A 53,964-nucleotide genomic window follows, 5' to 3' on the forward strand; every position below is an offset into this window, starting at 1 on the left:
CCACGTCGTCGTGCAGCAGCGTCGCCGTGTGCATGAACTCGACCGCCGCCGCGAGCTTGACGTGACCCGCCCCGCGGTAGCCGCAAAGCCCCGCGGCGGCCAGCGTCAGCATCGGCCGCAGCCTCTTGCCGCCCGACGAAATGAGGTGGTTCGCGACCTCCGGGATCATCGAGACGTCGGAGGCGGAGCGGCTGAGGATGGTCTGGTTGACCCTCTCCATGTCCGGGCGCACGAGCGCGACGAGAGGCTCCAGTCCGCGCTCGGGCGCGTTTTCTTCGATCGAAAGGACGACGCCCAAGGCAAAGCTCTCCGCGGCCGGTCTTGGGCTTTTAGGGCCGGACCCGAGGATTTTCAACTCGCCGACGAGCCCCTTGCGGGCAGGGTGTCTCCATGCTTCCTCTCGAAGCTGGTCATTGAGCGGGCTCGAGGCGGCGTGATTGAACTTTTTCGCACCAATGACGTCGTGCTGATCTCGCGCGTCGAAGCGCTGCTCGAGGAGCTTGGCCTCTCCGTCTTCGTCGCGGACGGCTACATGAGCGCGCTCGAAGGCTCGCTCGGCTTCCTGCCCCGGCGCATCCTCGTCGCCGACGGCGACGCGCCGGCCGCGCGCGCGGCGTTGGCCGAGGCGGGACTGACGCAAGAGCTCAAGAGTGGATGAGGCCGCCGGCGAGGCGCGGCCTGAGGGCGACGCTTTCTTTGGCGGCAAGGTGCGGTTGCGCCAGTTTTCGCGCGGCCATCGCGCGGGGACGGACGCGGCGCTGCTCGCCGCCGCCGCGCCGGCGGAGTTTCGCGGCCTCGCGCTCGACGCCGGCGCCGGATGCGGCGCGGTCGGGCTCGCGCTCGCGGCGACGCGGCGTGAGGCCCGCGTCGGATTGATCGAGATCGACCCGGCCTCGGCCGCGCTCGCGCGCGAGAACGTCGCGCTTAACGCGCTCGGCGGACAGGTTGAAATCCACGAAGGCGATCTTCTTAGCGCGCGCGGGCGGCGCGCGGCGGGGCTTGCGGATGAGAGCGCCGATCTCGTGCTCTCCAATCCGCCTTTCCTCGATCCGGCGCGCGCGCGCGCCTCGCCGGATCCGGACAGACGGCGCGCCCATATGGCGGACGGCGGTGCGGGTCGCTGGCTTGCGGCCTGCCTCGCCCTTGCGCGCCCCGGCGGCGAGGCGATCCTGATCCAGCGGCCGGAACACCTTGGCGCGCTCCTTGACGCCCTTGAGGGACGGGCCGGCGCCGCGCAGATCCTGCCGGTCTTTCCGCGCGCGGGCGCGGCGGCGATCCGCATTCTCTTTCGCGCGCGCAAGGGCTCGAAGGCGCCGCCGGCGCTCTTGCCCGGCCTCGTTCTCCATGACGAGGCCGGCTTCACGCAGGAGGCGCTGGCGCTGACGCGCGGCGAGCGGGCGCTCGCCTTCCCTCACCAGTAGTAGCGGTGATAATAGGGCCGTGGATAGTAATAAGGCCTGTAATAATAACGCGGCCGATAATACGGCCTATAATAATGGCGCCTGTAATAAGGGTGATAGTAATAGTGCCGCCTGTAGTATGGATGGTAGTAGTGACGACGATAGTAATAAGCCTTTTCGAGACTGGGCGGGGCGGCCGGCGTCTCGAGCGCGCGGATGACAGGGGACGTCGCCGCGAGGCTCGTCGCCGGAGCCGCGGCGGCGATTTCTCCGGCGCAGACGCATGCGGCGAGCGCCGCCGACAAGAGACAGAGTCGAAACGCCATGAGCGACCTCCTCCAACATGTTGAACCGCAACGCGTCGACTATGACGATTTGCGCTGAACGTCGGCTGAACGCGGGCCGGCGAGCCTTGAAGCGGCTTTGAAATGGAAGAAAGCTCCGGATCGGGAAAGGTTCCTGCGCGCGTCGCGTCCGCCTTGACCTTGTCCAGCGCGCCCCGTAAGCCAGCCGCGCCGCCCGACCCAGCCCACAAGCGAACGCCCCGATGACCGCTCCCGCCGCCTCCGCTCCCGCCGCGCTCGCGCGGCTCGATCCGACGCGCTCTTTCCAAGGGCTCATTCTCACGCTCCAGCAATTCTGGGCGGAGCAGGGGTGCGTGATCCTGCAGCCATACGACATGGAGGTCGGCGCCGGGACCTTCCATCCTGCGACGACGCTGCGCGCGCTGGGGCCGAAGCCGTGGAAGGCGGCGTATGTGCAACCCTCGCGTCGGCCCAAGGACGGCCGCTACGGCGAGAACCCGAATCGGCTGCAGCACTACTACCAGTTCCAGGCGATCCTGAAGCCTTCGCCGCCCGACCTGCAGGATCTCTATCTGCGCTCGTTGAAGGCGATCGGCGTCGATCTCTCCCTGCATGACATCCGCTTCGTCGAGGACGATTGGGAGAGCCCGACGCTCGGCGCCTGGGGGCTCGGCTGGGAATGCTGGTGCGACGGGATGGAGGTGTCGCAGTTCACCTATTTTCAGCAGGTGGCCGGCGTCGAATGCGCGCCGGTCGCCGGCGAATTGACTTACGGGCTCGAACGCCTCGCCATGTATGTGCAGGGCGTCGAGAGCGTCTACGACCTCAATTTCAACGGCCGCGAAGGCGCCGGGAAGGTCACCTACGGCGACGTCTTCCTGCAGGCCGAGCAGGAATATTCACGCTTCAACTTCGAGGCGGCGGATGTGGAGGCGCTGTTCCGGCATTTCCGCGACGCCGAGGCGGAATGTCAGGCGCTGCTTGAAAAGGGGAAAGGGCCGGATGGACGGGCGCTGATTGTGCTGCCGGCCTATGACCAGTGCCTCAAGGCCTCGCATATCTTCAACCTGCTCGACGCGCGCGGCGTCATTTCGGTGACCGAACGCCAGAGCTACATCCTGCGCGTGCGCGAGCTCGCCAAGGCCTGCGGCGCCGCCTGGCTCAAGACCGCCGCAGGCGGCGCGGCGTAAAGCTCAGCACTGGAAGCTGCGCGTATTCTCGCAGCGGCGCGTCCAGTCGTGCGCATCGACGTTCTGGTCGAAGCGCGAGACGGCGACGCTGCGGCCGGTGAACAGGCCATAGTCGCGCGCGCCGGGGTGACGATAGGCGAGCGGGCCGAGTTGCTGACCTTCGCGAAGCTGGTAGAGCGAAACCCTCTCGACCGCCGGGGCGGTGGAAAGCGGCGCGACGGGCATCGGCGCGGCGAGGGCGGGAGCGACGGAAAAAACGAGGGCGGTCAAAGCGCAGACGTTTTTCAGCTTCATCGGAGCGGCCTTTCATTGCCGGGGACAACGCGCCGGCTGAGCTTGAGTTCCTTAACGCACCGACTCTTTTTCCGCCGTGCGCCGGCGCACGCACAGATTTTTGTTGGAGAAGGGTGACCTGCCCGTTAACTCAACGCGACGTTTTTGGACGAGTCTGATGCCCGACCTGCTGCTTGAGCTTTTTTCCGAAGAAATTCCCGCGCGCATGCAGGCGCAGGCGGCCGAAGACCTGAAGCGCCTGGTGCTCGACGCGTTGCGCGAGAAAGGCCTGAAGTTCGAGGGCGCGGCGGCCTTCTTGACGCCGCGCCGCCTCGCCCTGCACGTCGCCTGCCTGCCCACCCGCCAGCCGGACCTGCGCGAAGAGAAGAAGGGTCCGCGCGTCGGCGCGCCCGAGGCGGCGGTGCAAGGCTTCCTGAAGAGCGCAGGCCTGTCCTCGATCGAAGAGGCGAAGATCGAGGTCGATCCGAAGAAGAAGGGCGAATTCTACGTCGCCGTCGTCGAGCGCAAGGGGCGCGGGACGATCGAGGTGCTGTCCGAGATCCTGCCCGCCGTGATCCAGCGCTTCCCCTGGCCGAAGTCGATGCGCTGGGGCGCGGCCTCCGCGCGCCCCGACGCGCTGCGCTGGGTGCGCCCGCTGCATTCGATCGTCGCGACCTTCGGCCCCGAGACGGAGGACACCGAGATCGTGCCGTTCAGCGTCGGCGGGATCGAGGCCGGACGCACGACCTACGGCCACAGGTTCATGGCGCCGGGCCCGATCCGCGTGCGCCGCTTCGACGATTACGCGCCGGCGCTCGACAAGGCGAAGGTGGTGCTCGATCCGGCGCGCCGTCGCGACATGATCCTGCACGACCTGCGCGACCTCGCGCTCGCCTCCGGGCTCGAGCTCATCGAGGACGAAGGCCTTCTCGAGGAAGTCGCGGGCCTCGTCGAATGGCCGGTCGTCCTGCTCGGCGAGTTCGACGAAGCCTTCCTCGACATTCCTCCCGAGGTCATCCGCGCGACCATCCGCGCCAATCAGAAATGCTTCGTCCTCGACGACGCGGCGACGGGCAGGCTCGCCAACAGGTTCGCTCTCGTCGCCAATATCGACGCGCCGGACGGCGGCGCGGCGATCGCCGCCGGCAACGCCCGCGTCGTGCGCGCGCGCCTGTCGGACGCCAAGTTCTTCTGGGAGAGCGACCTCGGCGTGAGGCTCGAGGATCGGCTGCCGCGGCTCGAGCATGTCGTCTTCCATGAGAAGCTCGGGACGCAGCGCCAGCGCGTCGAGCGCATCGCGCGCCTTGCGCGCGAGCTCGCCCCGCTCGTCAGCGCCGATCCCGCTCTCGCCGAACGGGCGGCGCTGCTCGCCAAGGCGGACCTTCCGTCCGAGATGGTCGGCGAATTCCCCGAGCTGCAGGGGCTGATGGGCCGCTACTACGCCCTCGCGCAGGGCGAGCCGGCGGAGGTCGCCGAGGCGATCGGCGACCATTACAAGCCGCTCGGCCCCTCGGACCGCGTCCCGTCCGCGCCTGCGACGATCGCCGTGGCGCTCGCCGACAAGCTCGACATGCTCGCCGGTTTCTGGGCGATCGACGAGAAGCCGACCGGCAGCAAGGACCCTTACGCGCTGCGCCGCGCCGCGCTGGGCGTGATCGCCCTCGTTCTGGAGAACGGGCTGCGGCTCAACCTTCTCCCCGTCTTCCGCTCGGCGCTCGACGGCCATGTCGTCGGCGGCGCGCTGCGCCCCGTCAACGAAAGCGAGCGCGAGATCGACGCGGCGCTGATGGACTTCGTCGAGGATCGGCTGAAGGTCTATCTGCGCGACAAGGGCGCGCGCTTCGACCTCATCGACGCCGTGTTCGCGCTGCCGGAGCAGGACGATCTTACGCTGATCGTCGCGCGCGTCGCCGCGCTCGGCGCCTTCCTCGAGACGGAGGACGGGGCCAACCTTCTCGCCGGCTACCGCCGCGCCGCCAACATCCTGCGCGCCGAGGAGAAGAAGGCGGGCGCGGACGAGGCCTCCGCCTATGAGGCGCCGTTCGAGCGCACGCTGCTGCGCGAGCCCGAGGAGCTGGCGCTCGCGGAAAAGCTCGCTCCGCAAGGCGGCGCTCCGTCCTGGGAGGCGCCGCTCGCCGCCGAGGATTACGAAGGCGCCATGCGGGCGCTCGCGGCGCTGCGCACGCCCGTCGACGCTTTCTTCGAAAAGGTCACGGTCAACGCGCCCGACCCGGCGCTGCGCCTCAACCGTCTGCGCCTGCTCAGCGATCTGCGCCGCGCGGTCAACGCGGTCGCCGACTTCTCGCGGATCGCCGGTTAGGCTTCAGCCGATCCGCACGACGAGCGGCGAAAGCCCGTCGATCGTCGCCTCGATGTCGTCCCCCTTCAGCACCGGACCCACTCCCGAAGGCGTTCCGGTGTAGATGAGGTCGCCGGCGGAAAGCTCGACGAGGGCGGACAGGAAGGCGATGATCTGCGGAACCTTCCACGTCATGTCGGAGAGGTCGCCCGACTGGCGCGGCGCGCCGTTCACCTTGCAGACGATCGCCCCCGACGCCATCGGCCCGACGTCCTCCTTGCGCGAAAGCGCGCCGCACGGGGCGGAATGGTCGAAGCCCTTGGACATGTCCCACGGCCGGCCCTTCTTCTTCGCGGCCGCCTGCAGGTCGCGTCGCGTGAGGTCGAGGCCGACCGCGTAGCCGAAGACCAGCTCCGCGGCCCTTTCCGGCGGAACGTCGCGCCCGCCGCGCCCGAGCGCGACGATGAGCTCGACCTCGTGCTGCAGGTCGCCGGTCGCCGGCGGATAGGGGATCACGGCGCCGTCCGGCTCCAGCGCGTCGGCGGGCTTCATGAAGAAGAAAGGCGGATCGACCTCCGGGTTCGAGCCCATCTCGCGCGCGTGCTCGGAGTAGTTCTGGCCGACGCAGAAGACGCGCCGCACGGGAAACAGCCCGCCCGAGGCGACGGCGACGGCGGCGATTTTCGGCGGCTCGATCACATAGGCGGTCATGCGGCGGTCCTCGCCAAAAAGGACAAAGAGGAAATGAGCGCGCGGCGCTCAGTCGACGTCGAGCGGCTCGACGCCGGACGGGCGGCCGTCCGCCCCGAGCGAAATCTTCTCGATGCGCGCCTCGGCGTCGTCGAGCAGCTTCGCGCAATGCGCCTTCAGCGCTTCGCCGCGCTCGTAGAGAGCGATCGACTCGTCGAGGCCGACGGCGCCCTTCTCGAGCTGGTCGACGATTCTTTCGAGCTCGGCGAGCGCCGTCTCGAAGGGCAGGGCGGCGACGTCGGGAAGGCTCTGGTCGGCGGCCGGTGCGGCGGTCTGGGGGGAAAGGGCCATGCGCGGGCTCGTTCTTCGCGGCGGAACGCAAGGCATATATGGATCGCCCCGGCTCACGCAAACGCGGCGGCCTAACGCAGCTCCAGCGCGAAGGGCACGCCCTCGAAGCAGTCCGCGCCGCGGCCGATGCCGCGGATCGCCGCGGTCATGCGGCCCTTGCGCCGCAGCATGACGTCGGCGATCTCGACCATCCGCGCGTTGGGCGTCGCGGTCGGCGAGCGCAGGCGCAACAGGCCGGCGACGTCGAACTCGTCGCGGCGAGGGTTGAGCGCGCAGGCGGCGATGAAGGCCGCCGCCGTCGAGCGGCTGACGCCCGCGTAGCAATGGATCAGCATCGGCGCGGCGCGGTCCCAGGCCTGCGCGAAGTCGATGAGGGCGGCGACATGCGCCTCGGCCGGCAGCACATGGCCGTCCATCGCGGTCACGATGTCGGACAGCGCGACGCGCAGATGCTGCTCGGGCGCGATGTCGGCCGGCCGCGGCGCCGGCGTTTCCGAATCGAGCAGCGTCACGAGGCTGCGCGCGCCCGTCTCCCGCAGCACCTGCGGGACCCGCGCCAGCGAGCATACGTGAAGACGGCTCATGAATTCGGCCCCGGCAGGCGCAATGTTGCGCCGCAATGCAGCATATCGTTTCGCGGCATCGACTTCATCAAATTTATAGGCGCGCGCAAAGAGCGCGCAACTCGAAGAGAAAACGTTCGGCGGCGAGCGTCGGCGCCCAGGGCTCCCATGGCGTTCCGCCATAGACGGCGGCGAGCGGGTCGAGCTCGAGCGGGCTATGCGGAATGCGCAGGGTCGCGCGCACCTCGCGCGGCGTCCAGCCGACGACGTGCACCGCCTCGGAGGCGGCGGCGATCCGGTCGGCGCGCTTGTGCGGACGCCGCTGCGCCGACGTCCATGGCGCCAGCCCGTAACGCAGCGCGACGGCGCGCTCGAGGCTCGCGGTCAGGGCGCGGAAGGCCGGACCGAGGAAGGGCTTGACCACAGAGATGCAGTCGAAGCCGAGCAGGCCCTCGTCCGCGTCATGCAGCAGCTCGCGCAGATCCGCGCGCGGATCGTCGGCGTCCGGGCTCCAGCGGCGGCGCAGCGCCAGCACGAACAGCGAATGCTGGGCGACCGACAGCGGCAGCTCCCATTTCGAGTGGCCGCCCCAGCGATAGGTGCGCGCGAGCCCCATGGCGAGGTCGGAGTCCTCCCAGTCGAAGGGCGTGGGATTGAGCAGGTCAAGCCGCTTGCCCGAATAGAGCCGCACCCAGGCGCGCTGCGGCGCCGGCTCCTCGCGCGTCGCGGTCACGACGTCCGCGCCAGCGCCGCGCACTCCTCGCAGCGGAAGCAGTCGACGAGATGGTCGTTGACGAGGCCGCAGGCCTGGCAGAAGGCGTAGACGATCACCGGCCCGCAGAAGTTGAAGCCGCGCGCGCGCAGGTCCTTGGCGAGGCGCTCGGACATCGCCGTCTGCGCCGGCGCCTGCGAGAGCGCGCGCCAGCGGTTCTGAACGGGAGCGCCGTCGACGAAGCCCCAGAGATAGTTCGAGAAGCCTTCCCGCTCCTCGATCGCGAGGAAGGCGCGGGCCGAGCGCGCCGCCGCCTCGATCTTGGCGCGGTTGCGCACGATCCCGGCGTCGGCCATCAGCGCTTCGATCCTGTCCGGCCCCCAGCGCGCCATGCGCTCGGGGTCGAAGCCGTCGAAGGCTTTGCGGAAGGCCTCGCGCTTGCGCAGGATCGTGATCCACGAGAGCCCGGCCTGGAAGCCGTCGAGGATAAGCTTCTCGAACAGCGCGCGGCCGTCATATTCGGGGACGCCCCATTCCGTGTCGTGATAGGCGACATAGATCGGGTCGGCGCCCGGCCAGGGGCAGCGGACGGGTTCGGCGGACGCCATCGCTCAGGCCGGCGGGACTACGACGATCGGCGTTTCGCCGGCCCTGACCACCGCACCGGCGGCGCGCGCGTCCTCGAGTCGGTCGAGACGGATCATGGCGAGGCCCTTGCCGTCCGCCGTCGAGCCGACCTGGCCGAGCGGGGGGCCGCCCGCCGCGATCTCGGTTCCAGGCGCGGGCGCCGCGCCTTCGAAGCTGAATTGCACGATGCGCTTCTTGGCCGACTGGCGGTGATGCACGCGGGCGACGACCTCCTGCCCGACGTAGCATCCCTTCTTGAAGTCGACGCCGTTCAGCTGGTCGAGATTGACGTCCTGCACGAAGGCGTCGCCATAGGCGAAGTCCCGACCGCCGCGCGGCACGCCGAGCGCGACGCGGCGCGCCTCATAGGCCGATTCGTCCGCGTCGGCGGCGGCCGCGAGGGCCGAGCGCGGCGCAATGACCCGCCACCCCATGCCCTGGGCGCGCAGGTCGCGGTAGACGACCGCTCCCTCGATCGCGGGCGGCGGCGCGTCGAGCGCGGCGGCGACGCCGAGCGCGTCGGACATGTCGGATATATTCACCTTTGCGCGCAGCTTGTGGAGGTTCAGCTTCTGCGCGAGGGCGCCCGCCTGATCGCGCACGCAATCGAAATAGAAGCCGGCTTCGGCGCCTTCGGGAAGGGGCGCGACGAAGAAGTCGAACAGCACCTTGCCTTGCGGCGAAAGCAGCGCCGAAAAGCGGCTGTCGCCGGCCTGGATGTCGAGCACGCTGTTGGTGACGAGCCGTTGCAGGAGCCCGGCCGTCTCCGTCCCGGCGAGCTTCAGGACGCCGCGGTCCGGCAGGAGGCAGACACGACTTTCCATGGCGTTCGACCTCGACTGGGCGACGGGCGAGGGCTAATCCTCAGGCTCCCGCGCCGGCGCACTGGCGTTTTACTCACGGACTGGCGATGCCGCAAACTTTCGATCTTCTGCTCAGCGGCGGCGTCGTCGTCGACCACAATGGCGTCGGAGAACGCGACGTCGGCGTCGTCGCCGGCAGGATCGCGGCCGTCGGCGCGCTCGGGGGCGCAAGCGCCGGCGAGACCATCGACGCGAGGGGATTGACGATCCTGCCCGGCGTCGTCGACACGCAGGTGCATTTCCGCGAGCCGGGCCTGATCCATAAGGAGGACCTCGAGACCGGCTCGCGCGCCGCAGTCCTCGGCGGCGTGACGGCGGTGTTCGAGATGCCGAACACCAATCCGCTGACGACCGACGCGGCGAGCCTCGCCGATAAGGTCGCGCGGGCGCGCCATCGCATGCATTGCGACTTCGCCTTCTGGGTCGGCGGCACGGTCGACAATGTTGGCGACATCCCCGAGCTCGAGCGCCTGCCGGGCTCGGCCGGGATCAAGGTGTTCATGGGCTCGTCGACAGGCTCGCTGCTCGTCGCCGACGACGCCGGGCTGACCGAGGTTTTGAAGCGCACGCGCCGGCGCGCCGCCTTCCACGCCGAGGACGAGCCGCGGCTCAACGAACGCAAGGGCTTGCGGGTCGAAGGCGATCCTTCGTCTCATCCGGTCTGGCGCGACGAAGAGGCGGCGCTGAAGGCGACGCGGCGCCTCGTGGGCATCGCCCGCGAGCATGGCGCGCTCGTCCACGTGCTGCATGTCTCAAGCGCCGGCGAGATCGAATTCCTGCGCCAGAACAAGGATCTGACCAGCGTTGAGGCGACGCCGCATCATCTCACCATGAGCGCGGACGACTACGCCCGGCTCGGGACGAAGCTGCAGATGAATCCGCCGGTGCGCGACGCCGGCCATCGCGAGGCGCTGTGGCGCGGCCTCGCTGACAGCGTCGTCGACATTCTGGGCTCGGATCACGCGCCGCACACGCTGGAGGAGAAGACCAAGCCTTATCCGCAAAGCCCGTCCGGCATGACCGGCGTGCAGACGCTCGTGCCGGTTATGCTTGATCATGTCGCGGCGGGGCGCCTTTCGATCGAGCGCTTCGTCGACCTCACGAGCGCCGGGCCGGCGCGGCTGTTCGGGATGGCCGGCAAGGGCCGCATCGCCGCAGGCTTCGACGCCGATTTCACGATCGTCGACCTCAAGCGCCGCGAGACGATCACCGACGGCTGGATCGCCTCGCGCTGCGGCTGGACGCCCTATGACGGCAAGAGCGTCACGGGCTGGCCGGTCGGGACGATCGTGCGCGGGACGCGGGTGATGTGGGAGGGCGAGATCGTAGCGCCCTCGCGCGGCGAGCCGGTGCGCTTTCAGGCGGCGCTTTAGAACGAAACGCCTTCGCTCCAGCTTCCTCACGCATCACGTCAAGATAGAAATCTATATCTTTCCAAGGCTTGCTATAGTTTCTTGAGAAAGCCCGCGAAGCGCATCAGTCCCTCGGGCCATGGTCCGTGGCCGGAGTCGACGTTGATATGGCCGGACTCGCCCGCGTCGACGAGCTCGGCGCCGATGGTGTTGGCGAGCCGCTCGGCGTCCTCGTAACGCGAGTAGACGTCGTTCCGGCTCGCGACGACGAGCGTCGGGAAGGGCGTTTTCTCGAGCGGATCGGCGGCGAAGGCCGCGTCGACCGCCGGGAGCGCCGCGACCGCCTCCGGCGAAGGCGGCGCGACGAGGAAAGCGCCGGCGACAGGAAGGCCCTTCAACGCCTCCGCGCTATGGGCGACCGCCAGCGCGCCGACGCTATGGGCGACGAGCACGACAGGGCGGCTCGCGGCGTGAACCGCCTCGACGAGCCGCGCCCGCCAGGCGGCAAGATCGGGCCTGTCGAAATCGTCCTGCGCGACGATCCGCGAAGTCGGCAGCTTCGCCGCCCACCGGCTCTGCCAATGATCGGGCCCGGAGCCGCCAAGGCCCGGCACGAGCAGGATGTCGGCGTCGGCCGTGCGCAAGGCGTCAGGCCGAAGCGCGCGGGCGCGACGCCTGAAGCTCGGCGCTGAGCTGCCCGAGGAAGGTCTCGTAAAGCCGCTTCTCCAGCGCCTCGAGCTCAGGCGCCCGCGTCTGGAACTCGGGGTCGGCCTTGGCGATCTCGCGATTGATGTCGGCGAGGTGCTTCTCCTCCTCCATCAGCAGCCCGGCGATGCGCGAGGCGAGCGGCGAGGTCCCGAGCGCGGCCTTGTAGCGTCCGTAGACGTCGAGCGCGCGGCGCTCGATCAGCCAGGTCACGTAGCAATAGACGACCTTGGCGCGCTGGGCGTCCGGCAGATGGGCGAACAGCGCGTCGCAGCCGGCGTCGAGGTTCTGGAAATAGGCCTCGGCGTCATCGCCGCACAGCAGCAGCTCTGGCGCGTAGGCCTCGAACTCCTCGCCGCCGAGCTTGACCGCGAGCTTCTTGAGGCCGAGCGCGTGCCGGCCTTCCTCGAGCGCATGGGTCAGAAGCTCGCTGTCGACCGTCTCGGCGCGCTGGCTTTTGACGATCTTCCGGAAGCCGACATATTCGAGATAGGAAAAAGTGTTGAGCCAGCGCGCATGGAGGCGCGGCTCGGCGGTGACGACGGCGATGGCGGCTTCGAGGCTGTCGGCTGCGGGCATGGTGTCTCTTTCGTGCCGGTTCAGGCCGCCTGCGCTTGCTGTCCGAAGACGCGCGCGAAGATCAGGTCGACGTGTTTCAGATGATAGCCGAGATCGAACAGCTCTTCGAGTTCGGCCTCGCTCAATCGCGCGCGAACGTCCTTGTCGGCCTTGAGCAGCGTGAGGAAGTCGCCTTCGCCGCGCCACACCGGCATGGCGTTGCGCTGGACATATGTGTAGGCGTCCTCGCGCGAGACGCCCTTCTGGGTGAGCGCGAGCAGCACGCGCTGCGAATGGATCAGGCCGCCGAGGCGGTCGAGATTCCTCTTCATATTGACGGGATAGACGAGCAGCTTTTCGATCACGCCCGTCATGCGATGCAGCGCGAAGTCGAGCGTCACCGTCGCGTCGGGGCCGATCATGCGCTCGACCGAAGAATGGGAGATGTCGCGCTCGTGCCAGAGCGCGACGTTCTCCATCGCCGGCAGGGCCATGCCGCGCACGAGGCGGGCGAGGCCGGTGACGTTCTCGGTCAGCACCGGATTGCGCTTGTGCGGCATGGCGGAGGAGCCCTTCTGCCCCTCCGAGAAGAATTCCTCCGCCTCCAGCACCTCGGTGCGCTGCAGGTGGCGGATCTCGATCGCGAGCCGTTCGAGCGAGGAGGCGACGACGCCGAGCGTCGCGAAGAACATGGCGTGGCGGTCGCGCGGGATCACCTGCGTCGAGACGGGCTCGACGGCGAGGCCGAGCTTTTCGGCGACATGCGCCTCGACGCGCGGGTCGATGTTGGCAAAGGTGCCGACGGCGCCGGAGATGGCGCACACTGCGATGTCTTTTTGCGCGGCGAGAAGCCTTTCCTTCGCGCGCGAAAATTCGGCGTAGGCCTGCGCGAGCTTGAGGCCGAAGGTGACGGGCTCGGCGTGAATGCCGTGCGAGCGGCCGATGGTCGGCGTCAGCTTGTGCTCATAGGCGCGTTTCTTCAGCGCCGCGAGCAAGGCGTCGAGGTCGGCTATCAGAATGTCGGCGGCGCGCTTCAACTGCACGGAGAGGCAGGTGTCGAGCACGTCCGAGGAGGTCATGCCCTGATGCACGAAGCGCGAATCGGGGCCGATGAATTCGGCGAGATGAGTGAGGAAGGCGATGACGTCGTGCTTCGTCACCTTCTCGATCTCGTCGACGCGGGCGACGTCGAAGCTGACGCCGCCGGCCTTCTCCCAGATCGCCTTGGCTGATTCCTTCGGGATCACGCCGATCTCGGCGAGCGCGTCGCAGGCGTGCGCCTCGATCTCGAACCAGATGCGGAAGCGCGTCTGCGCGTCCCAGACTTCGGTCATCTCTGGGCGGGAATAGCGGGGGATCATGAGTGAAGGACGCTCTCGTGGGGTGGGAGCGCTCTAGCATGGGAGGCGGAAGGAAGGCAAAGCGCCGTCACCCGAACGCGTCGCGCCACGCCGGCTGCGCGCCTCTGAGCGGCAGCGCGTCCGCCTCGTACACCCCGCGCGCGATGGCGCGCGCGAGGCAGTCGGCGGCGAGCGTCCCGATCTCGGCCTGATCGGCGAGGCTCGGCTTCCTTTCGGCCCGCGCGGTGGCTGCGGAAAACACCGTATCCCCGTCCATCGCCGCATGAGTCGGTCGCAGCGCGCGGCCCATGCCGTCATGGGCCATGACCGCGAGGCGCTTCGCCTGCGCCTTCGTCAGCGCCGCGTCTGTGGCGACGACGGCGATCGTCGTATTGCACGGCTCGACGCTCTTGATCTGGAAATCGAACTGCGGCCAGACGGCGGGGCAGCCGAGGCCGCCGAACTCCGCGCCTCTCTCATGCGGCGCAGCCCAGAAATGCGGCCCGTCGGCGATTGTGGCCGAGCCGACGGCGTTGACCGCGACGATCGCTCCCACCGTGAAGCCGCCGGCGGTCATGGCGCTCGCCGAGCCGAGGCCGCCCTTGAGATTGGCGGTCGTCGCGCCATAGCCTGCGCCCGCCGTGCCCAATGCGAAGGCTTCGCCCGCCGCCTGCGCCGCGGCGCGGCCGAGACGCCAGTAGACGGCGTCGGGAAAATCCTTGTCGCCGCCATTGAGGAGATCGAACAGCGCCGCGCCGGGAACGATCGGAACTTTCACGTCGCCGACGGCGAAGCCGCGCCCTTTCGCACCCAAAGAGGCGATGACCCCGCCCATGGCGTCGAGGCCGAACACCGAGCCGCCGGAGAGGACCAGCGCGTCCACCGTCTCGACGGTGAAGCCGGGCTCCAGAAGGCTCGCGTCGCGCACCGCCGGCGCGCCGCCATGGATGGCGATCGAGGCGACGGCGGGGGCCTCGAAGACGACGGCCGTGACGCCGGAGGCGAGCTTTTCGTCCTGCGCGCAGCCGACGAGGACGCCCGCGACGTCGGTGATGAGGTTTTTCAAGGGCCGCTCCCGAAAATCTAGACGCCGCTGTAGCGCGTCGCGACGTCGCGGGCGATGCGCCCGCCTTCGCCGAGGAATCGAACGATGGCGGCCTCGGCGTTGGCGGTGCAGGCGCCATAGGAGGCTTCATAATCGTGGAAGGCGCGGTTGAAGGCGCCGGCGAGGCGTTCCTTGCGGTCCGGCGTGCGCGCCTCCGCGTCGAGAAATTCCTGCATCCGGCCGCGCCAGTTCTCCCTCGCGCCGCAGATGTCCTCAAGATAGGCGAGCGCGCCGAGAATCTCGGCGAGCCGCAGCGCCTGCGGCTCGTAGGGCGGGGGAGGCGGCTCGGGCGGCGGGCCGGCGGGCGCCTCCGCCTTCTTCGGCTCCTTCGCGGTGGGTTTCGCCTCCTTCTTCGGCTTCGGCTTCGCCGACTTCGGCGCCTCCATCGGCGGGGCGGGAGGAGCTGCGGGAGGCGACGGCGTGAGGAAGGGGATGCGCAGCCAGTCCGGAAGCTGGGCGAAGGCGGGGACCGCAAGGGCGCACGACAGGACAACCGAAAGCGCGAGGGCGAGCCTTGAGCGTCGCGCCTGGAAAATTCGTCGCGTCGTCCTGTCCGCCGCTCGCATCGGAGGCGACTCTAGCTCCTTTCGCCACGCCGGAAAACCGCGGCTTCAGCCCGCGCGCAGGCGCGGCGCCAGAGCGGCGGCGGCGCGCACCACCTCGGCCGTCATCGGCGTCAGCGTCATCGCGTCGAGCGCCTCGGGCGCCGCCCAGGCGACTTCTCCCGCCTCGAGTCCGGGCGTCCCCTCGCCGGCGATCCATTCGGCGACGAAGGAGGCGATGACGAAGTGCCGCCTGACGCCGCCGGCCTCGTCGCGCTCGATCGATTCGACGTGCCGGTTGAAGCCGAGGACGCGCGCCTCGACGCCGACCTCTTCCAGAAGCTCGCGCAGCGCCGCGGCCTCCAGCGTCTCGCCCGCTTCGACGAGGCCGCCGGGCAGCGAGAAAGCGCCCTCGAAGGGCGGGCGAGTGCGCGTCGCGAGCAGCGCCTGCGCCCCGCGGAACACGCAGACGCTGACGGCGAGCAGCGGGAGGGCCGGATAGAGGCGGCTTCCGGCGTGCGAGGACGCGTCGCCGCTCACGGATAAAGACGCTCGCGCGTCCATGGCGCGGCTGCGTCCGTCCGGCGGAAGACGACGCGGTCATGGAGGCGGAAGGCGCCGTCCGACCAGAACTCGATCTGCGTCGGAACGATGCGGTAGCCGGTCCAGTAGGACGGGCGCGGGATCTCGCCGACCGCATATTTCAGGGCGTATTTCGCGACCGCCTTCTCGAGCGCGAATCGGCTTTCGAGCGGGCGCGACTGCTGGCTCGCCCAGGCGCCGATGCGGCTGTCGCGCGCGCGGGACGCGAAATAGGCGTCGGCCTCCGCCTCGCTCACCGGCTCGACGGCGCCGCGCAGACGCACCTGCCGGCGCAGCGACTTCCAGTGCATGACGACGGCGGCCTTCATCGCGGCGGCGAGCTCGCGGCCCTTGGCGCTCTCGGCGTTGGTGTAGAAAACGAAGCCTCTCGGGCTCGCCTCCTTCAGAAGCACCATGCGCACGTCGGGCAACCCGTCGGCGTCGACGGTGGCGAGGGCCATCGCGTCGGGGTCGTTCGGCTCGGAGGCCTTCGCGTCCTCGAACCATTGCGCGAACAGGTCGAAGGGGTCCTGCGCCTGTGTGAAGTCACCCCCCATTAACTTGTTCACGGCTAGATCTCCGAACGACAACTTATTCGCGAGCGTTGCGACCTTGGCGCCCATGAAATGGCTTTCGGGCCATTATCACCGTTCCGGCTTCGCCTCCAGCGCCGCGCGTGCGGCCCGCGGCCTGCCCGCCGTCGCCCTCGCGGCGAGCCTCCTGAGCGGCTGCGCGTTCACCATGCAGGTCGCGCGCTTTTCGACCGACAACGACGACGTCACCGGATCGATCGAGCCGTCGCCCCTCGATTCGCTTCTCGACGCGGAGGACTGGCGACGGGCGCGCGCGGCGCTGTCGACGGCGCTCGATCCGCAGGGCAATGGGGCGGAGGTCGCCTGGGACAATCCCCAATCCGGCGCGAAGGGCGTGTTCGCTCCGCTCGCGCCCCCATATCCTGACGACGGCAAGGTGTGCCGCGCCTTTCGCGCGCAGGCGAAGGCGGGAGACGCCTCCCGCCGCGTCGAGGGCGTCGCCTGCGCCGACAAGAACGGCGACTGGACCATCGCGCGGTCCCGCGAGACGAAACGGGCCTGACGGACCCTCGCTGCGACCGGCGAAGCTTACGGCCGGCGAAGCTTGCGCGAGCGCCTCGAATCCCCCATCTGTGCGTCGATGCATGACCGTCCGATGACGGATTGATCGCGTTCGCGCCACGCCGGGCGGGCGCGTGGAGTGAGCTCGAACTATGCCTGATCCCTATACAGTCCTGGGCGTCGCGAAGAGCGCCGACGCCGCCGCCATCAAGGCCGCCTTCCGCAAGCTCGCCAAGAAGTACCATCCCGACCAGAGCAAGGAGCCGAAGGCCAAGGAGAAATTCTCCGAGATCAACACGGCCTACGAGATCCTCGGCGACGAGAAGAAGCGCGCAGCCTTCGACAGGGGCGAGATCGACGCCGAGGGCAAGCCGCGCCATCCGGGCTTCGAGGGGTTCGGCGCCGGGCCCGGCGGCTTCGGCCGGCGCTCGGCGGGGCAGGGCTTCGAGGGCTTCGAGTTCAATTTCGGCGGCGGCCGGCCGGGCGCCGGAGGCTTCGACGCGAGCGACATCTTGAGCGAGATGTTCGGCGGAGCGGCGGGACGCCGCGGACGCGGAGCGCCGCCTCCGCCGCCGCAGCGCGGCGAGGACATGACGGCGACCGTGACGGTCGGCCTCGCCGACGCCGTCAAGGGAACGACGGCGCGCGTGACCCTGCCGAGCGGGCGCACGCTCGAGGTCAGGATTCCCGCCGGCATCGAGGACGGCAAGCAGATCCGCCTCAAGGGGCAGGGCCATCCGAGCCTTGGCGGCGGCGAGCCCGGCGACGCCCTCGTCACGGTGAAGATCGCGAAACATCCGTTCTTTCGCGTCGAGGGCCGGGACCTGCGCCTCGACCTGCCGGTGACGCTTTATGAGGCTGTGCTCGGCGGCAAGGTCAACGCGCCGACGCTCGACGGCGCGGTGGAGCTCGCTGTGCCGGCCGGCTCGAACGGCGGGCGCACGCTGCGGCTGCGCGGCAAGGGCCTGCCGGGCGCGGCCGGCGCGCCGGCCGGCGACCTGTTCGTGACGCTGCGCGTCGTCCTGCCCGAGGAGAAGGACGAGGAGCTCGCCGCCCTCATGAAGAAATGGGAGGCGCAGAAGCCCTACAACCCGCGCGGCGACCTCGGCTGACGGCGGCCGCCGGCGCCGCTCACCCCCTGCCGCGATAGGGCGGAACTCCCTGGTCGGGCAGCCAGAGTCCCTCCGGCGGAGCGCCCGTCTGCCAGAACACGTCGATCGGGATGCCGCCGCGCGGATACCAGTAGCCGCCGATCCGCAGCCAGCGCGGGGCGAGCGCTTCGACGAGATCCTTGCCGACGCGCAGGGTGCAGTCCTCATGGAACGCGCCGTGATTGCGGAAGGCGCCGAGGTAAAGCTTGAGCGACTTCGACTCGACCAGCCAGTCGCCCGGAACGTAGTCGATCATCAGGGTCGCGAAGTCGGGCTGGCCGGTCACCGGGCAGATCGACGTGAACTCCGGCGCGGTGAAGCGCGCGAGATAGAGCGCGCCCGGATGCGGATTGGGCACGCGCTCAAGCGTCGCCTCGTCCGGCGAGGCGGGCGCCCGGACATCGGCGCCGAGCAGGCTCGCGCCGCTTCGAACCTTAACCATTCCAGCACTCTCTTTTCACGCAGGGCGGCCCGCCGCCTAGCATGGGTTCGCGCCGTCCGTCCAACGAGCGCCATGCGGCGAGCGCTACGGATGTTGACGTCATCCTTGTTCTCATATTGCAATTTATGAATAATGATGACAGATATTTGTTTCTGTCATCATGAATCATGTGTTTGTCTGAAAGTGGAATGGCCGAGGAGAAGATTTCCCGCGAGCACGTCATCGAAGCGACGGAGACGGCGCTGCGCCGGTTCGGGCTCGCCAAGATCAGCGTCGTCGACGTCGCCAAGGCTCTTAAAGTCAGCCACGGCGCCCTCTATCGCCACTTCGACGGCAAGGCGGACATGGTGGACGCCGCGATCGAACGATGGCTCGACCGCCTCGCCGGACCGCTCGCCGTGATCGCGGCGGAGCACGGGCCGGCGCCCGAGCGGATGCGCCGCTGGTTCGACGTGCTGATCGCCTCGCAGGCCGCGAAGGTCCAGAACGATCCGGAGCTCTTCGACGCCTTCCGCGAGCTTGCGCGGCGCGGCGGCCAAGCGATCGACGTGGAGGTCGAGCGCCGCGCCGCCCATCTCGCCAAGATGCTCGATGACGGAATGGCCCAGGGCGCGTTCGAATCGGCGGACGCGGGGACGACGGCGCGCGCCATCCTCGACGCGACGGCGCCGTTCTGGCGGCCCGAGCATGCGGCGGAGTGGCGGCGGCCGCAGGCGCAGGCGCGATTCGACGCCGTCTTCAGGCTCGTCCTGCGCGGCCTCTCGGCGCGCTGACGCAGGCCGTCAGCGCGAAGCCATGCGCCGCCATTTCGCATGAAGCTTGCGCGTCAGCGCGGCGACGCGCGCTTCCTGCGCGGCCCAGAACAGGCGGCTCGCCGCCTCCGTGCCGCGACGAGGGCCGGGCCGCGCGATGCGCAGACGCGCAGGCGCCGCCTCGGACGGCGCGGGGAGGGGACCGGACAGCATCGCCGGCGCGGAGCCGGCCGAAGCGAGATGGGCGCGGGCGCGGCGACAATATTCGACCGAGAGCGGCGTCATCTGCTCCTCGCCGTGCCCGGCGCGATATTTCATCAGCGACCGGCACAGATCGCCCCCGGCGAGGCGCCACGCCTGGGCGAGATAGGCGACGCCGTAGCGGATATTGACCTCCGGGCGCGCGAGCTCCGCGTCGTCGCCGCGAAATCCGAGCATGGCGGCGGTCTGCGGGCGCACCTGCATCAGGCCGATCTCGCCGACCGAGCCGACGACGGACGGATCATAGCCGCTTTCGATCGCGACGACCGCGTCGGCGACGTCGACCGGCAATCCCGTCTTCGCGGCCTCCTTTTGCAGCAACGCGCGAAATTTTGCGCGAGGCCCAGCGCCTGTGGCCGCCGGCGCGACCGCGACAGCCTCTGGAGACGGGTCCGCGCGCGGCGGCGCGTCGATGTCCGCCGGGCGCGGCGCCGGCGCGGCGGCGGGCGCCTCCAGCGCGGACGCGGACGTCGTCGCCGCGAGCGCGCAGCAGGCCAGAAGGCTGGTCAATCTCGCTCGGCGTGCGGCGCTTGCGTTCAACGTCTTATCCGTTCCGGCGTGACGTTCCCGAGAGGCTCCGTCCGCGGCCGCCTTCCGGCGCGTGCTGAAATTATCGTCGGCGCGTTAAAAAATTCCAAGCTCCGCCCGTCCGACGGGGCCTTTTGTCAGGCGTAGCTTCGTCGTAAAAGCCTTGCGCGACAGCCCGGCGTCGAAGAAAGCCGCCTCAACACCCGCCCCCCGAGAATCGCCTTAAGGAGCCGCCATGACCGCGATCATCGACATCGCCGCCCGCGAAATTCTGGACAGCCGCGGCAATCCGACCGTCGAGGTCGACGTGACGCTCGAGGACGGCTCGCACGGCCGCGCCGCCGTTCCCTCCGGCGCCTCGACCGGCGCGCACGAGGCGGTCGAGCTTCGCGACGGCGACAAGTCGCGCTTCGGCGGCAAAGGCGTCCTCAAGGCGGTGGAAAGCGTCAACCGCGACATCTTCGAGGCGCTGAGCGGCCTCGAGGCCGAGGATCAGGCCAAGATCGACCAGATCATGATCGACCTCGACGGGACGCCGAACAAGGCCAGGCTCGGCGCCAACGCCATCCTCGGCGTCTCGCTCGCCGTCGCCAAGGCGGCCGCCACCGCCGCCGCCCTGCCGCTCTATCGCTATATCGGCGGCGTCAACGCCCATGTGCTGCCCGTGCCGATGATGAACATCATCAACGGCGGCGCGCACGCCGACAATCCGATCGACTTTCAGGAGTTCATGATCCTGCCCATGGGCGCCGATTCGATCGCCGACGCGGTGCGCTGGGGCTCCGAGGTGTTCCAGGTGCTGAAGAGCCAGCTCAAGAAGGCTGGCCACAACACCAACGTCGGCGACGAGGGCGGCTTCGCTCCCAATCTGCCATCGGCCGAGGCGGCGCTCGACTTCTGCGTGCAGGCGATCGAAGCGGCTGGGTTCAAACCCGGCGAGGACGTCGCCCTCGGCCTCGACTGCGCGGCGACGGAGTTCTTCAAGGATGGCGCCTATGTCTATGCGGGGGAGGGCGTGAAGCGCTCGCCGCAGGAGCAGGCCGAATATCTCGCCAAGCTTCAGTCGGCCTATCCGATCGTCACCATCGAGGACGCCATGTCGGAGGACGACTGGGCCGGCTGGAAAATCCTGACCGACCTCCTCGGGCGCAAGGTCCAACTGGTCGGCGACGACATTTTCGTCACCAACGTCGCCCGGCTGGAGAAGGGGATCAAGCAGGGCGTCGCCAATTCGATCCTCGTCAAGGTCAACCAGATCGGCTCGCTGACCGAGACGCTCGCCGCCGTCGACATGGCCCAGCGCGCCGGCTACACGGCGGTCATGTCGCACCGCTCCGGCGAGACCGAGGATTCGACCATCGCCGACCTCGCGGTCGCGACGAATTGCGGGCAGATCAAGACCGGTTCGCTGGCGCGCTCCGACCGCACGTCGAAATACAACCAGCTCATCCGCATCGAGGAGGAGCTTGGGTCGCAGGCGGTCTACGCCGGCCGCAAGGCGCTGAAGGCGCTCGACTGACGGGCTTGTGCCCCACGCGGCGCGGCGGCTCTCTTCGCCGCGCCGGCTTAAGCCTCTCGTAACCTTATTGGGCGAGGCTGGCGCATGGTCATCCGCAGGCGCCTGCGCGCCATCGTCTTTCCGCTGCTTCTTTATTGCGTCTCCGGCGCCGCCGGCGGCTATTTCGTCTGGCACGCCCTGAACGGCGAGCGCGGCCTCAAGACCAAGGACGAATATCGGCTCAAGATCGCCGATCTCGAAGCGCAGCTCGCCGGCCTCCAGAGCGAAAGCGACCTGTGGCGGCGGCGCATCGAGCTCGTCAACGGCGCGATCGTCGACCGCGACCTTCTCGACGAGCTTGCGCGCCGTGTCCTCGGCCGCGCGGACAAGAACGACCTCGTCGTCATGCTGCCGCAGCAGGCGCGCTAGCGACGTTCTTCAGCCGGACCGTGAGCTTCGGCTTCGCAGCCGCGCGCGAGGCGCGCTTTCGGCTTTTTTTCCAAACCAGCGCTCGCATTCGGAATGAAGCTGGGTTAGCGTCGCCCTCGCCGAAAACGCTGATTGCAAGAAAGAGCCCCCGATGGCCGAGGCGTCAAGCACAGTCGCGACCGAACCCGCCAGCGCGCCAGCCCCGGCTCCCGCTTCGCCACCGGCCTTCCCGCGAGACGAAGACTTCAAGGCTTACCGCGAAATGCTGCTGATCCGGCGTTTCGAGGAGAAAGCCGGCCAGCTTTACGGCATGGGCCTGATCGGCGGCTTCTGCCACCTCTACATCGGGCAGGAGGCAGTCGTCGTCGGCGTGATGATGGCGGCCAAGCCCGGCGACCAGACGGTCACCAGCTATCGCGACCACGGCCACATGCTCGCCTGCGGCCTCGACCCGAAAGGGGTGATGGCGGAGCTCACCGGACGTCGGGGCGGCCTGTCGAAAGGCAAGGGCGGCTCGATGCACATGTTCTCCAAGGAGAAGCATTTCTACGGCGGCCACGGCATCGTCGGCGCGCAGGTGCCGCTCGGCACCGGTCTCGCGTTCGCCAACCGCTACCGCAATAACGGAAACGTCTGCTTCACCTATTTCGGCGACGGCGCGGCCAACCAGGGCCAGGTCTACGAAAGCTTCAACATGGCCGAGCTCTGGAAGCTGCCGGCCATCTACGTCGTCGAGAACAACCGCTACGCCATGGGAACGTCGGTCACGCGCTCCTCGGCGATGAAGGATTTCTCGAAGCGCGGCCAGAGCTTCAATATTCCCGGCGAGCAGGTCGACGGCATGGACGTGCGCGCGGTGAAGGCGGCGACGGAGCGCGCCCGCGAATGGGCTTCGAGCGGGAACGGTCCGATCATCCTCGAGATGCAGACCTACCGCTACCGCGGCCACTCCATGTCGGACCCCGCCAAATACCGCAGCAAGGAAGAAGTCCAGAAGATGCGCGAGGAGCATGACCCGATCGAGCAGGTCCGCGCGCGCCTCCTCAACGCCCATGCGGCGACCGACGACGAATTGAAGGCGGTCGACGCCGAGGTGCGCGGCATCGTCGCCAAGGCGGTCGATTTCGCCTCGCACGACCCCGAGCCGGACCCCTCCGAGCTCTGGACCGACGTTTTGCGATAGGCCCTCGCGCGGCGCGGCGAGGTTGGGGCGCAGGGACGAGTTCAGGAAAATCCGATGTCGACCAATATTCTGATGCCCGCGCTCTCGCCCACCATGGAGCAGGGCAAGCTCGCCAAGTGGCTGAAGAAGGAAGGCGATCCCGTGCGCTCCGGCGACGTGCTCGCCGAGATCGAGACCGACAAGGCGACCATGGAGGTCGAGGCGGTCGACGAGGGCGTGCTCGCTAAAATTCTCGTGCCCGCCGGCGCCGACAACGTCGCCGTCAACACGCCGATCGCCGTGCTGGCCGGGGAGGGCGAAGACGCCTCCGCCGTCGCCGCTCCCGCGCCAGCCGCCAACGGCGCCGCCGCCGAGCCGCCCATGGCCAAGCCCGCTCCCGAATCGGCCGCGCCGGCGACGCCCGCCGTCGCGGCGCCGCTCGTGCGGGCGCCGGACACGCCGGAAGGAACGGAATTCGTCTCGCAGACCGTGCGCGAGGCGTTGCGCGACGCGATGGCCGAGGAGATGCGGCGCGACGACAGCGTCTTCGTCATGGGCGAGGAAGTCGCCGAATATCAGGGCGCCTACAAGATCACGCAGGGGTTGCTGCAGGAGTTCGGCGACCGCCGCGTCGTCGACACGCCGATCACCGAGCATGGCTTCGCCGGCCTCGGCGTCGGCGCGGCGATGGCCGGGCTCCGTCCGATCGTCGAGTTCATGACCTTCAACTTCGCCATGCAGGCGATGGACCAGATCATCAACTCCGCCGCCAAGACGCTCTACATGTCCGGCGGCCAGATGGGCTGCCCGATCGTGTTCCGCGGCCCGAACGGCGCCGCGGCCCGCGTCGCCGCGCAGCACAGCCAGGATTTCACGGCCTGGTATTCGAATGTGCCGGGCCTCTCCGTGGTCGCCCCCTATAGCGCGGCCGACGCCAAGGGGCTCTTGAAGACCGCCATCCGCGATCCCAATCCGGTCATTTTCCTAGAGAACGAGATTCTCTACGGGCACAGCTTCGACGTGCCGAAGCTCGACGATTTCACCATTCCCTTCGGCCGGGGGCGCGTCGCGCGGCCGGGCGGGGACGTCACCATCGTCTCCTTCTCGATCGGCATGGTCTACGCCCTGAAGGCGGCGGAGGAGCTCGCCAAGGAAGGGATCGAGGCCGAGGTGATCGACCTGCGCACGATCCGCCCGATGGACACGGAGCTCATCGTCGAATCGGTGAAGAAGACGGGACGCTGCGTGACGGTGGAGGAGGGTTGGCCGCAGAGCGGCGTCGGCGCCGAGATCATCGCCGTCCTCATGGAGAAGGCGTTCGACTATCTCGACGCGCCGGTGACCCGGATCTGCGGCAAGGACGTGCCGATGCCTTACGCCGCCAATCTCGAGAAGCTCGCCCTGCCCAACATCGGCGAGGTCGTCGCCGCCGCCAAATCCGTCCTCTACGTCTGAGCCAGCGTCGCCCTGCCGCAAGGGACGCCGGAACGCGCCGACGCCCTGCTCGCATCGAAGAGCCGCCCATGTCCGTCAACATCCTCATGCCCGCGCTCTCGCCGACCATGGAGAAGGGCAATCTCGCCCGATGGTTGAAGAAGGAAGGGGATAAAGTGAAATCCGGCGACGTGCTCGCCGAGATCGAGACCGACAAGGCGACCATGGAGGTCGAGGCGGTCGACGAGGGCGTGCTCGCCAGGATTCTCGTTCCCGACGGAACGGCCGACGTCGCGGTCAACGACGTCATTGGCGTGATCGCGGATGAAGGCGAGGATGTCTCAACCGCGGCGCCCGCGAAATCCGCCGCCGCGCCGCCTGCCGCTCCTGCGGCCGCTCCCTCCGCGGCGCCGGCCGCGCCCGCGCCGCCCGCTGCGGCGAGCGGCCACGCCGGCGGCGCGCGCCTGTTCGCTTCGCCGCTCGCCCGCCGCCTCGCCAAGGCCGGCGGCCTCGACCTTTCCTCCGTGAAAGGTTCCGGCCCGCACGGACGCATTGTCGAGCGCGACGTCAAGGCGGCGCTCGCCGCGCCGCGCGCGCAACCACAGGTGGCGGAGACGGCGTCGCCGCCCGCGCCGGCCGCGGCCGCCTCCGCCGCTCCCGTCTCAGCGCCCGCGTCGGACGAGGCGATCAAGAAATTCTACGCGCCCGGCTCATATGAGGAAGCAGCGCATGACTCGATGCGCAAGACGATCGCCCGCCGCCTCGTCGAGGCGAGTCAGACGATCCCGCATTTCTACCTGTCCGTCGACTGCGATCTCGACGCCCTCATCGCCCTGCGCGAGACGGTGAACGCGCAGGCGCCGCGGGACAAGGACGGCAAGCCCGCCTTCAAGGTTTCAGTCAACGACTTCGTCATCAAGGCGCTGGCGCTCGCGCTCATGCGCGTTCCCGACGCCAACGTGACCTGGACGGAAGGGGCGATGCTGAAGCACCGCCAGGCCGACGTCGGCGTCGCCGTGTCGATCCCGGGCGGGCTCATCACGCCGGTCGTGCGCGCCGCCGATGCGAAGTCGCTGTCGACGATCTCGCGCGAGATGAAGGATTTCGCCGCAAGAGCCAAGGCGCGCAAGCTCAAGCCTGAGGAATATCAGGGCGGCTCGTCGTCGGTGTCGAACCTTGGCATGTTCGGGATCAAGAATTTTTCGGCGATCATCAATCCGCCGCAGGCCTCGATCCTCGCCGTCGGCGCCGGCGAGAAGCGGGTCGTCGTCAAGGATGGCGCGCCTTCCGTCGCGACCTTGATGAGCGTGACCCTTTCGACCGATCATCGGGCCATCGACGGCGCGCTCGGCGCCGAGCTTCTCGCCGCGTTCAAGTCGCTGATCGAGCAGCCGATGAGCATGCTGGTCTGACGCAGTCCCAGCCGCCGCGGGGCCTCGCCGCCAGGGCCTCGTCCGCCCACCTTTCTAGCGAGCGCATCATGGCCGACTCTTACGACGTTCTCATCATTGGCGGAGGGCCGGGCGGCTATGTCGCGGCCATCCGAGCCGCGCAGCTCGGGCTCAGGACCGCCGTCGTCGAGCGCGAGCATCTTGGCGGCATTTGCCTCAACTGGGGCTGCATCCCGACCAAGGCGCTGCTGCGCTCGGCGGAGATCTTCCATTACCTCGAGCACGCGAAGGACTACGGCCTTTCAATCACAGGAGAAGCGAAGGCCGACCTCGCCGCCGTCGTCAAGCGCTCGCGCGGCGTCTCGGCGCAGCTCAACGCCGGCGTCGCCTTCCTCATGAAGAAGAACAAGATCGACGTCATCTGGGGCGAAGCGACGATCACCAAGCCCGGCGAGGTCGCGGTCGCGGCGACGAAGAAGACGATCGTGCAGCCGCAAAATCCCGTCCCCAAGGGCGTCCTGGGCGAAGGCGCCTACCGCGCGAAGCACATCATCGTCGCGACCGGCGCGCGGCCCCGCGCGCTGCCGGGCCTTGAGCCGGACGGCGAGAAGATCTGGACCTATTTCGAGGCGATGAAGCCCGCCGCCTTTCCGAAGAGCTTGATCGTCATGGGCTCGGGCGCGATCGGCATTGAATTCGCCTCCTTCTATCGCACGCTCGGCGCCGAGGTGACCGTCGTCGAGGTGCTGCCGCAGCTTCTGCCCGTCGAGGACGCCGAGATCGCCGCGCTCGCGCGCAAGCGCTTCGAGAAGCAGGGCATGAAGATCCTGATCTCGACCAAGGTGACCAGGGTCGACAAGTCCGGGGAGGGCGTGACCGCGACGCTCGAGGACGACAAGGGGCAGGTCCAGACGCTCAAGGCCGAGCGCATGATCTCGGCGGTCGGCGTCGTCGGCAATGTCGAGAACCTTGGCCTCGAGGCGGCGGGCGTCGCGCTCGAGCGCGGGACGATCAAGATCGACGGGCTCGGCCGCACCAATGTTCCGGGAATCTACGCCATCGGCGACGTCGCCGGCCCGCCGATGCTGGCGCACAAGGCCGAGCATGAGGGCGTGATCTGCGTCGAGGCGATCGCCGGCCTCCATCCGCACGCCATGGACAAGCTCATGATTCCCGGCTGCACCTATTGCAATCCGCAGATCGCCTCGGTGGGGCTGACGGAGGCGAAGGCGAAGGAAGCCGGCTACGAGCTCAAGGTCGGGCGCTTTCCGTTCATCGGCAACGGCAAGGCGATCGCGCTCGGAGAGCCGGACGGCCTCGTCAAGACGATCTTCGACGCCAAGACCGGCAAGCTGCTCGGCGCGCATATGGTCGGGGCGGAGGTGACCGAGCTCATCCAGGGCTTCGTCGTCGCGATGAACTGCGAGACGACCGAGGCAGAGCTCATCAACACGGTGTTCCCGCATCCGACGCTCTCCGAGACCATGCACGAGAGCGTGCTCGACGCCTATGGCCGGGTGGTCCACACGTGATTTAAGATAATTGAAAGGAAGCTCCGATGTTAACGGATGTTTTTAAATGTTTTTCTTTTACTATATTTGTATTATCATTCAATACTATTACTTTCGCATTCGCGGCCGACACCTGCGACCCTATACTAATATGGGGATCGGCTAACACAATAGAAGTAACTAATACTGCCGCCACAAATTCTGCCTTATATTCTGAAAACTGCGGCATCTCGGCAGAAAAAATGGACAGTACGCAAAGAGCAAAGGCAGCCGCCAGTCTAATAGGTGTCGGAAGTGGTGACGGAAGCGTCGATATTGCGACAACTAATGCTAAAATTAATCAGTGGTGTGACAAATTTAGAAATAATGCTACTGCCAACTCTGCTTCTTCGGTGAAAGCACGGACGATATTTGCTCCTTCAGTCGCGGCTTGGACAACTTGTAAACAACTTCAAGCTTCCGAGATTGAAGTCAATCCCTCATTTTATGATAAAAATTCTGGTGCGTCTTTCAACATACGTTATACCGGTAGTGCGCATGGCTTGATTTTTTATGGCGTATCAACAAAGAATTTTTCCTGCACTACAAAAGCTCCCAAGAACGGGGGAACAGTAGTTATTGATGAAAAGCAACTTAGATCTGGCGTCGAGCTTGGCGCGCAGGCTATTAGTATTACTTGCGATAGAGACCCTGAAGCGGAACAAACAATTAATGGGATTAAGCACAAGATATGGCCTTCCGGATATATTAGTATCAACACGGCTGGAAGATATCCTCTTGTATTTGTTGTTCCTGAGCGATCGGAGCCTCGTTTAGAGTCTGACGAAACTTCAGATGTTTTGCTTGAACTGCAGAATACTATAGAAATACATAATCGTGATATATATACTCTGCAAAAAATGCTCGAAGATGCATATAAAAGAACAGGGGATATTAAGTGGGTTATAGCCGCAGACGAAAACAGCTGCCCTTATGATTATTCATACGCTGCTACTTATTATCTGCCTGCTGGCGATAAGCATGCAGCAGCGGTTGGTCCTTTTCCCATGACGGATTTTACAGATGTCGGCGTTGCCAACGCTCACTTTTGGACGGAAAAAATAGCTATATGCAAACACAATTGATAATTAAAATAACATGGCGCTTTTGGCGCTTGGCGGGCTGCGCCGACTAGGAGCGGGGAATGAATGGTTTCGGTTCCGATCTGATTGACGACGTTCAAACGGAAATCGTTAAACCTCGCCATCCCGAGAAGGCCCATCGCCCCGACCAGCCGACGCTGCGCAAGCCGGAGTGGATTAGAGTCCGCGCGCCAGGCTCGCCGGAATGGGCCAAGACCAACGCCATCGTCAAGACGCACAAGCTCGTGACGGTATGCGAGGAGGCCGGCTGCCCGAACATCGGCGAATGCTGGGCGAAGAAGCACGCCACCTTCATGATCATGGGCGGCGTCTGCACGAGGGCCTGCGCCTTCTGCAACGTCGCGACCGGCCTGCCGCGCGGCCTCGACCCCGATGAGCCGCGCCGGGTCGCCGACGCCGTGGCCAAGCTCGGCCTGTCCCATGTCGTGATCACGTCGGTCGACCGCGACGATCTTCGCGACGGCGGCGCGGGTCATTTCGCCCGCGTCATCGGCGCCATCCGCGCCGCCAGCCCGTCGACCACGGTCGAGGTGCTGACGCCCGACTTCCTGCGCAAGCCCGGCGCGCTCGAAATCGTCATCGCGGCGGCGCCCGACGTCTTCAACCACAACCTGGAGACGGTCGCCTCGAAATATCTCTCCGTGCGCCCGGGCGCGCGCTATTTCCATTCCTTGCGTCTTCTGCAGCGGGTGAAAGAGCTTGCGCCCACGATCTTCACCAAGTCCGGCATCATGGTCGGGCTTGGCGAGGAGCGACACGAGGTGCTGCAGCTTATGGACGATCTGCGCAGCGCCGACGTCGATTTCATGACCATCGGCCAATATCTCCAGCCGACGAAGAAGCATCATGCTGTGGCGCGATTCGTGACGCCCGACGAATTCGCCTCCTACGCGGAAATCGGGCGCGCCAAGGGCTTTCTGCTGATGTCGTCGTCGCCGCTCACGCGCTCCTCGCATCACGCAGGCGACGATTTCGCCAGGCTCAAGGCGAACCGGCTCGCCGCCGCGCCCTTGCGGCGCGCCTAGAGCCTCGCTAGATCAGGCCGGTTCCAGCGGCGGCCGCCGCCGCGATTCCTGCGGACGGACGCAATCCCCGCGCCAGCGAAGCCATGCCCTCTTTCAAAACGGTCCGAACGATCCGTCATAGCGCGGCCGAGATGTTCGATCTCGTCGCCGACGTCGAGGCTTATCCGCAATTCGTGCCGCTGTGTCAGGACCTCAAGGTGCGTCGGCGGACGGAAGCGGGCGACGCGACGACCAAGATCGCGCTGATGACCGTCGGCTACAAGGCGATTTGCGAGACCTTCACGAGCCGGGTTCATTGCGACAGGCAAAATCTTGAAATTATTGCAGAATATGTAGACGGACCATTTCATCACCTTCGGAATAAATGGTCGTTTCACGACGCCGGACCATCCATGTGCAAGGTGGAGTTCGAGATCGCCTATGAATTTCGCAGCCGCGCGCTCGCCGCGCTGATGGGCGGCGTGTTCGACAGGGCGTTCAGAAAATTCGCGCAAGCCTTTGAGGAACGGGCTGATCTTGTTTATGGAGCGCGTTGAAGACTCAGTCCGTGAATTGCGCGAGAAGCATGATCGCCGTAGCGACCGACGCGAGGCGTATCTCGTGTCGTGACCGCTCGCCGAATCGTCTTTCAAAAGTCGTCGCGCCGCCGTCGCGCCGCGCGCAGCCGAAATAGACCAGCCCGACCGGTTTGGCGGCCGTCCCGCCGCCCGGTCCGGCGACGCCGGTGACGGACACGGCGAGATCCGCGAGCGAGCGATCGAGCGTTCCTTTCGCCATCGCGCGAGCGACGTCCGGGCTCACCGCGCCATGACGCGCGATCAGAGCGGCGTCGACGCCGAGGCTCTGCGCCTTGGCTTCGTTCGAATAGGTGACGAACCCGCGCTCGAAGACGTCGGACGAGCCGGCGATCGACGTGAGGAGCCCGGCGACCAACCCGCCCGTGCAGGACTCAGCGGTCGCGATCTTCAGATGTCTGGATCGGCAGAGCTCAAGAAGGCGTCCGGCCTCGTCCAGCATCGCCTCGTCGAACATCGCTCCGCCCTCGCACATGTTTGAGTGAAAGATTGAGACTGTACGGCAAGCCTTTGGAATACAGTTTTTTCTTAAAGATACGCTTCAGGACGCCTTCAGCGGCAGCCGCACGGTGGCGACGGCGAGCGCCGCGATTCCTTCCTCACGGCCGGTGAAGCCGAGACGCTCGCTCGTCGTCGCCTTGACCGCCACGCGGTCGATCGAGACGCCCATGGTCGCCGCAAGGCTGGCGCGGATGGCGTCGCGATGGGGGCCGATCTTTGGACGCTCGCAGACGAGGGTCGCGTCGACATGGGCGATCATGCCGCCGTGCTCGCGCACGCGCGACGCCGCATAGGCGAGGAATATGTCGGAGCGCGCGCCTTTCCATTGTGGATCCGACGGCGGGAAATGGCTGCCGATGTCGCCGTCCGCCAGCGCCCCGAGCAAGGCGTCGGTCACCGCATGACTTAACACGTCGGCGTCGGAGTGCCCGACAAGGCCATGATCATGCGCGATTTTCACCCCGCCGAGCCAGATATGGTCGCCCTCGCCCAGGGCGTGCACATCGTAGCCCTGGCCGAGCCGGACGTCGACGAGCTCGGCGACGAGCCTCGCCTCGGCCGCGGCGAGGTCGTCGGCGCTGGTGATCTTCATGTTCGCGGCGTCTCCTTCGAAGACGAAGACGCGCTCGCCCGCCCATTCGGCGATGGCGGCGTCGTCGGTGAGGCCATGGGCGCCGGCTTCCGCCGCGCGGCGGTGGGCGTTGAGGATGAGGTCGAACGCGAAGGCCTGCGGCGTCTGGACGGCGCGCAGCCGGGCCCGGTCGGGGGTCCCCTCGATCGAGCCGTCCGCGGCGATCTCCTTGATCGTGTCGGTGACGGGGACGCCGGGAATCGCCGCGCCGTGATCCTTCGCGGCCCCTATCGCGCGGGCGACGAGCGCTTCGCTGGGGAAGATGCGCGCCGCGTCGTGAATGAGGACGACGCTCGGCCTGCGTCGCTCCTTGGCCAGAACTTCGAGGCCGGCGCGCACGCTCTCCTGACGCGTCGCGCCGCCGAAGGCCGGCGGCCGCAACCGCGCCTGCGCCGAAACCGGCAACGACGCGAGAGATTGGGCGTAAAGCTCGCCGTCTTCGGCGTTGATCGAGACGACGATCGTCGCCTGCGGCGCGGCGCGGTGGAGCGCGGCGAGACTTCGAGCCAGGACGCTCGCGCCCGCGACGTCGCGATATTGCTTCGGCAGGCCGCCGCCGGCGCGCGCGCCGCGTCCCGCCGCGACGACGACGATCGCAAGATGATCTTCGTTTTGATCTTCGCTGCTTCCTGCGACGCCCATGGACGGTCTCTTCGTGGTTCGGCCCGTTCCTCCCGCGTTTGCCGGCCGGCGTCAAATCGGCTTGGCGTCGTGACGTCGCGATTCGAAAATCCCGTTGCCGCATCGCACAAAGTGATTATGATATAGGCATGGGCGCAACTGCTGAGATATTAGGCAAAACGTGTTCGGCGCCGATCGTCGTCGGGCCCCATGTCCTGAGTGGCGCCGCGTTCCTCGCGCCGATGTCGGGCGTGACCGACGTCGTCATGCGGCGGATCGCGCGACGCTTCGGCGCTTCGATGACGGTCACGGAGATGGTGGCGGCGGAGGCCTACGTCGAAGGCGACGCGCAGACCCTTCTGCGCGCGGAGGGGTGCGGCGTCGGCCTCCACATGGTGCAGATCGCCGGCCGCTCGCCCGTGGCCATGGCGCGCGCCGCACGCGCCGCCTGCGACGCCGGGGCGGCGATCGTCGACCTCAACATGGGATGCCCGGCCAAGAAAGTGGTGGGCGGCTACGCGGGCGCCGCGCTCATGCGCGACCTTTCGCTCGCCGCCGCGATCATCCGCGCCGTGGTCGCCGCGGCGGACCATCCGGTGACGCTCAAGATGCGCCTTGGCTGGGACGAAGGCTCCGTCAACGCGCCGGAGCTCGCCCGGATCGCGCAATCGGAAGGCGTCGCCCTGCTGACCGTGCATGGACGCACGCGCAGCCAGTTCTACGCCGGAGCGGCGGACCGGGCGGCGATCCGCGCCGTGAAGGAAAGCGTGAGCATTCCGGTGGTCGCCAACGGCGATTGCGCGAGCCTCGCCGACGCCCGGGCCATGCTGGCGGCGTCCGGCGCGGACGGCGTCATGATCGGGCGGGCAGCGGTCGGCCAGCCCTGGCTCGTCGGCGAGATCGCCCGCGGCCTCGCCGGCGAGGCGCTCCATGTCCCCGCGGCGGCGCGCCTCGAGGCGGCGCTCGAACATTATGAAGGACTTTTGCGTCTTTTCGGGCGGGAGCAGGGCGTGCGCCACGCCCGCAAACATCTCGCCGCCTACGCTGACCGCTCGGGCGCGCCGCCGGACGCGCTCCTGCGCGCCCGGCTGGTGACGACGGAAGAGCCACGGGAGGCGCGGGCGCTTCTTGCGGCGCTTTTCGAGCCGATTCACGCGGAGGCCGCCTGATGACGCTGTTGCTCGCCGCCGCGCCGGAGCAGGGCGTGGCGAATTGCGCCGACGCCGCAAGGCTTCTCGACGCCTTGCCGCATCCGGTGATGGCCGTGCGGCCGGACGGCGCGATCGGCGACGCCAACCTCGCGGCCGAAAGCTTCTTCGGCATGAGCCGCGAGCTGATGCGCCATCATCGGCTCGCACAGCTCGTCGTCCCTGGCTCGCCGCTGCTCGCCTTCGTCGAGCAGGTGCGGGAGACGGGCGCGGCGTTCAAGGGCTATCGCGTCGCGCTGGCCTTCGCCCGCGGCGGGCCCGAAATCCTCGTCGACGTCTTCGTGACGCCGCTGCCCGGGTCGGCCGAAGGCGTCGTGCTGATGCTGCAGGAGCGCGCGGTCGCCGACAAGCTCGACCGCCAGCTGACGCATCGCGGCGGTGCGCGGTCCGTCGCCGCGATGGCCTCCATGCTCGCCCATGAGATCAAGAATCCGCTTTCGGGAATCAGGGGCGCCGCGCAGCTTCTCGAGACGGAGGCCAATGATTCCGACCGCGCGCTGACGCGCCTGATCTGCGAGGAGACGGACCGGATCGTGAAGCTCGTCGACCGGATGAGCGCTTTCGCGGACGAACGGCCGATCGAACGCGAAAGCGTCAACATCCACGCCGTCCTCGACCATGTGAAGAAGGTCGCCCAGGCGGGATTCGCCCGCCGCATCCGGTTCCACGAATATTACGACCCCTCGCTCCCGCCGGTGCTCGGCGACCGCGACCAGCTCGTCCAGCTGTTCCTCAACCTTATCAAGAACGCCGCCGAGGCGATCGGCGACGACGCGGAAGGCGACATCGAATTGTCGACGGCGTTCCGCCCCGGCGTGCGGATGCAGGCGCCGGGCTCGAAGGCGCCGGTCAGCCTGCCCCTTGAATGCTGCGTGCGGGACAACGGGAGCGGCGTTCCCGCCGAAGTCATGCCCTATCTGTTCGATCCCTTCATCACCACGAAGGCGAGCGGAAGCGGCTTGGGACTTGCATTGGTGGCCAAGATCGTCGGCGACCATGGCGGCGTGATCGAATGCGACTCGGCCCCGCGCCGCACCACTTTCCGAGTTCTGATGCCGCTAAGCTCCCGGCGAGGGGCGCGACAAACTTCCGACTGACGCGCGGCGGGCGCTCGACGCGAGGCGCCGCGCCCGTCCGATCCAAGGCTTGAGACCATGCCCACCGGAAACATCCTCATCGCCGACGACGACACGGCGATCCGCACCGTGCTCAGCCAGGCGCTGTCGCGGGCGGGCTACGACGTGCGCGCCACCGGCACGGCGGCCACCCTCTGGCGCTGGGTGCAGTCGGGCGACGGCGACCTCGTCATCACCGACGTCGTGATGCCCGACGAGAACGCCTTCGAGCTGCTGCCGAAGATGAAGAAATTGCGGCCCGAGCTGCCGATCATCGTCATGAGCGCGCAGAACACCTTCATGACCGCGATCAAGGCGTCCGAGCGAGGCGCCTACGACTATCTGCCGAAGCCGTTCGACCTGCGCGAACTCGTCTCGATCGTCGGACGGGCGATGAGCGAGCCCAAGAACCGCGTCAAGGTCGAGCGCCGCGAGGAGCTCGAAGGGATGCCGCTGGTCGGCCGCTCCCCGGCGATGCAGGAGATCTACCGCTCCCTCGCGCGGCTCATGCAGACCGACCTCACGGTGATGATCAGCGGCGAATCAGGCACGGGCAAGGAGCTCGTCGCCCGCGCCCTGCACGACTACGGCAAGCGGAAGAAGGGTCCGTTCGTCGCGATCAACATGGCGGCCATCCCGCGCGACCTGATCGAGAGCGAACTGTTCGGCCATGAGAAGGGCGCCTTCACCGGCGCCAACCAGCGCTCGTCCGGGCGCTTCGAGCAGGCGGAAGGCGGCACGCTTTTCCTCGACGAGATCGGCGACATGCCGATGGAGGCGCAGACCCGGCTCCTGCGTGTCCTTCAGCAGAGCGAATACACCACCGTCGGCGGCCGCATGCCGATCAAGACCAACGTGCGGATCATCGCCGCCACCAACAAGGACCTCGCCGCGCTCATTCAGCAGGGGCTGTTCCGCGAGGATCTGTTCTTCCGCCTCAACGTCGTCCCGCTGCGCTTGCCGCCGCTGCGCGAGCGCGTCGAGGACATCGGCGACCTCGCGCAGCATTTCTTCGCGCAGGCGGCGAGCGAGGGCCTGCCGCTGAAGCACGTCGAGCCCGACGCGCTCGACCGGATGAAGCGCTATCGCTGGCCGGGCAACATCCGCGAGCTCGAAAATCTCACTCGCCGGCTCGCGGCGCTCTACCCGCAGGAGGCGATCACCGGACAGCTCATCGACGCGGAGCTGTCGGTCAACGCGCCGGGCCTCGCCCAGCCTGTCGTCGCTTCGGCCGCCGGCGCCGCGCGCTTGCCGGAGCCGCAGGAGCGGGGGCAGGGCCTCGCCGCAGCCATGGAGCGGCATCTCGCGGACCTGTTCCGCGGCCATGGCGAAAGCCTCCCGCCGCCTGGGCTCTACCATCGCATCCTGCGTGAGTTGGAGCACCCCCTGATCTCAGCCGCCCTCGCGGCGACGCGCGGCAATCAGATCAAGGCGGCCGAGCTGCTCGGCCTCAACCGCAACACGCTTCGCAAGAAGGTCCGCGACCTCGACATCCGCCTGATGCGGTCGCCAAGGTAGGCGGGCGCGGCGGCCATTCGACGCGAGAGCCGCGAACGGCCGCGGATTTGTCGCAATTGTGCAACAGCGTGGCATAAACGCAACTTCAGCATGGCGGCGAACGGCTGAAGCGCGGCGGCGCGCCGAGACCCTTCGGCCGCGCCTGCAAGACGCGACGTCGCGCCGGACGCCCCTACGCGCCGACGCTGGTCCGATCGGATCGCATCGAGCCGATCGACAAGACGACGCCCGGGCGCTTTAAGCTATGGCGTTGGCGATTCCCCGGCGGATGAATGACGCGCGACGAAGCCAGATCGAAACCTAGGGATCCGGGGCCGCGACACGACCGCCGCTTCACGGTGCGCTATGGCCCCGCGGCGGTGATTCTCGTCCTGCTGACGGCGCTCGTCAGCTTCCTGATCTTCGCCGGATTCACGCCGTTGCCGCCGACGAACGCCGTGCTGCTGGGCATGCTCGTCGTCAACGTCGCAGGCATCTTCCTCGTCTTCTGCTTCATTCTGGTCGAGGCCTGGTCCCTGTTCAAGGCGCGGCGCGCTGGCGTCGCGGGGGCGCAGCTTCATATCCAGATCGTCGCGCTCTTCTCCATCGTCGCCGCGGCGCCGGCGCTGCTGATGGCTTGGGTCGGCTCCGTGATGCTTGACCGCAGCCTCAACCCGAACTTCATGCGCGACGGCCGCGCTTTCGTGCAGACCACCATCGACGCCGCGCGCCTGTTCCGCGAGGCGCAGTGCAAGTCGCTTCTGCAGGAGGCGCGCCTGACCGCCTCCGACCTCGACCGCGCCAAGCTGATGTTCGAAGTCGACCGGCCGCTGTTCCGCGAATTCCTGACCTCCCGCACGCGCTTCCTCGGCTTCGCCGCGGCGGCTCTGATGAAGCCGGACGGCGCGATCATAGAAAAGGTCGATTCGGGCGCGCCCGTCGGCGCCCCGATCGCCCGGCCCGAGCCGCAGGATTTCGAGGACGCGCGCAAGAATGAGCCCCTGTGCCTCATCATCGACGAGGGGCGCGGCTTCGCCGCCGTGCGCCAGCTCGCCTCGTTCGAGAACACTTTCCTTTACGTGTCGCGCCCGGTCGATCCTTTCACGGTCGAGTTTCCGCGCCAGGCGGCGCGCCTCGTCACTCTCTATGACGCCTTCGACAGCCATCGCAGGAGCATCCAGATCGCCTTCGCGACGATGTTCGCCCTGATCGCGCTGATCATGCTTCTCTCGGCGACCTGGCTGGGGCTGTCTTTCGCCAACCGCCTCGTCGCGCCGATCCGGCGCCTCATCGCCGCGACCGATCAGGTCTCCTCCGGCAACCTCAACGTGCAGGTCGCGGTCCGCAAGAACGAGGGGGACCTCGCCCATCTCGGCGAGACGTTCAACAAGATGACTTCAGAGCTGCGCCTGCAGCAGAACCGCCTGATCGCGGCGAGCAGCCTGATCGACGAGCGGCGCCTGTTCACAGAGGCCGTCCTGTCGGGGGTGCCGGTGGCCGTCGTCGCGGTCGGCTCGCGCGGCGAGATCACCGTCCTGAACCCGTCCGCGGCGCGTCTCATCCAGCTCGAGGGAGGGCAGGCGAAGGCGGCGATCGGGCGCCCGCTTGAAGAGGTGCTGCCCGAAATCAAGGACATTTTCGCCGAGGCGCGCGCCGGGCAGGCCCGCATGAGCCCCACCGAAGCGTCGATCGCCCGCGGCGGCCTCGAGCGCCTGTTCAGCGTCAGCGTCATCAGCGCCCCGACGGGCCGCTCGGGCAAGAGCTACATCGTGACGCTCGACGACATCACGGATCTCGTCAGCGCCCAGCGCACGGCGGCCTGGGCCGACGTCGCCCGCCGCATCGCCCATGAGATCCGCAACCCGCTGACGCCGATCCAGCTGTCGGCCGAGCGCATCAAGCGCAAATACGGCAAGCTCATCACTCAGGATCGCGACATCTTCGACCAGTGCACCGACACGATCGTGAGGCAGGTCGACGACATCAAGCGCATGGTGGACGAATTCTCCTCCTTCGCCCGGATGCCGAAGGCGCGCGTCGAGAACGACGACCTCAGCGAATGCGTGCGCCGCGTGCTCTTCCTCATGCGCGTCGCCCATCCGGCGCTCGTCTTCGAGGAGGATCTTCCGGCCGAGCCGGTTCACGGGCGTTTCGACCGCCGGCTTCTGTCGCAAGCCTTGACCAACATAGTAAAGAACGCGACTGAAGGCATAGAGGCGCAGGCGACGCTCGAAAGCGCGGCCGGCGCAGCGTTTGAGGGCCGGATCCGCGTCCGTCTTTCGGTTTTGGGAGATCTGGTCTTTATCGACGTGATGGACAATGGGAAGGGCTTCCCCAAGGACAACCGCCAGCGGCTGCTCGAGCCCTATATGACGACCCGGGCCGAGGGCACCGGCCTTGGCCTGCCGATCGTCGCCAAGATCCTCGCGGACCATGGCGGCGGCCTCGAGCTGCGCGACGCGCCGGCGGGCAGGGGCGCCTGGGTCCGGCTGTACTTTCCGCTCGCCGGCCAGGCGCAGGACGGGCAGGGGCGCGGCCAGGACGAAGCGCGCGCCGACGCCCGCCCGCAAGGCGCCGCAGCGTCGGCGCAAAATCCATAGGAGAGGTCATGGCGAGCGACATCCTCATCGTCGACGACGAGGCCGACATCCGCGACATCGTCTCCGGAATTCTGTCGGACGAGGGCCATGGCGCGCGCACGGCGAGGAATTCGGACGAGGCGCTGGCCGCCGTCGAGGCGCGCCGCCCGAGCCTCATGTTCCTCGACATCTGGCTGCAGGGCTCGAAGCTCGACGGGCTGCAGATCCTGAAGACCGTCAAGGAGCAGCACCCCAATCTGCCGGTGGTGATGATCTCGGGCCACGGCAACATCGAGACGGCGGTGCAGGCGATCAAGCTCGGCGCCTATGATTTCATCGAGAAGCCGTTCAAGGCGGACCGGCTCGTCCTCGTCGCCGAGCGCGCGCTTGAGGCCTCGCGCCTCAAGCGCGAGGTCAGCGAGCTGCGCGTGCGCGCAGGCGTCGTCAACAAGATCGTCGGCCGCTCGAGCGCGGTGAACCAGCTGCGCCAGACGATCGAGCGCATAGGGCCGGCGAACTCGCGCGTCCTCATCACCGGCGCGCCGGGCTCCGGCAAGGAGCTCGCCGCGCGCTCGATCCATGAGCATTCGGCGCGCGCGCGCGGCCCCTTCGTCGTCATCAACGCCGCGACCATCGAGCCGGAGACGATGGAGACCGAGCTCTTCGGCGTCGAGGGCCCCCCCGGCGCGGCGCGCAAGATCGGCGCGCTCGAGGAGGCGCACGGCGGCACGCTTTATCTCGACGAGATCGCCGACATGCCGCGCGAGACGCAAGGCAAGATCCTGCGCGTCCTCGTCGAGCAGAATTTCCAGCGGGTGGGGGGAGGGGCGCGCGTCCACGTCGATGTGCGCATCATCTCGTCGAGCGCCCGCGACCTCGCGGCGCTGATCGCCGAAGGCGCCTTCCGCGAGGATCTATTTCATCGCCTCGCCGTGGTTCCGCTGCGCGTGCCCTCGCTCTCCGAGCGGCGCGAGGACATCTCCGAGCTGATCGCATTTTTCATGGACCAGGTTTCGGCGACTTCCGGCATGCCGAAGCGCACAATCGCCGACGACGCGATGGCCGTGCTGCAGTCGCACGACTGGCCCGGCAATTTGCGCCAGCTGCGCAACAACGTCGAGCGGCTGATGATTCTCTCCGCCGGCGACCCCTCCGCGCCCGTCACCGCCGACCTGCTGCCCTCCGAGATCGGCGCGCTCGTGCCCTCGACGCCCAACGGCTCGGGCGGCGAGAAACTGATGAGCCTGCCGCTGCGCGAGGCGCGCGAAGTGTTCGAGCGCGAATACCTCGTCGCCCAGATCAACCGCTTCGGCGGCAACATCTCGCGCACCGCCGAATTCATCGGCATGGAGCGCTCGGCGCTGCACCGCAAGCTGAAGTCGCTGAGAGTCGACTGAGGCGGGCGAGGTGAGCGGGGAAAGCAGCGCGGGCGAAGCCGGCGCGCCGGCGCGGCTTCAGCTGTTCATGGCCTTCTTCAAGATCGGCCTCGTCGGCTTCGGCGGCGTCGCCGCCTGGGTTCGCCGCGTGCTCGTCGAGGAGCGCGGCTGGCTCAGCGACCGCGACTTCGCCGAGCTCCAGGGCGTCGCCAGCGTGCTGCCGGGGGCCAACACCGTCAATCTCGCGGTGATGCTGGGCGACCGCTATCGCGGGCCGTCCGGCGCGCTGGCGGCCGCCTGCGGCCTGCTCGCCGCGCCGCTCGCCTGTCTGGCGCTGGTCCTTCTCGCCTATCAGGGCGTCGCCCAGCAGCCGGCGGTTCGCGGCGCGCTCGCCGGCGCCGCGGCGGCCACGGCGGGGCTCGTCATCGGGACGGGCTGGAAGCTGCTTCGCGCGCTCGCGGGGGAGCGCCTCGCCCTCGGCGTCGCAGCTGCGACTTTCGCGGCGGTCGGGCTCGCTCACTGGCCGCTCTCCCTGGCCCTGTCGGTCGTCGCGCCGCTCAGCGTCGGCCTCTTCGCCGTGACGCGCCGGCGCAAATGAACGGACTGCTCACAAAGCTCTCGGCGATCTTCGCCATGCTGTCGCTCACCGCCTTCGGCGGCGCCAACGCCGCGCTGCCGGAGCTTCGGCGCCAGATCGTCGTCCTGCAGGGCCTGATGGACGATCAGACCTTCGCCGGCCTCGTCGCCCTGGCGCAGGCCGCGCCCGGCCCAAACGTGATGATCTCCAGCGTCGTCGGATGGAAAGTCGCGGGATGGCCGGGCTTTCTCGTCGCCACGCTCGCGATGGTCGCCCCGTCGTCGCTCCTCGCGTTCCTGACCGAACGGACGATGCGGCGATGGAGCGCTCACGGGACGATGCTTCTTTTGCGGCGCGCGCTCGCGCCCGTCGCGGTCGGCCTCATCTGCGCGAGCGGTCTCGTCCTGGCGCGCGCGGCCGACAGCGGAGCCTTGACGCTGGCGCTGACTGTCTTCATGTCGGTGCTTTGCGGAACGACCCGAACCAATCCGCTTTTCGGCGTCGCCGCCGGCGCCGCGCTCGGCGGCGCGGCGAGCGTCATCGGCTTCCCCATCTGACCGGAGCGCGCGTGACCAGAATCACTTACGTCAACGGCCGCTACGTCCCGAGCCTGGAGGCGCAGGTCAGCGTCGAGGATCGCGGCTATCAGTTCGCCGACGGCGTATATGAAGTCTGCGAGGTCTGGGATGGCGAGCTCATCGACGAAGGGCGCCATCTCGACCGCTTCTATCGTTCGCTGGCGGAGCTGAAGATCGCGGAGCCGGCCGCGCGGCCGGCGCTGAAAGTCGTCATGCGTGAGATTCTCGCCCGCAACAGACTCGCGAACGGCTATCTCTACATCCAGGCGACGCGCGGCGTCGCGCATCGCGACCATCCTTTTCCCGATCCGCCCGTGCGCCCGAGCCTCGTCGTCGCGGCGAAGTCGCTCGCTCCCGAAAAGGGCGAGGCCGCCGCAAGGGCGGGAGTGAAGGTGATCGTCACGCCCGACCTGCGCTGGAAGCGCGTCGACATCAAGTCGATCTCGCTGCTGCCGAACGTGCTGGCGCGCCAGGAGGCGCGGGAAAAGGGCGCCTATGAGGCCTGGCTCGTCGGCGACGACGGCCTGATCAGCGAGGGCGCGGCCTCGAACGCCTGGATCGTCGACGCGGGCAGGACCGTCGTCACCCGGCAGCTCGACCGTTCGATCCTGCGCGGAATCACCCGCACGACCCTCATCGAGCTCATCGCGGCCGAGGGCCTTCGCGTCGAGGAGCGGCCGTTCAGCCTCAAGGAGGCGCTCGACGCGCGCGAGGCGTTCATCACCGGCGCGACGACGCTTGTCATGCCGGTCGTCGAAATCGACGGGCGCAAGATCGGCGAGGGACGGCCCGGCCCCGTGGCGACCCGGTTGCGCGCGCTTTTCCATGGCTTCGCCGCCCATTCGAACTGAGTTCGGCAAGCGAAAAAAACGACTGCCCGTCGCAAGGCGGCGGAAAGGGCGGGCGCGCTTTTTAGCCCTCCCGATGAAGATGGATTGCAAAAGCTGAAATTGAAATGTCTAATCGTTTTGTGCGGCCGCAGTAACTGCGGCGCTCCAAGCCTTGCGAAACGTAACCGCGCCGCAGGGCGCAAATAACAATGGGATACGAAGATGGCGGCGGAACGGCCACAGAACCTTCAAGATACTTTTCTCAATTTCGTGCGAAAAAATAAAGTTCCATTGACGATTTTTCTGGTCAATGGCGTCAAATTGCAAGGAATTGTCACCTGGTTCGACAATTTTTGCGTGCTTCTTCGGCGCGACGGGCATTCCCAGCTTGTCTACAAGCACGCAATCTCGACGATCATGCCAGGCCAGCCGATCCAGATGTTCGAATCCGGAGACGACGCGGGTCATCCCTGACCTTGGCGAAATCGCGGGCGAGGGCGCGTTCTTGCCGTCGGGCCCTCACAATTTCGAGCGCGCGGTCCATATACGTCGTCGGGCGCCGTCGCAGCGCGCCCATTGAGTCGGGAGACGAGACTGGAAGCTGAACGTCAGGACATCATCAGAGCGCCCCGCACGCGGGCGCTCGTGGTCGGCCCCTATCTGAACGAGAAGGCGCGCAAGCCCGCCGCCTCGGAGCGCTCGCCCGCGGCGAAGATGGAGGAGGCCATAGGCCTCGCGCAGGCGATCGACGTCGATCTCGTCGACCATGTCATGGCGACGCTTTCGGCCCTTCGTCCGGCGACCTATCTCGGCAAGGGCAAGGTCGAGGAGCTCGCGACGCGCGTCGAGGCCGAGGATATCGACCTCGTCGTCATGGACTGCGCCCTGTCGCCGATCCAGCAGCGCAACCTCGAAAAGGCGCTGAAGGCCAAGGTCATCGACCGCACCGGCCTCATCCTCGAGATCTTCGGCCAGCGGGCGCGAACGCGCGAGGGCGCCCTTCAGGTCGAGCACGCCCATCTCGCCTATCAGAAGTCGCGGCTCGTCCGCTCCTGGACCCACCTCGAGCGCCAGCGCGGCGGCTTCGGCTTCCTCGGCGGACCCGGCGAAACCCAGATCGAAACCGACCGGCGCCTCATTCAGGAGCGCATGAGCCGGATCGAGCAGGACCTTGAAAAGGTCAAGCGCACGCGCGGGCTGCACCGCAAGAGCCGCCGCGATGTTCCCTATCCCGTCGTCGCCCTCGTCGGCTACACCAACGCCGGCAAGTCGACGCTGTTCAATCACCTGACGCGCGCCGACGTCCTCGCGCAGGACATGCTGTTCGCCACGCTCGATCCGACGCTGCGCGTCGTCTCGCTCACTCACGGCGCGAAGATCATCCTGTCGGACACGGTGGGCTTCATTTCGGACCTGCCGGTGGCGCTCGTCTCCGCCTTCCGGGCGACGCTGGAGGAGGTGCTCGAAGCCGACCTCATCCTGCACGTGCGCGACGTCTCGCATGAGGACGCCGAGGCGCAGCGCGCCGACGTTCAGGAAATCCTGTCCGATCTCGGCGTCGATCCAGGCGATGGGCGGCGCATCGTCGAGGTCTGGAACAAGGCCGACCTGCTGAACGAGGCGCAGCTTGAGGCGGCGCGGGGCGCGGCCGCGCGCGCGTCGAAGCAGGGCGGGGCGACGAAGCCGATCATCGTCTCGGCGCTGACCGGCGAGGGACTCGCTGAGCTGCGCGAAAAAATCGAGGAACGCCTCTCGGCCGACAGACTCACGTTCGAGCTGACTCTTGCGCCCGAAGACGGCGCGTCGCTGCATTGGCTCTACGAGAACGCCGAGGTGCTGCGGCGAAGCGTCGGGTCCGACGGCGCGGTGCATATGCAGGTGCGGGTGGGGCCGGAGCGCGCCGAGTCCGTCAGGCGGAAATTCGGCGCGGAAGGACCGGCGCAGCCAGCCAGCTGAGCACTGCGGCGCAGGCTTGGGGGATCACGCCTTTTCGCGCGTCTTCGCCTCGTCCCACAGGACGTCCATCGCCTCGAGGCCGACGTCGTCCGGCTTTTGGCCGCGATCGGCGAGGCGCGCCTCGATATAGTGGAAACGGCGCTCGAATTTCGCGTTGGCGCGACGGACGGCGGCCTCCGGATCGCATTTGACGTGGCGAGCGAGATTGGCGACGGCGAACAGGAGATCGCCGATCTCGTCCTCGATCGCGGACGAAACGCCGGTTTCAAGCGCATCTTCGATCTCGTCGGTCTCCTCGCGGATTTTCGCAAGGACCGCCTGCGGATCGTTCCAGTCGAAGCCGACCTTCGAGGCCTTTGACTGAAGCTTGACCGCGCGCGTCAGGCCGGGCAGGGCGAGGGGCGCGCCATCCAGAGCGCTCGGCCCGACGGCGCTCGCCTGAGGCTGCGCCGCCCGCTCCTCAGTCTTGATGCGCTCCCATTGCCCGGCGACCTCCGCAGCCGATCGGGGAGAGGAGGCGGGGCCGAACACATGCGGATGACGGCGGATCATCTTGGCGGTGATCGCCTCGACCACGCCGCCGAAATCAAACGCGCCGCGCTCCTGCGCCATGCGCGCGTGAAACACGACCTGAAGCAGCAGATCGCCGAGCTCGTCCCTGAGGTCGTCGAGGTCGCCGCGGCTGACCGCGTCCGCGACCTCATAGGCTTCCTCGATCGTATAAGGGACGATGGTCTCGAAGGTCTGCGCGAGGTCCCAGGCGCAACCGGTCTGCGGCGCGCGCAGCGCCGCCATGATTTCGATCAGGCGCCCGATGTCTGCGGATGGCTTCATGGGCGCTGCGTGGCGTGCGGAAACCAGAACGGACGCGGCCGGCGGCCGCATCCGCAAAGAGACGGCGAGCCGTCCTTCAGCTCAGTCGATCGAGATCGACAGCGCTTCGCGACCCTTCGGGGTGTCGACGACGCGCATGCTCACCGGCTGCCCCTCGGCGAGGTTCTGCACGCCGGACGGACCGAGGATCGAGATATGCACGAACACGTCTTTGCCGCCGTCGTTCGACTGCACGAAGCCGAAGCCCTTGTTGTCGTCGAACCACTTGACCGTGCCGGTGACGGAAACGGCTGTCGACGGGTCGGGGGCGCGACGCGGCGGGCGCGGCGAATCGCCGAAGCGGGACGGCGGGGCGCGCTCGGCGGCGCCGCTGGTGTCGACCTCGAGCACGCGCGTCACCTGGACGCCTTTCATGCCGTTGGCGACCAGCACCTTGAGCTTGGAGCCCGGAGGAACCGTCTCGTAGCCGGCGGCCTGAAGGGCGCCGATATGCAGGAAGGCGTCGCCCGTGCCGTTGCTTAGTTCGACGAAGCCGAAGCCCTTGTCGCCCTTGAACCATTTGACGACGGCGTCGACGCTTGGGCCGGCGGCCGGCATCGGCATGTCCGGCGGTCCGCCAAAACCTCCGCCGCGCGGCGAGCGGCTCTGTCTCGGCGCATCATAGGGGGACGGCCCGTCGTCGTCGAACCCGCGCTTTTTGGGGCCCCGGAAATCTCTGCCTTTGCTCATCGTATGCCTACTCGTCTCAGCCTGCGCCGCCGGTTCTCTGGATTGTCACGGACGCTTGCAACGGGCTTTGGGCCGGTCGCATACGCGCCAGCCTCCAACATTCTCAGCTATGGAATTCGATATGGAATGCCCGACGCCCCGTGTCTCGTTAAACATATCAACAGACGCCGTCGTTGGCTACCTAAATCGGACCCGACGCGCGGCGTAGTAGGAGCGTGGACCGGCAAGGAAAATTCGCATAATCGATATTATGGAATGTAAAAAGCGGCGCACTCAGCCACGCAGCCGTCTCAGAACGCCAGGCGCAGCCCGTCATAAGCCGGCTCGACGCCGGGCGGCAGCTCCGCCGTCAGCCGCGCGAAGTCGAGATCGGTGTGCAGGTTGGTCAGGACGGCGCGGCGCGGCTTCATCCGTGAGATCCAGCTCAAGGTTTCGGCCAGGCTGAAATGGCTCGGATGCGGCGTATAGCGCAAGGCGTCGACGATCCAGAGGTCGAGACCTTCGAGATACGGCGCGCTTTCGGGCGGAACGCCATTGAGATCCGGCGTGTAGGCGAAATTGCCGAAGCGAAAGCCGAGCGCGTCGATCTCGCCATGCTCGAGCCGGAACGGAATCGTTTCGACCGAGCCGCCCGGCCCCTCGACGGACGCGGCGACGCCTGGCGTGAGACGCTTTTCGTTGAGGAGCGGCGGATAGTTGCTCCCCGGAGGCGCCGCGAAAATATAGTTGAAATTGGAGCGCACGACCGCCGAGGTCGGCTCGTCCATATGGATGTCGATCTTGCGCCGCGCCGCGATGACGAGCGGGCGCACGTCGTCGATGCCGTGCGTGTGGTCGGCGTGCGAATGCGTGAGCAGGACGCCGTCGACGCGCCTGACGTCGAGTCCGAGCAGCTGCTCGCGCAGGTCGGGCGAGGTGTCGACGAGAATGGTGGTCGCGGCGCCGTCCGCGCCATGTCGCTCGACGAGGATCGAGCAGCGCCGGCGTCTGTTCTTCGGGTTCGACGGATCGCAGGCGCCCCAGCCCTGCGCCACGCGCGGCACGCCTCCGGACGATCCGCAGCCGAGGATCGTGACGGCGAAGCTCATGCGGCGGCTTCGCCCGCCGCGGGAGGCGTCATCCGGGAGAACAGCCGCAGCGCGTTGGCGGTCGTGCGTCGCGCGAGCTCTTCCGCCGAAACGCCCTTGACCTCCGCGAGAGCCTTGGCCGTGGCGGCGACGAAGGCCGGCTCGTTCCTCTTGCCGCGATACGGAACGGGCGCGAGAAACGGCGCGTCCGTCTCGACGAGCAGCCGGTCGAGCGGGGTCGCAGCCGCGACGGAGCGCAGTTCGTCGGACTTCTTGAAGGTGACGACGCCCGAAAAGGAGATGTAGAGGCCGAGCGAAAGGCCGACTTCGGCTAGGCGCGGCGACGAGGTGAAACAGTGCAGGACCGCGGAAAAAGCGCCCTTCGCCATCTCGTCTTCGAGAATGCGGGCCATGTCGTCGTCGGCCTCTCGGCTGTGGATCACCAGCGGGAGGCCGGTTTCGCGCGCGGCCGCTATGTGCGTGCGGAACACCCGCTCGGCGCGCGCGCGCGGCGCGCTGTCGTAGTGATAGTCGAGGCCGGCTTCTCCGATCCCCACGCATTTCGGATGCGCCGCCAGCGCGACGAGGCGCGCGAGCTCGGGCTCCGGTCCCTCGCCGACGTTCTCGGGATGCTCGCCGACGGTGCAGAACACGTCTTCGTGCGCCTCGGCGATGGCGCTGATCTCGTCGAAGCGCTCGATTCTGGTCGAGATCGCGATCATGCGCGCGACGCCGGCCTCGCGCGCGCGGGCCAGCACGGCCTCGCGATCGGCGGCGAGGTCGGGAAAATCGAGATGGCAGTGGCTGTCGATCAGCATGGCGGCGCTCGAAGTCAGGCTGGCGCGCCGGCCGGCGCTTCCACGCTCGGCTCAAGGTAGCGCGGGAACACCGGCGTCGGCGCCGGCAACGCGCCGCGCCCGGCCAGACGCGCCTTTTGCGCGTCGGCGAAGCTGCGCGCGCCGGCCGGAACGCCAAGGAGGTCGAGGAGGCGGGCCGTCGAACCCGGCATGAAGGGCTGCGTCGCGATGGCGACGTGGCGCAGGACCTCCGCCGTGACGAACAGCACGGCCTCCATCCGCGCGGGATCGGTCTTGCGCTTGGTCCAGGGCTCCTCGGCGGCGAAATAGCGATTGGCGTCGCCGACGACCTTCCAGATTTCGGCGAGGATCAGATGGAGCGCGAAGTCCGCCATGAACGCCCTCGCCTTCGGCAGAATCCCCCTCGCCTGCTCGAGCAACGCCTCGTCGGCTTGCGTCAACGCCGGCGCCGTCGGAAGGACGCCGCCGCAATTCTTGGCGAGCATCGACAGCGAGCGTTGCGCCAGATTGCCGAGATCGTTCGCAAGGTCGGCGTTGACGCGGTTGACGATCGCCTCATGCGAATAATTGCCGTCCTGCCCGAAGGGCACCTCGCGCAGCAGGAAATAGCGGAACTGGTCGACGCCGTAATGATCGGCGAGCGCCATCGGGTCGATGACGTTGCCGACCGATTTCGACATCTTCTCGCCGCGGTTGAACAGGAAGCCGTGCACGACGATCTGCTTCGGCGTCGGCAGCCCGGCGGACATCAGGAAGGCCGGCCAGTAAATGGCGTGGAAACGGGTGATGTCCTTGCCGATCACGTGGGCGTCGGCCGGCCAGAACTTCTTCCGCGGCGCGTCGTCGTCCGGAAAGCCGGTCGCCGTGATGTAATTGGTCAGGGCGTCGACCCACACATACATCACATGCCTCGGATCGCCGGGAACCGGGACGCCCCAGTCGAAAGTCGAGCGGCTGATCGACAGGTCGGTCAGGCCGCGCTCGACGAAGGCGACGATCTCGTTGCGGTATTTCTCGGGCGTCACGAAACCGGGATTGTCGCGATAGAGCGCGAGCAGGCGCTCCTGATAGGCGGACAGGCGGAAATAGTAGCTTTCCTCCTCGACCCACTCGACCGGGGCGCCGGTCGGGGCGAGGCGTCGGCCGTCCGGCCCTTCGGTCAGTTCGGACTCGTCGAAAAAGGCTTCGTCGCGCACGGAGTACCAGCCGGGATATTTCGACAGATAGATGTCGCCCGCCTCCTCCATCCGCCGCCAGATCTCCTGCGCGGCGGCGTAATGGCGCTTCTGGGTGGTGCGCACGACGTCGTCGGCTGGCGCGTCGAGCTTTTCTCCCATCGCCGCGAACTGCGCCGCAGTGCGGTCGGCGAGCGCCTGCGGCGTCAACCCTTCTCGCGCGGCCGTCTGCTGCATCTTCTGGCCGTGCTCGTCCATGCCGGTGACGAACAGCGTGTCGTAGCCGTCGAGGCGTTTGAAGCGCGTGATGGCGTCGGACGCGATGCGCTCGTAAGCGTGTCCGATATGCGGCGCGCCATTGGCGTAGGGAATGGCGGTCGTGAGATAGAAGGTCGGCGCGGGCATGAAGTCTTGATCGTCTCGCGTGTGGCCAAGCGTGCGGAGGTCGTGCGGACCGCTCCCGCTTCAGGCTCCCGAGCGACGTTCGGCGTCCGCGAGATCGGCGAAAAGAGAGAGGATGAAGGGCCGCTTGTCGAGATTGAGCGCTTCCGTCCGCCGCGCCGCCTCTCCGGCTTTTTCCCATACCTCGGCATAGGGCGCAAGCGAGGGCGCGGACGCGTGCGGCGCGAGCGCGCGCACCCTGCCACCCAGCCAGTCGCCGACTGCGTCGAGAAGCGCCCGATAGTCGTCGGCGTTGTCGCGCAGCGAGACGTGATCGGCGGCGGCCTGGATCGTGCGCCAGTCGAGCCGCGGCAGCTCTTCGAGCAATCGGCGCATGCGCAAATCGAACTCGGAGCTTCCAGACAGACGCCGCAGCGCGGCGTGCAGCGTGTCGTCGGCGCGAACCGTCGCGGCCTGGCTGGCGTACGCCTTCGCGAAAGGAGCGCCGAGGCCTTCGATCACCGCGCCGATCTCGGCCGCGGCGAGCGGCTTCAGCATGATCTTCCGGCAGCGGGAGCGGATCGTCGGAAGGACGCGGCCCGGCCTGTGCGCGAGGATCATGACGAGGCTGCGCGGCGGCGGCTCCTCGATCAGCTTCAGCAGCGCGTTGGCGCTGGAGGCGTTGAGGTCGTCCGCGCTGTCGACGACGCCGACGCGGTAGCCCGAGCCGGACTGCTGGAACATATGGATCATGCGCCGCACGTCGTCGACGCGGATGTCCATCCAGTGCCGCTTGTCCTTCTCGTTCCACCCTCGACGCAGCAGAAACAGATCGGGATGGGACAGCGCGATCGCCTGGCGGACGGCTGGATGGTCCTGCGGCGTCGAAAGGTCGGCCGCCGCGGCGGCGTCGTCCGGATCCCGGTGAACGAGCAGGAAGCGGGCGAGACGCCAGGCCAGCGTCGCCTTGCCCACGCCGGGCGGCCCGCCGATGAGGATCGCCTGCGGGAGCTTGCCCGAAGCGCATGCCCGCAGAAGCTCGGCCTCGGCCTCGGCGTGGGCGACGAGCCGCGACGCCGTCCGCGGATGCGGCGCATCCCCGAAACGGTCCGCCTCCGGCGGCCCGTCCGCGTCAGACGAGAGCTTTGCGGCCATGGCGATCAGGTTCGGAGCGAGGCGACAGGCGATCACGGACGACGCGCCACACGCGGGCGGCCACCTCATCCTGGGACGCGTCGGCGTCGATCACCGCGCATCTGCCCGGATCGTCGCGGGCGATCTGCAGGAAGGCGCCGCGGATCGTCTCGTGAAATGCGACGGACTCCCGCTCGAAGCGGTCAGTTTCGCCGGCGCCGCGGCGAAGCGAGGCGCGCCGCAGGCCGATCTGCGGCGAGACGTCGAGGATGATCGTGAGATCGGGCCGCAGGCCGCCGAGCGCGACGCGCTCCAGGGCGTCAAGGAGGCGAGGGTCGATCGCCCCCGATCCCTGATAGGCGCGGGTCGAATCGGCGAAGCGGTCGCAGGCGACCCAGGCGCCGGCGGCGAGAGCGGGTTCGATCATGACGTCGATATGGTCGATCCGCGCGGCGGCGAAAAGGAGGGCTTCCGCCGCAGGCCCGAGCGGTCTTATCGCGCCGGACAGGAGGAGGCGGCGCAGCGCCTCGGCTTGCGGCGAGCCTCCGGGCTCGCGCGTCGCCAGAACGTCGAGGCCGACCTCGCGCAGACGTCCGGCGAGACGTCCGATCTGTGTCGATTTGCCGGCCCCCTCCCCGCCCTCGAAGGTGATGAAGCGGCCGCGCGCCGGCGTCCCGGCGCCGGGTTCACTCCTTGGCGACATATTTGCCGGAAAGCTTCGAGCCGAGATATTTGCGCAGCAGGCCGCCGACGTATTCGACGCCCGCGCCCAGCGCCTGTTGCGGCAGCGAGCCCACGGGAACCGCCGCCGCCGTCACGAGCGGCGCGTCGAGGATCTCGACGCCGCCTCTATAGAGCTTGAGCCGGGCGACCTCCTTGCCCGCTTCGACCGGCGCCGCCAGCGGTCCCTGATAGACGATCCGGCCGCTGATCTTCTCGCCGCCGACGCGAGGCGTGAGGATCGTGACGGCGCCCTTGGCGACGAGCGGCGCCTCGAAGCTCGCGCCGCCGAACACTTTCGCCGCGCCGACCGTCTCTCCCGTGGCGAAGATCCGCTTCGGCGTAAAGGACCTGAACCCCCACAGCAGCAGCTTGCGCGCCTCCTCCGCCCGTTCCTTGGCGTTCGGCGCCCCGTAGATCGCGACGACCAGCCGCTGGCCGTTCTGGACGGCCGATCCGACGAGCCCGAAGCCGCTCGCGTCGATATTGCCCGTCTTGAGGCCGTCGGCGCCGATCTCCATCGTCAGAAGCGGGTTACGGTTGGTCTGGCGGATCTTGCCCCAGGTGAAGTCCTTCTCGCTGAAATATTTATAATAGTTCGGATAGGCGGCGATCAGGTGGATCGCCAGCGCGGCCATGTCGCGCGCCGTGACCTTCTGCCCTGGATCCTCCATTCCCCACGCGTTGGCGAAGGTCGAACGCTTCAGGCCGAGCTCGGCTGCGCGCTTGTTCATCAGCGCGACGAAAGCCTGCTCCGAGCCGGCGACGCCTTCGGCGAGCGCGATCGCCGCGTCGTTGCCGGACACGATCACCGCGCCGCGAATGAGGTCCTCAACCCGCACATGGCTGTTGAGGGCGGCGAACATGCTCGAGGAGCGCGACGGCGCTCCGCCCGTGCGCCAGGCGTGCTCGCTGACGGTGAATTGGTCGTCAAGCTTCACGCGGCCGGCTTCGATCTCGTCGAAGACGACCTCGACGGTCATGATCTTGACGGTCGAGGCGGGCGTGACCGGTTCGTCCGCGCCCTTCTCGAAAAGGACGCTGCCGGTGTCATAGTCGATCAGGATGGCGTGGGGCGCGCTGACGTCGATCGTCTCCGCCCGCGCGAGCCCCGCCCAAAGGGCCGTCGCCAGGAGCGCGAGGAGAAGCGGAAAGCGCCGGATGGCGCGCCGTGCGGCCACGGAGGTAGCGTCCTGCGCGTGAGAGCCCAACCCTTGACCCAACGGCCCAGCTACGCCGCGCCGCCGTTCTGGTCCATAAAGTGAAACCGCGAGGGCGACCGCGCAAGCGCGCCGTCGTCCGAAATTTCAATCGTTCTGGCGCGCGCGCATCGCCATGTCGACGCGCTTGCCCGTGGCGGCCGGACGTCCCGGACGCGTCGGCGGCAGCGGGGCGCCCGCGACGTGTTTGGCGGGAGCCGACTTCTCGTCGTCCTGCGCGGCGATCGCCGCGATCTTCCGTCCGAGCGCGCCGGCTTGCGCCCGCTTCGCGCGAGGCGCTTCGTCTTCGTCGTCGTCCTGCGCGGCCGTCGCCGCGGCCTTCTGCGGCCGGGGCGCCGCGCCGTGGACGCGCTTCGCGCGAGGCGCCTCGTCTTCATCGTCGTCCTGCGCCGCGATCGCGGCGATCTTCTGCGGGCGCGGTGGCTGGGGCGCGGCGGCGCGCGGCTCGACGTGCTCCTGCGCCGGGATTTCGACGCGCTCGCGCGGCGCGACCGGCGCGAGCGAAGCCGTCTGCGTCGGCTCGTAGACCCTCGAGGCGAGGATCGGCGCAGAACCGTCGAGCGTCGCCGGACCGTCCTCGCGCAACGTCGCGAGAAGCTTTTCGTCGTCCGAACCTTCGAGCGAGGCCGGCGCGAGATATTCTACCTTCACCCGCGCGGTGCCGACGCCCTGGAACGCGAGCGCCTCAGCCGCGCGCTTCGAGACGTCCATGATGCGGTTCTCGTGAAACGGCCCGCGATCGTTGACGCGCACGACGAGCGAGCGATGGTTCCTGAGATTGGTGACGCGGGCGTAGCAAGGCAGCGGCATGGTCGGATGCGCCGCCGAAATCGACTCGATGTCGTAGATTTCGCCGTTAGCGGTGCGGCGCCCGTGAAAGGCCTCGCCATACCAGGACGCGAGCCCGACGCCGGAGAAGCGCTTCTCGCTCGGATAATAGGTCTTGCCGGCGATCGTGTAGGGCTTGCCGACCATGTAGCTGCCGCCGCCGTGCGGAGCGCGTTCGCCGAGGGCGACCACGCGCGGGCTGGCGGCGCCGTATTTCGACGAGGGAAAATATTCCTTCGATTGCATGGCGAGCTTTTTCGACATCGGCTGTTGCGCGCAGCCGCCAAGGCCGGCCGCGCCGCCCGCGACGACGACAAGCAGGACGCCGCGCGAGGCGATGGAGTTGTTCGACAGAACCGCCGACGAAACCATGCGGGCCAAGGATGCTGCGGGTGACATGAGGGACGAAAGCCGTTTCGCCAGCATGCGCTTATCCTGTGTTGCCTCAAACCGGCGCCGAGATCGCCCGTCGCCTGTCAGACGCTCGAACGCGAAGTTGCATTCTCGCTGTTTCCGAAGGCTTAACGGCGGCGGCCAAGGCCGACAATATGCGCAAGCCGCACGGACGAGACGGGAAATGTCGCGAAGGCGCCTTTGACGGCGCTTGGGGACGCGGCGCGAAAAGGCAAATTTTTAGTTAGTTCCCAAAGATTTGAGCAGATATGCAACACATCGCGAAATTCACGATTTTGCAGCGCGCAAGCTGCTGTTCTTACTCACTGAAAAGCGTAGCGATGGTAAACGCGCAAGGTTAACGCCGACCTTGCGGAGCCGGTTTTGCGCCCAGGAACGAGCGCAGGCGCGCAGCGAGCGCCTCTCCGTCCGAAATCTCGCATTCCCACACCGTAAGGACGCTCCAGCCGAGCGCTGCGAGCGCTTGCCGCGCCTCTTCGTCGCGACGGCGGTTGCGCGCGATCTTCTGAAGCCAATAGGCCGCGTTGGTCTTCGGCGCGCGCGCTCCGCGCTTGCAGTCATGCCCGTGCCAGAAGCACCCGTCGACGAAGATCGCCTTGCGAACGGACGGAAAGACGAGGTCGGGCGTGCCGGGCAGATCCTTGCGATGCAGGCGGAATCGATAGCCGAGCCGATGCGCCAGCGAGCGCACCGCCTTCTCTGGCGCCGTGTTCGTGGATTTGACCGCGCGCATGACGGCGCTGCGCGCGGCGTCGACGGGCGGCGCGGCGCTTTCGCGCGCGTTCATTCGGCGGCCTCGCGGACGCTTTCACCGTGCGCGAGGATCGGTTCAAGGAGATGGCGGGCGAGATGGCGGACGACGGAGACGACGACGCCGTCGCCCATCAGATGATAGGCCTCATTGTAGTTGGGCGGCAGGCGATAGCTGTCCGGCAGGCCCATCAGCCGCGCCGCCTCGCGCGCGCTGAGGAGGCGCGAACGGATGCGACGCGGCTCGACGACGAGGAGAAACTGTCGGCTTGACCCGCCCGTCGGCGTGCGCAGGCAGCCGGCGAGGCCGTCGAAGCGCGCCTCCGCGAACTGGCGACGCCCACCGTCGCACGGCCGCATGCGCCGGTAGGCGCAACCGGCGACGCGCCCGCCCCGCTCCGACTCCCGCCGCGCCGCCTCGAGCTTGCGGCGGTTCGTGTCGCTCATCATCGCCAGCAGCCGCTCGGTCTCGGCGTCGCTGCGCCAGACGACGTCGCGGTCGTCCTCGAGGAGATCGACGAGCTTTTGCGGCGAGGCGGCGGGCACTGGCGCGCGCCACCACACGAAGCCCTC

At 67.8% G+C, this 53,964-nt stretch carries 58 protein-coding genes (2 of these 58 cut by a window edge); 27 read left to right on the forward strand and 31 right to left on the reverse strand.

The window, feature by feature from the left end; translation table 11 throughout:
- Nucleotides 1-298 carry the beginning of a polyprenyl synthetase family protein gene (locus ACE3OG_RS04700; protein WP_374306372.1) on the reverse strand. The gene continues 716 nt to the left of window position 1, outside the view, so only the first 298 of its 1,014 coding nucleotides appear in the window; it begins with the start codon at nt 296-298; its stop codon lies off the left edge, out of view.
- A 135-nt stretch (nt 299-433) separates the two neighbouring features.
- Here ACE3OG_RS04700 and ACE3OG_RS04705 point away from each other — a divergent pair, with 135 nt between their 5' ends.
- Both ACE3OG_RS04705 and ACE3OG_RS04710 read left to right on the forward strand, forming a co-directional pair.
- Nucleotides 434-658 (forward strand): DUF2007 domain-containing protein, encoded by a 225-nt coding sequence (locus tag ACE3OG_RS04705; protein ID WP_374306373.1) that lies wholly within the window; start codon nt 434-436, stop codon nt 656-658.
- Nucleotides 651-1,421, forward strand: coding sequence for a tRNA1(Val) (adenine(37)-N6)-methyltransferase (locus tag ACE3OG_RS04710; protein WP_374306375.1), 771 nt, complete (start codon nt 651-653; stop codon nt 1,419-1,421). Before ACE3OG_RS04705 ends, ACE3OG_RS04710 begins: the two co-directional genes overlap by 8 nt.
- Here the strand turns inward: ACE3OG_RS04710 and ACE3OG_RS04715 are convergent.
- Nucleotides 1,412-1,726, reverse strand: coding sequence for a hypothetical protein (locus ACE3OG_RS04715; RefSeq protein ID WP_374306376.1), 315 nt, complete (start codon nt 1,724-1,726; stop codon nt 1,412-1,414). The two genes, ACE3OG_RS04710 and ACE3OG_RS04715, sit on opposite strands and share 10 nt — an antisense overlap.
- Nucleotides 1,727-1,947: 221 nt before the next feature.
- On the opposite strand from ACE3OG_RS04715, the gene ACE3OG_RS04720 reads away from it, so the two are divergent.
- Nucleotides 1,948-2,895: a glycine--tRNA ligase subunit alpha gene (locus tag ACE3OG_RS04720; protein ID WP_374306377.1), complete on the forward strand. Its 948-nt coding sequence runs from the start codon at nt 1,948-1,950 to the stop codon at nt 2,893-2,895.
- A gap of 3 nt (nt 2,896-2,898) precedes the next feature.
- Here the strand turns inward: ACE3OG_RS04720 and ACE3OG_RS04725 are convergent, their stop codons facing one another.
- Entirely contained in the window at nt 2,899-3,189 is a 291-nt protein-coding gene (locus ACE3OG_RS04725; RefSeq protein ID WP_374306378.1) for a hypothetical protein, read from the reverse strand.
- A gap of 157 nt (nt 3,190-3,346) precedes the next feature.
- Here ACE3OG_RS04725 and glyS point away from each other — a divergent pair, with 157 nt between their 5' ends.
- On the forward strand, nt 3,347-5,488 hold the full coding sequence (gene glyS, locus ACE3OG_RS04730; RefSeq protein ID WP_374306379.1) for a glycine--tRNA ligase subunit beta: 2,142 nt from the start codon (nt 3,347-3,349) through the stop codon (nt 5,486-5,488).
- Between the two features lie 3 nt (nt 5,489-5,491).
- Here the strand turns inward: glyS and ACE3OG_RS04735 are convergent, their stop codons facing one another.
- The 6 genes from ACE3OG_RS04735 to ACE3OG_RS04760 all read right to left on the reverse strand — a co-directional run bounded on the left by ACE3OG_RS04735 (nt 5,492) and on the right by ACE3OG_RS04760 (nt 9,234).
- Nucleotides 5,492-6,178 (reverse strand): fumarylacetoacetate hydrolase family protein, encoded by a 687-nt coding sequence (locus ACE3OG_RS04735; RefSeq protein ID WP_374306380.1) that lies wholly within the window; start codon nt 6,176-6,178, stop codon nt 5,492-5,494.
- A gap of 48 nt (nt 6,179-6,226) precedes the next feature.
- Complete coding sequence (locus ACE3OG_RS04740) at nt 6,227-6,508, reverse strand: exodeoxyribonuclease VII small subunit (RefSeq protein ID WP_374306381.1); 282 nt, start codon at nt 6,506-6,508, stop codon at nt 6,227-6,229.
- Between the two features lie 71 nt (nt 6,509-6,579).
- Complete coding sequence (locus ACE3OG_RS04745; protein WP_374306382.1) at nt 6,580-7,092, reverse strand: tyrosine phosphatase family protein; 513 nt, start codon at nt 7,090-7,092, stop codon at nt 6,580-6,582.
- Between the two features lie 73 nt (nt 7,093-7,165).
- Nucleotides 7,166-7,804, reverse strand: a complete 639-nt coding sequence (locus ACE3OG_RS04750) for a phosphohydrolase (protein ID WP_374306383.1) — start codon at nt 7,802-7,804, stop codon at nt 7,166-7,168.
- Nucleotides 7,801-8,391, reverse strand: a complete 591-nt coding sequence (locus ACE3OG_RS04755) for a DNA-3-methyladenine glycosylase I (protein WP_374306384.1) — start codon at nt 8,389-8,391, stop codon at nt 7,801-7,803. The genes ACE3OG_RS04750 and ACE3OG_RS04755 overlap by 4 nt, the downstream gene beginning before the upstream one ends.
- Nucleotides 8,392-8,394: 3 nt before the next feature.
- The gene (locus ACE3OG_RS04760) at nt 8,395-9,234 is read right to left on the reverse strand and encodes a folate-binding protein YgfZ (RefSeq protein ID WP_374306386.1); all 840 of its coding nucleotides are present in this window, start codon (nt 9,232-9,234) and stop codon (nt 8,395-8,397) included.
- Between the two features lie 86 nt (nt 9,235-9,320).
- On the opposite strand from ACE3OG_RS04760, the gene ACE3OG_RS04765 reads away from it, so the two are divergent.
- Complete coding sequence (locus ACE3OG_RS04765) at nt 9,321-10,646, forward strand: dihydroorotase (RefSeq protein WP_374306387.1); 1,326 nt, start codon at nt 9,321-9,323, stop codon at nt 10,644-10,646.
- Nucleotides 10,647-10,717: 71 nt separating this feature from the next.
- Here the strand turns inward: ACE3OG_RS04765 and ACE3OG_RS04770 are convergent, their stop codons facing one another.
- From ACE3OG_RS04770 to pdxH, 7 genes are all read right to left on the reverse strand, one after another.
- Entirely contained in the window at nt 10,718-11,269 is a 552-nt protein-coding gene (locus tag ACE3OG_RS04770; protein WP_374306388.1) for an RBBP9/YdeN family alpha/beta hydrolase, read from the reverse strand.
- A gap of 4 nt (nt 11,270-11,273) precedes the next feature.
- Complete coding sequence (locus ACE3OG_RS04775) at nt 11,274-11,909, reverse strand: hypothetical protein (protein WP_374306390.1); 636 nt, start codon at nt 11,907-11,909, stop codon at nt 11,274-11,276.
- A gap of 20 nt (nt 11,910-11,929) precedes the next feature.
- On the reverse strand, nt 11,930-13,249 hold the full coding sequence (gene purB / locus ACE3OG_RS04780) for an adenylosuccinate lyase (RefSeq protein ID WP_374306391.1): 1,320 nt from the start codon (nt 13,247-13,249) through the stop codon (nt 11,930-11,932).
- 67 nt (nt 13,250-13,316) lie between these two features.
- The gene (locus tag ACE3OG_RS04785) at nt 13,317-14,294 is read right to left on the reverse strand and encodes a P1 family peptidase (protein ID WP_374306392.1); all 978 of its coding nucleotides are present in this window, start codon (nt 14,292-14,294) and stop codon (nt 13,317-13,319) included.
- A gap of 17 nt (nt 14,295-14,311) precedes the next feature.
- A complete protein-coding gene (locus ACE3OG_RS04790; RefSeq protein ID WP_374306394.1) occupies nt 14,312-14,899 on the reverse strand; it encodes a TIGR02301 family protein in 588 nt (195 codons plus the stop codon).
- Between the two features lie 45 nt (nt 14,900-14,944).
- A complete protein-coding gene (locus ACE3OG_RS04795) occupies nt 14,945-15,415 on the reverse strand; it encodes an NUDIX hydrolase (protein WP_374306395.1) in 471 nt (156 codons plus the stop codon).
- On the reverse strand, nt 15,412-16,014 hold the full coding sequence (pdxH, locus tag ACE3OG_RS04800; protein ID WP_374306603.1) for a pyridoxamine 5'-phosphate oxidase: 603 nt from the start codon (nt 16,012-16,014) through the stop codon (nt 15,412-15,414). Before pdxH ends, ACE3OG_RS04795 begins: the two co-directional genes overlap by 4 nt.
- A gap of 64 nt (nt 16,015-16,078) precedes the next feature.
- On the opposite strand from pdxH, the gene ACE3OG_RS04805 reads away from it, so the two are divergent.
- Entirely contained in the window at nt 16,079-16,552 is a 474-nt protein-coding gene (locus ACE3OG_RS04805) for an RT0821/Lpp0805 family surface protein (protein WP_374306396.1), read from the forward strand.
- A 151-nt stretch (nt 16,553-16,703) separates the two neighbouring features.
- Nucleotides 16,704-17,663 carry a DnaJ C-terminal domain-containing protein gene (locus tag ACE3OG_RS04810; RefSeq protein WP_374306397.1) on the forward strand — a complete coding sequence of 320 codons (960 nt, stop codon included), beginning with the start codon at nt 16,704-16,706 and terminating at the stop codon, nt 17,661-17,663.
- Between the two features lie 19 nt (nt 17,664-17,682).
- Here the strand turns inward: ACE3OG_RS04810 and queF are convergent, their stop codons facing one another.
- A complete protein-coding gene (gene queF / locus ACE3OG_RS04815) occupies nt 17,683-18,144 on the reverse strand; it encodes a preQ(1) synthase (protein ID WP_374306399.1) in 462 nt (153 codons plus the stop codon).
- Between the two features lie 188 nt (nt 18,145-18,332).
- On the opposite strand from queF, the gene ACE3OG_RS04820 reads away from it, so the two are divergent.
- Nucleotides 18,333-18,917 (forward strand): TetR family transcriptional regulator, encoded by a 585-nt coding sequence (locus ACE3OG_RS04820; RefSeq protein ID WP_374306400.1) that lies wholly within the window; start codon nt 18,333-18,335, stop codon nt 18,915-18,917.
- Between the two features lie 9 nt (nt 18,918-18,926).
- On the opposite strand, the gene ACE3OG_RS04825 is transcribed toward ACE3OG_RS04820, so the two are convergent.
- Entirely contained in the window at nt 18,927-19,478 is a 552-nt protein-coding gene (locus ACE3OG_RS04825; protein ID WP_374306402.1) for a lytic transglycosylase domain-containing protein, read from the reverse strand.
- Between the two features lie 442 nt (nt 19,479-19,920).
- Between ACE3OG_RS04825 and eno the strand changes: the two genes are divergently transcribed.
- The 9 genes from eno to ACE3OG_RS04870 all read left to right on the forward strand — a co-directional run bounded on the left by eno (nt 19,921) and on the right by ACE3OG_RS04870 (nt 29,813).
- Nucleotides 19,921-21,204 (forward strand): phosphopyruvate hydratase, encoded by a 1,284-nt coding sequence (gene eno / locus ACE3OG_RS04830; RefSeq protein ID WP_374306403.1) that lies wholly within the window; start codon nt 19,921-19,923, stop codon nt 21,202-21,204.
- Nucleotides 21,205-21,288: 84 nt separating this feature from the next.
- A complete protein-coding gene (locus ACE3OG_RS04835) occupies nt 21,289-21,612 on the forward strand; it encodes a septum formation initiator family protein (RefSeq protein WP_374306404.1) in 324 nt (107 codons plus the stop codon).
- 151 nt (nt 21,613-21,763) lie between these two features.
- Entirely contained in the window at nt 21,764-22,795 is a 1,032-nt protein-coding gene (pdhA, locus tag ACE3OG_RS04840; protein ID WP_374306405.1) for a pyruvate dehydrogenase (acetyl-transferring) E1 component subunit alpha, read from the forward strand.
- A gap of 54 nt (nt 22,796-22,849) precedes the next feature.
- Nucleotides 22,850-24,229 (forward strand): pyruvate dehydrogenase complex E1 component subunit beta, encoded by a 1,380-nt coding sequence (locus ACE3OG_RS04845; protein ID WP_374306407.1) that lies wholly within the window; start codon nt 22,850-22,852, stop codon nt 24,227-24,229.
- Nucleotides 24,230-24,297: 68 nt separating this feature from the next.
- Nucleotides 24,298-25,620 (forward strand): pyruvate dehydrogenase complex dihydrolipoamide acetyltransferase, encoded by a 1,323-nt coding sequence (locus ACE3OG_RS04850; RefSeq protein WP_374306408.1) that lies wholly within the window; start codon nt 24,298-24,300, stop codon nt 25,618-25,620.
- Between the two features lie 68 nt (nt 25,621-25,688).
- A complete protein-coding gene (lpdA, locus tag ACE3OG_RS04855; RefSeq protein ID WP_374306409.1) occupies nt 25,689-27,131 on the forward strand; it encodes a dihydrolipoyl dehydrogenase in 1,443 nt (480 codons plus the stop codon).
- Between the two features lie 26 nt (nt 27,132-27,157).
- Nucleotides 27,158-28,234: a hypothetical protein gene (locus ACE3OG_RS04860; RefSeq protein WP_374306411.1), complete on the forward strand. Its 1,077-nt coding sequence runs from the start codon at nt 27,158-27,160 to the stop codon at nt 28,232-28,234.
- Between the two features lie 59 nt (nt 28,235-28,293).
- Nucleotides 28,294-29,277, forward strand: a complete 984-nt coding sequence (gene lipA / locus ACE3OG_RS04865; protein WP_374306412.1) for a lipoyl synthase — start codon at nt 28,294-28,296, stop codon at nt 29,275-29,277.
- An 83-nt stretch (nt 29,278-29,360) separates the two neighbouring features.
- On the forward strand, nt 29,361-29,813 hold the full coding sequence (locus ACE3OG_RS04870) for a type II toxin-antitoxin system RatA family toxin (RefSeq protein WP_374306413.1): 453 nt from the start codon (nt 29,361-29,363) through the stop codon (nt 29,811-29,813).
- A gap of 4 nt (nt 29,814-29,817) precedes the next feature.
- Here ACE3OG_RS04870 and ACE3OG_RS04875 read toward each other — a convergent pair whose 3' ends face one another.
- Nucleotides 29,818-30,309, reverse strand: coding sequence for a CinA family protein (locus ACE3OG_RS04875; protein ID WP_374306415.1), 492 nt, complete (start codon nt 30,307-30,309; stop codon nt 29,818-29,820).
- A gap of 84 nt (nt 30,310-30,393) precedes the next feature.
- Nucleotides 30,394-31,626: a bifunctional 2-C-methyl-D-erythritol 4-phosphate cytidylyltransferase/2-C-methyl-D-erythritol 2,4-cyclodiphosphate synthase gene (locus ACE3OG_RS04880; RefSeq protein ID WP_374306416.1), complete on the reverse strand. Its 1,233-nt coding sequence runs from the start codon at nt 31,624-31,626 to the stop codon at nt 30,394-30,396.
- Between the two features lie 128 nt (nt 31,627-31,754).
- Here ACE3OG_RS04880 and dusB point away from each other — a divergent pair, with 128 nt between their 5' ends.
- The 10 genes from dusB (at nt 31,755) to hflX (ending at nt 43,321) form a co-directional block, all read left to right on the forward strand.
- Nucleotides 31,755-32,774 carry a tRNA dihydrouridine synthase DusB gene (dusB, locus tag ACE3OG_RS04885; RefSeq protein WP_374306418.1) on the forward strand — a complete coding sequence of 340 codons (1,020 nt, stop codon included), beginning with the start codon at nt 31,755-31,757 and terminating at the stop codon, nt 32,772-32,774.
- Nucleotides 32,774-33,910, forward strand: a complete 1,137-nt coding sequence (locus ACE3OG_RS04890) for a nitrogen regulation protein NR(II) (protein ID WP_374306419.1) — start codon at nt 32,774-32,776, stop codon at nt 33,908-33,910. The genes dusB and ACE3OG_RS04890 overlap by 1 nt, the downstream gene beginning before the upstream one ends.
- A 57-nt stretch (nt 33,911-33,967) precedes the next feature.
- Nucleotides 33,968-35,446: a nitrogen regulation protein NR(I) gene (gene ntrC, locus ACE3OG_RS04895; RefSeq protein ID WP_374306420.1), complete on the forward strand. Its 1,479-nt coding sequence runs from the start codon at nt 33,968-33,970 to the stop codon at nt 35,444-35,446.
- A 272-nt stretch (nt 35,447-35,718) separates the two neighbouring features.
- Nucleotides 35,719-38,025 (forward strand): ATP-binding protein, encoded by a 2,307-nt coding sequence (locus ACE3OG_RS04900; protein WP_374306422.1) that lies wholly within the window; start codon nt 35,719-35,721, stop codon nt 38,023-38,025.
- 8 nt (nt 38,026-38,033) lie between these two features.
- Entirely contained in the window at nt 38,034-39,401 is a 1,368-nt protein-coding gene (locus tag ACE3OG_RS04905; protein WP_374306423.1) for a sigma-54-dependent transcriptional regulator, read from the forward strand.
- 10 nt (nt 39,402-39,411) lie between these two features.
- Nucleotides 39,412-39,978, forward strand: a complete 567-nt coding sequence (locus ACE3OG_RS04910; protein WP_374306424.1) for a chromate transporter — start codon at nt 39,412-39,414, stop codon at nt 39,976-39,978.
- Nucleotides 39,975-40,514 (forward strand): chromate transporter, encoded by a 540-nt coding sequence (locus ACE3OG_RS04915; RefSeq protein WP_374306425.1) that lies wholly within the window; start codon nt 39,975-39,977, stop codon nt 40,512-40,514. Before ACE3OG_RS04910 ends, ACE3OG_RS04915 begins: the two co-directional genes overlap by 4 nt.
- 11 nt (nt 40,515-40,525) lie before the next feature.
- A complete protein-coding gene (locus ACE3OG_RS04920) occupies nt 40,526-41,386 on the forward strand; it encodes a D-amino-acid transaminase (RefSeq protein WP_374306427.1) in 861 nt (286 codons plus the stop codon).
- A 201-nt stretch (nt 41,387-41,587) separates the two neighbouring features.
- Nucleotides 41,588-41,839, forward strand: coding sequence for an RNA chaperone Hfq (gene hfq / locus ACE3OG_RS04925; RefSeq protein WP_374306428.1), 252 nt, complete (start codon nt 41,588-41,590; stop codon nt 41,837-41,839).
- 102 nt (nt 41,840-41,941) lie between these two features.
- Entirely contained in the window at nt 41,942-43,321 is a 1,380-nt protein-coding gene (gene hflX / locus ACE3OG_RS04930) for a GTPase HflX (protein WP_374306430.1), read from the forward strand.
- A 24-nt stretch (nt 43,322-43,345) separates the two neighbouring features.
- On the opposite strand, the gene mazG is transcribed toward hflX, so the two are convergent.
- The 11 genes from mazG to ACE3OG_RS04985 all read right to left on the reverse strand — a co-directional run.
- Nucleotides 43,346-44,155, reverse strand: coding sequence for a nucleoside triphosphate pyrophosphohydrolase (mazG, locus tag ACE3OG_RS04935; protein ID WP_374306431.1), 810 nt, complete (start codon nt 44,153-44,155; stop codon nt 43,346-43,348).
- 81 nt (nt 44,156-44,236) lie between these two features.
- Nucleotides 44,237-44,884 (reverse strand): cold-shock protein, encoded by a 648-nt coding sequence (locus ACE3OG_RS04940; protein ID WP_374306432.1) that lies wholly within the window; start codon nt 44,882-44,884, stop codon nt 44,237-44,239.
- Between the two features lie 290 nt (nt 44,885-45,174).
- Entirely contained in the window at nt 45,175-45,972 is a 798-nt protein-coding gene (locus tag ACE3OG_RS04945; protein ID WP_374306434.1) for an MBL fold metallo-hydrolase, read from the reverse strand.
- Nucleotides 45,969-46,769 carry a TatD family hydrolase gene (locus tag ACE3OG_RS04950; RefSeq protein ID WP_374306435.1) on the reverse strand — a complete coding sequence of 267 codons (801 nt, stop codon included), beginning with the start codon at nt 46,767-46,769 and terminating at the stop codon, nt 45,969-45,971. The genes ACE3OG_RS04945 and ACE3OG_RS04950 overlap by 4 nt, the downstream gene beginning before the upstream one ends.
- Nucleotides 46,770-46,783: 14 nt before the next feature.
- Nucleotides 46,784-48,349: a methionine--tRNA ligase gene (gene metG / locus ACE3OG_RS04955; protein ID WP_374306436.1), complete on the reverse strand. Its 1,566-nt coding sequence runs from the start codon at nt 48,347-48,349 to the stop codon at nt 46,784-46,786.
- Between the two features lie 60 nt (nt 48,350-48,409).
- Nucleotides 48,410-49,516, reverse strand: coding sequence for a DNA polymerase III subunit delta' (locus ACE3OG_RS04960; protein ID WP_374306438.1), 1,107 nt, complete (start codon nt 49,514-49,516; stop codon nt 48,410-48,412).
- Nucleotides 49,458-50,162 carry a dTMP kinase gene (gene tmk, locus ACE3OG_RS04965; RefSeq protein WP_374306439.1) on the reverse strand — a complete coding sequence of 235 codons (705 nt, stop codon included), beginning with the start codon at nt 50,160-50,162 and terminating at the stop codon, nt 49,458-49,460. Before tmk ends, ACE3OG_RS04960 begins: the two co-directional genes overlap by 59 nt.
- Nucleotides 50,146-51,360, reverse strand: coding sequence for a D-alanyl-D-alanine carboxypeptidase family protein (locus tag ACE3OG_RS04970; protein WP_374306440.1), 1,215 nt, complete (start codon nt 51,358-51,360; stop codon nt 50,146-50,148). The genes tmk and ACE3OG_RS04970 overlap by 17 nt, the downstream gene beginning before the upstream one ends.
- 126 nt (nt 51,361-51,486) lie before the next feature.
- Nucleotides 51,487-52,653, reverse strand: a complete 1,167-nt coding sequence (locus tag ACE3OG_RS04975) for a septal ring lytic transglycosylase RlpA family protein (protein WP_374306441.1) — start codon at nt 52,651-52,653, stop codon at nt 51,487-51,489.
- A gap of 325 nt (nt 52,654-52,978) precedes the next feature.
- Nucleotides 52,979-53,428, reverse strand: coding sequence for a very short patch repair endonuclease (locus tag ACE3OG_RS04980; RefSeq protein ID WP_374306442.1), 450 nt, complete (start codon nt 53,426-53,428; stop codon nt 52,979-52,981).
- Nucleotides 53,425-53,964 carry the 3' portion of a DNA cytosine methyltransferase gene (locus tag ACE3OG_RS04985; protein ID WP_374306443.1) on the reverse strand. Its footprint extends 612 nt past the window's final position, so only the last 540 of its 1,152 coding nucleotides appear in the window; its start codon lies off the right edge, out of view; it ends in the stop codon at nt 53,425-53,427. Before ACE3OG_RS04985 ends, ACE3OG_RS04980 begins: the two co-directional genes overlap by 4 nt.

Source organism: Methylocella sp., assembly GCF_041905455.1.
In the GTDB taxonomy this organism is placed as follows: domain Bacteria; phylum Pseudomonadota; class Alphaproteobacteria; order Rhizobiales; family Beijerinckiaceae; genus Methylocapsa.

What these genes read in the sequence shown, in the direction of transcription:
- mazG (WP_374306431.1), bottom strand. Translation starts at nt 44,155, where the DNA reads ATGAAGCCATCCGCAGACATCGGGCGCCTGATCGAAATCATGGCGGCG.
- ACE3OG_RS04765 (WP_374306387.1), top strand. Translation starts at nt 9,321, where the DNA reads ATGCCGCAAACTTTCGATCTTCTGCTCAGCGGCGGCGTCGTCGTCGAC.
- ACE3OG_RS04945 (WP_374306434.1), bottom strand. Translation starts at nt 45,972, where the DNA reads ATGAGCTTCGCCGTCACGATCCTCGGCTGCGGATCGTCCGGAGGCGTG.
- ACE3OG_RS04870 (WP_374306413.1), top strand. Translation starts at nt 29,361, where the DNA reads ATGCCCTCTTTCAAAACGGTCCGAACGATCCGTCATAGCGCGGCCGAG.
- pdxH (WP_374306603.1), bottom strand. Translation starts at nt 16,014, where the DNA reads ATGGGGGGTGACTTCACACAGGCGCAGGACCCCTTCGACCTGTTCGCG.
- ACE3OG_RS04875 (WP_374306415.1), bottom strand. Translation starts at nt 30,309, where the DNA reads ATGTTCGACGAGGCGATGCTGGACGAGGCCGGACGCCTTCTTGAGCTC.
- ACE3OG_RS04820 (WP_374306400.1), top strand. Translation starts at nt 18,333, where the DNA reads ATGGCCGAGGAGAAGATTTCCCGCGAGCACGTCATCGAAGCGACGGAG.
- ACE3OG_RS04880 (WP_374306416.1), bottom strand. Translation starts at nt 31,626, where the DNA reads ATGGGCGTCGCAGGAAGCAGCGAAGATCAAAACGAAGATCATCTTGCG.
- ACE3OG_RS04775 (WP_374306390.1), bottom strand. Translation starts at nt 11,909, where the DNA reads ATGCCCGCAGCCGACAGCCTCGAAGCCGCCATCGCCGTCGTCACCGCC.
- ACE3OG_RS04950 (WP_374306435.1), bottom strand. Translation starts at nt 46,769, where the DNA reads ATGCTGATCGACAGCCACTGCCATCTCGATTTTCCCGACCTCGCCGCC.
- ACE3OG_RS04805 (WP_374306396.1), top strand. Translation starts at nt 16,079, where the DNA reads ATGAAATGGCTTTCGGGCCATTATCACCGTTCCGGCTTCGCCTCCAGC.
- lpdA (WP_374306409.1), top strand. Translation starts at nt 25,689, where the DNA reads ATGGCCGACTCTTACGACGTTCTCATCATTGGCGGAGGGCCGGGCGGC.
- purB (WP_374306391.1), bottom strand. Translation starts at nt 13,249, where the DNA reads ATGATCCCCCGCTATTCCCGCCCAGAGATGACCGAAGTCTGGGACGCG.
- ACE3OG_RS04975 (WP_374306441.1), bottom strand. Translation starts at nt 52,653, where the DNA reads ATGCTGGCGAAACGGCTTTCGTCCCTCATGTCACCCGCAGCATCCTTG.
- ACE3OG_RS04845 (WP_374306407.1), top strand. Translation starts at nt 22,850, where the DNA reads ATGTCGACCAATATTCTGATGCCCGCGCTCTCGCCCACCATGGAGCAG.
- glyS (WP_374306379.1), top strand. Translation starts at nt 3,347, where the DNA reads ATGCCCGACCTGCTGCTTGAGCTTTTTTCCGAAGAAATTCCCGCGCGC.
- ACE3OG_RS04760 (WP_374306386.1), bottom strand. Translation starts at nt 9,234, where the DNA reads ATGGAAAGTCGTGTCTGCCTCCTGCCGGACCGCGGCGTCCTGAAGCTC.
- ACE3OG_RS04810 (WP_374306397.1), top strand. Translation starts at nt 16,704, where the DNA reads ATGCCTGATCCCTATACAGTCCTGGGCGTCGCGAAGAGCGCCGACGCC.
- ACE3OG_RS04715 (WP_374306376.1), bottom strand. Translation starts at nt 1,726, where the DNA reads ATGGCGTTTCGACTCTGTCTCTTGTCGGCGGCGCTCGCCGCATGCGTC.
- ACE3OG_RS04860 (WP_374306411.1), top strand. Translation starts at nt 27,158, where the DNA reads ATGTTAACGGATGTTTTTAAATGTTTTTCTTTTACTATATTTGTATTA.
- ACE3OG_RS04940 (WP_374306432.1), bottom strand. Translation starts at nt 44,884, where the DNA reads ATGAGCAAAGGCAGAGATTTCCGGGGCCCCAAAAAGCGCGGGTTCGAC.
- ACE3OG_RS04890 (WP_374306419.1), top strand. Translation starts at nt 32,774, where the DNA reads ATGACGCTGTTGCTCGCCGCCGCGCCGGAGCAGGGCGTGGCGAATTGC.
- hfq (WP_374306428.1), top strand. Translation starts at nt 41,588, where the DNA reads ATGGCGGCGGAACGGCCACAGAACCTTCAAGATACTTTTCTCAATTTC.
- ACE3OG_RS04740 (WP_374306381.1), bottom strand. Translation starts at nt 6,508, where the DNA reads ATGGCCCTTTCCCCCCAGACCGCCGCACCGGCCGCCGACCAGAGCCTT.
- tmk (WP_374306439.1), bottom strand. Translation starts at nt 50,162, where the DNA reads ATGTCGCCAAGGAGTGAACCCGGCGCCGGGACGCCGGCGCGCGGCCGC.
- ACE3OG_RS04755 (WP_374306384.1), bottom strand. Translation starts at nt 8,391, where the DNA reads ATGGCGTCCGCCGAACCCGTCCGCTGCCCCTGGCCGGGCGCCGACCCG.
- ACE3OG_RS04915 (WP_374306425.1), top strand. Translation starts at nt 39,975, where the DNA reads ATGAACGGACTGCTCACAAAGCTCTCGGCGATCTTCGCCATGCTGTCG.
- ACE3OG_RS04900 (WP_374306422.1), top strand. Translation starts at nt 35,719, where the DNA reads ATGACGCGCGACGAAGCCAGATCGAAACCTAGGGATCCGGGGCCGCGA.
- ACE3OG_RS04980 (WP_374306442.1), bottom strand. Translation starts at nt 53,428, where the DNA reads ATGAACGCGCGCGAAAGCGCCGCGCCGCCCGTCGACGCCGCGCGCAGC.
- metG (WP_374306436.1), bottom strand. Translation starts at nt 48,349, where the DNA reads ATGCCCGCGCCGACCTTCTATCTCACGACCGCCATTCCCTACGCCAAT.
- ACE3OG_RS04745 (WP_374306382.1), bottom strand. Translation starts at nt 7,092, where the DNA reads ATGAGCCGTCTTCACGTATGCTCGCTGGCGCGGGTCCCGCAGGTGCTG.
- dusB (WP_374306418.1), top strand. Translation starts at nt 31,755, where the DNA reads ATGGGCGCAACTGCTGAGATATTAGGCAAAACGTGTTCGGCGCCGATC.
- pdhA (WP_374306405.1), top strand. Translation starts at nt 21,764, where the DNA reads ATGGCCGAGGCGTCAAGCACAGTCGCGACCGAACCCGCCAGCGCGCCA.
- eno (WP_374306403.1), top strand. Translation starts at nt 19,921, where the DNA reads ATGACCGCGATCATCGACATCGCCGCCCGCGAAATTCTGGACAGCCGC.
- ACE3OG_RS04790 (WP_374306394.1), bottom strand. Translation starts at nt 14,899, where the DNA reads ATGCGAGCGGCGGACAGGACGACGCGACGAATTTTCCAGGCGCGACGC.
- ACE3OG_RS04850 (WP_374306408.1), top strand. Translation starts at nt 24,298, where the DNA reads ATGTCCGTCAACATCCTCATGCCCGCGCTCTCGCCGACCATGGAGAAG.
- queF (WP_374306399.1), bottom strand. Translation starts at nt 18,144, where the DNA reads ATGGTTAAGGTTCGAAGCGGCGCGAGCCTGCTCGGCGCCGATGTCCGG.
- ACE3OG_RS04725 (WP_374306378.1), bottom strand. Translation starts at nt 3,189, where the DNA reads ATGAAGCTGAAAAACGTCTGCGCTTTGACCGCCCTCGTTTTTTCCGTC.
- ntrC (WP_374306420.1), top strand. Translation starts at nt 33,968, where the DNA reads ATGCCCACCGGAAACATCCTCATCGCCGACGACGACACGGCGATCCGC.
- ACE3OG_RS04735 (WP_374306380.1), bottom strand. Translation starts at nt 6,178, where the DNA reads ATGACCGCCTATGTGATCGAGCCGCCGAAAATCGCCGCCGTCGCCGTC.
- lipA (WP_374306412.1), top strand. Translation starts at nt 28,294, where the DNA reads ATGAATGGTTTCGGTTCCGATCTGATTGACGACGTTCAAACGGAAATC.
- ACE3OG_RS04905 (WP_374306423.1), top strand. Translation starts at nt 38,034, where the DNA reads ATGGCGAGCGACATCCTCATCGTCGACGACGAGGCCGACATCCGCGAC.
- ACE3OG_RS04835 (WP_374306404.1), top strand. Translation starts at nt 21,289, where the DNA reads ATGGTCATCCGCAGGCGCCTGCGCGCCATCGTCTTTCCGCTGCTTCTT.
- ACE3OG_RS04720 (WP_374306377.1), top strand. Translation starts at nt 1,948, where the DNA reads ATGACCGCTCCCGCCGCCTCCGCTCCCGCCGCGCTCGCGCGGCTCGAT.